The 57671-nt window shown below is 66.0% G+C and carries 52 protein-coding genes (1 of these 52 running past the window's edge); 28 read left to right on the forward strand and 24 right to left on the reverse strand.

The window, feature by feature from the left end; genetic code table 11:
- The first annotated feature begins 293 nt into the window (after positions 1-293).
- The 8 genes from aroC to mltG all read left to right on the forward strand — a co-directional run bounded on the left by aroC (position 294) and on the right by mltG (position 8358).
- Positions 294-1397 (forward strand): chorismate synthase, encoded by a 1104-nt coding sequence (aroC, locus tag FAZ21_RS13635; protein WP_136773996.1) that lies wholly within the window; start codon positions 294-296, stop codon positions 1395-1397.
- Between the two features lie 8 nt (positions 1398-1405).
- Complete coding sequence (locus FAZ21_RS13640) at positions 1406-2038, forward strand: DUF4136 domain-containing protein (RefSeq protein WP_169307396.1); 633 nt, start codon at positions 1406-1408, stop codon at positions 2036-2038.
- Positions 2039-2094: 56 nt separating this feature from the next.
- On the forward strand, positions 2095-2931 hold the full coding sequence (hpnD, locus tag FAZ21_RS13645) for a presqualene diphosphate synthase HpnD (protein WP_136773998.1): 837 nt from the start codon (positions 2095-2097) through the stop codon (positions 2929-2931).
- Positions 2907-3053, forward strand: a complete 147-nt coding sequence (locus FAZ21_RS20320; RefSeq protein WP_169307397.1) for a hypothetical protein — start codon at positions 2907-2909, stop codon at positions 3051-3053. Before hpnD ends, FAZ21_RS20320 begins: the two co-directional genes overlap by 25 nt.
- A complete protein-coding gene (gene hpnE, locus FAZ21_RS13650) occupies positions 3050-4357 on the forward strand; it encodes a hydroxysqualene dehydroxylase HpnE (RefSeq protein ID WP_211243465.1) in 1308 nt (435 codons plus the stop codon). Before FAZ21_RS20320 ends, hpnE begins: the two co-directional genes overlap by 4 nt.
- Complete coding sequence (locus tag FAZ21_RS13655) at positions 4354-5130, forward strand: SDR family NAD(P)-dependent oxidoreductase (RefSeq protein ID WP_136773999.1); 777 nt, start codon at positions 4354-4356, stop codon at positions 5128-5130. The genes hpnE and FAZ21_RS13655 overlap by 4 nt, the downstream gene beginning before the upstream one ends.
- 242 nt (positions 5131-5372) lie before the next feature.
- Positions 5373-7358, forward strand: coding sequence for a DNA repair helicase YoaA (gene yoaA, locus FAZ21_RS13660; protein ID WP_136774000.1), 1986 nt, complete (start codon positions 5373-5375; stop codon positions 7356-7358).
- The gene (mltG, locus tag FAZ21_RS13665) at positions 7303-8358 is read left to right on the forward strand and encodes an endolytic transglycosylase MltG (protein ID WP_246038645.1); all 1056 of its coding nucleotides are present in this window, start codon (positions 7303-7305) and stop codon (positions 8356-8358) included. Before yoaA ends, mltG begins: the two co-directional genes overlap by 56 nt.
- Here mltG and hemG read toward each other — a convergent pair.
- The 5 genes from hemG to FAZ21_RS13690 form a co-directional block, all read right to left on the reverse strand.
- Positions 8340-8906, reverse strand: coding sequence for a menaquinone-dependent protoporphyrinogen IX dehydrogenase (hemG, locus tag FAZ21_RS13670; protein ID WP_136774001.1), 567 nt, complete (start codon positions 8904-8906; stop codon positions 8340-8342). The two genes, mltG and hemG, sit on opposite strands and share 19 nt — an antisense overlap.
- Before the next feature lie 111 nt (positions 8907-9017).
- Complete coding sequence (locus FAZ21_RS13675; protein WP_136774002.1) at positions 9018-9818, reverse strand: amino acid ABC transporter permease; 801 nt, start codon at positions 9816-9818, stop codon at positions 9018-9020.
- 86 nt (positions 9819-9904) lie between these two features.
- Complete coding sequence (locus FAZ21_RS13680; RefSeq protein WP_136774003.1) at positions 9905-10651, reverse strand: basic amino acid ABC transporter substrate-binding protein; 747 nt, start codon at positions 10649-10651, stop codon at positions 9905-9907.
- Positions 10652-10806: 155 nt separating this feature from the next.
- Positions 10807-11619 carry an HDOD domain-containing protein gene (locus FAZ21_RS13685; protein ID WP_169307398.1) on the reverse strand — a complete coding sequence of 271 codons (813 nt, stop codon included), beginning with the start codon at positions 11617-11619 and terminating at the stop codon, positions 10807-10809.
- 130 nt (positions 11620-11749) lie between these two features.
- Complete coding sequence (locus FAZ21_RS13690; RefSeq protein ID WP_169307399.1) at positions 11750-14854, reverse strand: Rne/Rng family ribonuclease; 3105 nt, start codon at positions 14852-14854, stop codon at positions 11750-11752.
- A 622-nt stretch (positions 14855-15476) separates the two neighbouring features.
- On the opposite strand from FAZ21_RS13690, the gene FAZ21_RS13695 reads away from it, so the two are divergent.
- From FAZ21_RS13695 to FAZ21_RS13730, 8 genes are all read left to right on the forward strand, one after another.
- Complete coding sequence (locus FAZ21_RS13695) at positions 15477-16451, forward strand: RluA family pseudouridine synthase (protein ID WP_136774005.1); 975 nt, start codon at positions 15477-15479, stop codon at positions 16449-16451.
- Between the two features lie 3 nt (positions 16452-16454).
- Positions 16455-17108: an HAD family hydrolase gene (locus tag FAZ21_RS13700; RefSeq protein WP_136774006.1), complete on the forward strand. Its 654-nt coding sequence runs from the start codon at positions 16455-16457 to the stop codon at positions 17106-17108.
- Positions 17108-17485 carry a Rieske (2Fe-2S) protein gene (locus FAZ21_RS13705; protein ID WP_136774007.1) on the forward strand — a complete coding sequence of 126 codons (378 nt, stop codon included), beginning with the start codon at positions 17108-17110 and terminating at the stop codon, positions 17483-17485. The genes FAZ21_RS13700 and FAZ21_RS13705 overlap by 1 nt, the downstream gene beginning before the upstream one ends.
- Before the next feature lie 13 nt (positions 17486-17498).
- Complete coding sequence (locus tag FAZ21_RS13710; RefSeq protein ID WP_136774008.1) at positions 17499-18434, forward strand: S49 family peptidase; 936 nt, start codon at positions 17499-17501, stop codon at positions 18432-18434.
- Between the two features lie 12 nt (positions 18435-18446).
- Entirely contained in the window at positions 18447-19304 is an 858-nt protein-coding gene (gene motD, locus FAZ21_RS13715) for a flagellar motor protein MotD (RefSeq protein ID WP_246038647.1), read from the forward strand.
- A 316-nt stretch (positions 19305-19620) separates the two neighbouring features.
- Complete coding sequence (locus FAZ21_RS13720) at positions 19621-20361, forward strand: alpha/beta hydrolase (protein ID WP_169307400.1); 741 nt, start codon at positions 19621-19623, stop codon at positions 20359-20361.
- A 798-nt stretch (positions 20362-21159) separates the two neighbouring features.
- Positions 21160-22413: a 6-phosphofructokinase gene (locus FAZ21_RS13725; protein ID WP_136774010.1), complete on the forward strand. Its 1254-nt coding sequence runs from the start codon at positions 21160-21162 to the stop codon at positions 22411-22413.
- Between the two features lie 218 nt (positions 22414-22631).
- Positions 22632-23342: a MarC family NAAT transporter gene (locus FAZ21_RS13730; protein WP_169307401.1), complete on the forward strand. Its 711-nt coding sequence runs from the start codon at positions 22632-22634 to the stop codon at positions 23340-23342.
- A gap of 124 nt (positions 23343-23466) precedes the next feature.
- Here the strand turns inward: FAZ21_RS13730 and miaA are convergent, their stop codons facing one another.
- From miaA to mutL, 3 genes are read right to left on the reverse strand one after another with little or no spacing between them, the layout of a single operon-like run.
- A complete protein-coding gene (gene miaA / locus FAZ21_RS13735) occupies positions 23467-24405 on the reverse strand; it encodes a tRNA (adenosine(37)-N6)-dimethylallyltransferase MiaA (RefSeq protein WP_136774012.1) in 939 nt (312 codons plus the stop codon).
- Positions 24402-25172 carry a hypothetical protein gene (locus FAZ21_RS13740; RefSeq protein ID WP_136774013.1) on the reverse strand — a complete coding sequence of 257 codons (771 nt, stop codon included), beginning with the start codon at positions 25170-25172 and terminating at the stop codon, positions 24402-24404. The genes miaA and FAZ21_RS13740 overlap by 4 nt, the downstream gene beginning before the upstream one ends.
- Positions 25172-27034 carry a DNA mismatch repair endonuclease MutL gene (gene mutL, locus FAZ21_RS13745; RefSeq protein WP_136774014.1) on the reverse strand — a complete coding sequence of 621 codons (1863 nt, stop codon included), beginning with the start codon at positions 27032-27034 and terminating at the stop codon, positions 25172-25174. The genes FAZ21_RS13740 and mutL overlap by 1 nt, the downstream gene beginning before the upstream one ends.
- 195 nt (positions 27035-27229) lie before the next feature.
- On the opposite strand from mutL, the gene FAZ21_RS13750 reads away from it, so the two are divergent.
- On the forward strand, positions 27230-27601 hold the full coding sequence (locus FAZ21_RS13750) for a hypothetical protein (RefSeq protein ID WP_136774015.1): 372 nt from the start codon (positions 27230-27232) through the stop codon (positions 27599-27601).
- A 70-nt stretch (positions 27602-27671) separates the two neighbouring features.
- Here FAZ21_RS13750 and FAZ21_RS13755 read toward each other — a convergent pair whose 3' ends face one another.
- A complete protein-coding gene (locus FAZ21_RS13755) occupies positions 27672-28985 on the reverse strand; it encodes an N-acetylmuramoyl-L-alanine amidase (RefSeq protein ID WP_373279539.1) in 1314 nt (437 codons plus the stop codon).
- Entirely contained in the window at positions 28958-29434 is a 477-nt protein-coding gene (gene tsaE, locus FAZ21_RS13760) for a tRNA (adenosine(37)-N6)-threonylcarbamoyltransferase complex ATPase subunit type 1 TsaE (protein ID WP_136774016.1), read from the reverse strand. Before tsaE ends, FAZ21_RS13755 begins: the two co-directional genes overlap by 28 nt.
- A gap of 18 nt (positions 29435-29452) precedes the next feature.
- On the opposite strand from tsaE, the gene queG reads away from it, so the two are divergent.
- From queG to FAZ21_RS13795, 7 genes are all read left to right on the forward strand, one after another.
- Positions 29453-30520 (forward strand): tRNA epoxyqueuosine(34) reductase QueG, encoded by a 1068-nt coding sequence (gene queG, locus FAZ21_RS13765; protein WP_136774017.1) that lies wholly within the window; start codon positions 29453-29455, stop codon positions 30518-30520.
- Complete coding sequence (gene pxpB, locus FAZ21_RS13770) at positions 30517-31170, forward strand: 5-oxoprolinase subunit PxpB (protein WP_136774018.1); 654 nt, start codon at positions 30517-30519, stop codon at positions 31168-31170. The genes queG and pxpB overlap by 4 nt, the downstream gene beginning before the upstream one ends.
- A complete protein-coding gene (locus FAZ21_RS13775) occupies positions 31167-32111 on the forward strand; it encodes a 5-oxoprolinase subunit C family protein (protein ID WP_136774019.1) in 945 nt (314 codons plus the stop codon). Before pxpB ends, FAZ21_RS13775 begins: the two co-directional genes overlap by 4 nt.
- Entirely contained in the window at positions 32087-32842 is a 756-nt protein-coding gene (gene pxpA / locus FAZ21_RS13780; RefSeq protein WP_136774020.1) for a 5-oxoprolinase subunit PxpA, read from the forward strand. The genes FAZ21_RS13775 and pxpA overlap by 25 nt, the downstream gene beginning before the upstream one ends.
- A 190-nt stretch (positions 32843-33032) precedes the next feature.
- Positions 33033-33842 (forward strand): glutamate racemase, encoded by an 810-nt coding sequence (murI, locus tag FAZ21_RS13785; protein ID WP_136774021.1) that lies wholly within the window; start codon positions 33033-33035, stop codon positions 33840-33842.
- Positions 33843-34267: 425 nt separating this feature from the next.
- Positions 34268-34615 (forward strand): CidA/LrgA family protein, encoded by a 348-nt coding sequence (locus FAZ21_RS13790; protein WP_136774022.1) that lies wholly within the window; start codon positions 34268-34270, stop codon positions 34613-34615.
- Positions 34608-35339: an LrgB family protein gene (locus FAZ21_RS13795; protein WP_136774023.1), complete on the forward strand. Its 732-nt coding sequence runs from the start codon at positions 34608-34610 to the stop codon at positions 35337-35339. The genes FAZ21_RS13790 and FAZ21_RS13795 overlap by 8 nt, the downstream gene beginning before the upstream one ends.
- Before the next feature lie 98 nt (positions 35340-35437).
- Here the strand turns inward: FAZ21_RS13795 and FAZ21_RS13800 are convergent, their stop codons facing one another.
- The 6 genes from FAZ21_RS13800 to FAZ21_RS13825 all read right to left on the reverse strand — a co-directional run bounded on the left by FAZ21_RS13800 (position 35438) and on the right by FAZ21_RS13825 (position 42753).
- A complete protein-coding gene (locus FAZ21_RS13800) occupies positions 35438-35920 on the reverse strand; it encodes a hypothetical protein (protein ID WP_136774024.1) in 483 nt (160 codons plus the stop codon).
- A 140-nt stretch (positions 35921-36060) separates the two neighbouring features.
- Complete coding sequence (locus FAZ21_RS13805; RefSeq protein WP_136774025.1) at positions 36061-36576, reverse strand: putative pterin-binding protein; 516 nt, start codon at positions 36574-36576, stop codon at positions 36061-36063.
- Positions 36573-38663 (reverse strand): ATP-binding response regulator, encoded by a 2091-nt coding sequence (locus tag FAZ21_RS13810; protein ID WP_169307402.1) that lies wholly within the window; start codon positions 38661-38663, stop codon positions 36573-36575. The genes FAZ21_RS13805 and FAZ21_RS13810 overlap by 4 nt, the downstream gene beginning before the upstream one ends.
- 203 nt (positions 38664-38866) lie before the next feature.
- On the reverse strand, positions 38867-39373 hold the full coding sequence (locus FAZ21_RS13815) for a putative metalloprotease CJM1_0395 family protein (RefSeq protein ID WP_136774027.1): 507 nt from the start codon (positions 39371-39373) through the stop codon (positions 38867-38869).
- Positions 39374-39548: 175 nt separating this feature from the next.
- Positions 39549-41627: an ATP-dependent DNA helicase RecG gene (recG, locus tag FAZ21_RS13820; protein WP_281279780.1), complete on the reverse strand. Its 2079-nt coding sequence runs from the start codon at positions 41625-41627 to the stop codon at positions 39549-39551.
- 49 nt (positions 41628-41676) lie between these two features.
- Entirely contained in the window at positions 41677-42753 is a 1077-nt protein-coding gene (locus tag FAZ21_RS13825; protein WP_136774029.1) for a rhomboid family intramembrane serine protease, read from the reverse strand.
- Positions 42754-42991: 238 nt separating this feature from the next.
- On the opposite strand from FAZ21_RS13825, the gene treB reads away from it, so the two are divergent.
- Together treB and treC are read left to right on the forward strand one after the other, a co-directional pair.
- On the forward strand, positions 42992-44473 hold the full coding sequence (treB, locus tag FAZ21_RS13830) for a PTS trehalose transporter subunit IIBC (protein WP_136774030.1): 1482 nt from the start codon (positions 42992-42994) through the stop codon (positions 44471-44473).
- A 729-nt stretch (positions 44474-45202) separates the two neighbouring features.
- Positions 45203-46849: an alpha,alpha-phosphotrehalase gene (gene treC / locus FAZ21_RS13835; RefSeq protein WP_136774031.1), complete on the forward strand. Its 1647-nt coding sequence runs from the start codon at positions 45203-45205 to the stop codon at positions 46847-46849.
- Positions 46850-47047: 198 nt separating this feature from the next.
- Here the strand turns inward: treC and FAZ21_RS13840 are convergent, their stop codons facing one another.
- From FAZ21_RS13840 to FAZ21_RS13850, 3 genes are all read right to left on the reverse strand, one after another.
- A complete protein-coding gene (locus FAZ21_RS13840) occupies positions 47048-47932 on the reverse strand; it encodes a glycoside hydrolase family 16 protein (protein ID WP_136774032.1) in 885 nt (294 codons plus the stop codon).
- Positions 47929-48672, reverse strand: a complete 744-nt coding sequence (locus FAZ21_RS13845; protein ID WP_136774033.1) for an alpha/beta hydrolase — start codon at positions 48670-48672, stop codon at positions 47929-47931. Before FAZ21_RS13845 ends, FAZ21_RS13840 begins: the two co-directional genes overlap by 4 nt.
- Positions 48673-48805: 133 nt before the next feature.
- Complete coding sequence (locus FAZ21_RS13850) at positions 48806-49693, reverse strand: AraC family transcriptional regulator (RefSeq protein ID WP_136774034.1); 888 nt, start codon at positions 49691-49693, stop codon at positions 48806-48808.
- Positions 49694-50155: 462 nt separating this feature from the next.
- Between FAZ21_RS13850 and FAZ21_RS13855 the strand changes: the two genes are divergently transcribed.
- Positions 50156-50929 (forward strand): DUF4397 domain-containing protein, encoded by a 774-nt coding sequence (locus tag FAZ21_RS13855; protein ID WP_136774035.1) that lies wholly within the window; start codon positions 50156-50158, stop codon positions 50927-50929.
- A 75-nt stretch (positions 50930-51004) separates the two neighbouring features.
- Here FAZ21_RS13855 and FAZ21_RS13860 read toward each other — a convergent pair whose 3' ends face one another.
- From FAZ21_RS13860 to FAZ21_RS13875, 4 genes are all read right to left on the reverse strand, one after another.
- Positions 51005-51349 carry a hypothetical protein gene (locus FAZ21_RS13860; RefSeq protein WP_136774036.1) on the reverse strand — a complete coding sequence of 115 codons (345 nt, stop codon included), beginning with the start codon at positions 51347-51349 and terminating at the stop codon, positions 51005-51007.
- A complete protein-coding gene (gene sbcB, locus FAZ21_RS13865; protein WP_136774037.1) occupies positions 51342-52766 on the reverse strand; it encodes an exodeoxyribonuclease I in 1425 nt (474 codons plus the stop codon). The genes FAZ21_RS13860 and sbcB overlap by 8 nt, the downstream gene beginning before the upstream one ends.
- 64 nt (positions 52767-52830) lie before the next feature.
- Positions 52831-53721, reverse strand: coding sequence for a pirin family protein (locus FAZ21_RS13870; RefSeq protein ID WP_136774038.1), 891 nt, complete (start codon positions 53719-53721; stop codon positions 52831-52833).
- A gap of 171 nt (positions 53722-53892) precedes the next feature.
- Entirely contained in the window at positions 53893-54756 is an 864-nt protein-coding gene (locus FAZ21_RS13875; protein ID WP_136774039.1) for a pirin family protein, read from the reverse strand.
- Between the two features lie 208 nt (positions 54757-54964).
- Here FAZ21_RS13875 and FAZ21_RS13880 point away from each other — a divergent pair, with 208 nt between their 5' ends.
- Complete coding sequence (locus FAZ21_RS13880) at positions 54965-56005, forward strand: formylglycine-generating enzyme family protein (RefSeq protein WP_136774040.1); 1041 nt, start codon at positions 54965-54967, stop codon at positions 56003-56005.
- A gap of 54 nt (positions 56006-56059) precedes the next feature.
- Here FAZ21_RS13880 and FAZ21_RS13885 read toward each other — a convergent pair whose 3' ends face one another.
- Positions 56060-57671: the 3' portion of a hypothetical protein gene (locus FAZ21_RS13885; RefSeq protein ID WP_136774041.1), read on the reverse strand. The gene runs 788 nt beyond the window's last position; the window shows 1612 of its 2400 coding nt (coding positions 789-2400); the start codon falls outside the window, past its right edge — the gene reads right to left on this strand; the stop codon is at positions 56060-56062.

Genomic DNA, 57671 nt, shown 5'->3' on the forward strand with positions numbered 1-57671 from the left:
CCCGTGTGAAAGTAGGTCATCGCCAGACACCTTATGCAGACCCCCGAGACCGCAAGGCTCGGGGGTTTTTGCTTTGGTGCCGTGCCGCGCGGTGGGGTGCGGTGGCCAAGGCGCTACGGCGCGGCCGGGTGGGGTGGGGCGGCGATGCCGCAGGCCCCCTGTTTCCTCTGCGGATTCCACTCCCGTCCCGCTTGCAAGGTCAGCTCACACAATGGGTTCAAGTGCACGCCGGACTGCATGATAAAATCGCCCGTTCCCGTTTCGGCATTGACGCGTCGCGTCGCAGGAGTCGTATGTCCGGCAATTCGCTTGGTCTGCTGTTTACCGTTACATCCTTCGGCGAAAGCCATGGCCCGGGTATCGGTTGCGTCGTGGATGGCTGCCCGCCGGGAATGGCGCTGAGTGAAGCCGATATCCAGCTGGAACTGGACCGCCGCAAGCCGGGAACCAGCCGTCACGTTACCCAGCGCAAGGAAGCGGATCAGGTGGAAATCCTGTCTGGCGTATTCGAAGGGCGCACCACGGGCACACCCATTGCCTTGCTGATCCGGAATACCGACCAGCGTAGCCAGGATTACGGCAAGATCGTCGAGACCTTCCGCCCAGGCCATGCCGACTATACCTATTGGCACAAGTACGGCATTCGCGATCATCGCGGCGGTGGTCGTTCCTCCGCGCGCGAAACCGCCGTGCGCGTGGCTGCCGGGGCCATTGCCAAGAAATGGTTGCACGAACGTCATGGCGTGGTGATTCGTGGCTATATGAGCCAATTGGGCGAGATCGACATCCCCTTCGTCGCCTGGGATCAGGTAGGCGAAAACCCATTCTTCTCGCCGAATAACGCCATCGTTCCCCGACTCGAGGATTACATGGACGCGATCCGCAAGGAGCGCGATTCGGTGGGCGCGAAAATCACGGTGGTGGCGGAGAACGTGCCGGTCGGCTGGGGCGAGCCGGTCTACGATCGCCTGGATGCCGACATTGCCTACAACATGATGAACATCAACGCGGTGAAAGGGGTGGAGATCGGCGCCGGCTTCAAGAGCGTGGCGCAGAAGGGCTCGCAACACTGCGATGAACTGACCCCCGAAGGTTTTGCCGGCAATGAGGCAGGCGGTGTGCTCGGCGGTATTTCCACCGGGCAGGACATCGTGGTGAACATTGCCGTCAAGCCGACCTCCAGCATCGCGCAGGAGCGTCGCTCCATCGACAAGCAGGGGAACGCCGTGATGATGGCGACCACCGGGCGGCACGATCCCTGCGTCGGCATCCGTGCCACGCCGATTGCCGAAGCCATGCTGGCGCTGACCTTGATCGATCATGCATTGCGCCACCGGGCCCAATGCGGCGATGTGGTGGTGGAGACGCCGCGCATCCCCGGGCGCATCGCTCGCTGAGCCGCGCCATGCGCTACCTGGCCCTCGCCCTGGTTCTGCTTTGCTCTGGCTGCGCGGCGCCTCAGTTTGTCGCCCAGGTCAGCGTACGGCATACCATCGATACGCCCTTTGCCGGCAAACGGTTTGCCTTTCAGCGTACGCCGGAGCAAAGCCAGAGCCTGCTTCAGCAGAATGTCGAATCCCAGGTCGGCACGGCATTGTCGCAGCAAGGCCTGCGGTTCGCCGACCGGGAACAGGATGCCGACTGGCTGGTCGCGCTGGACTATGGCGTCGATGATGGCAAGGCGGTCACCCGACAGGTGCCGGTATGGGGCACTGTCGGATACAGCGTCTATTACCAGCGGATCAGCACGGGGCAGGGTGTCGTACTGGTGCCCAGCTATTTCCCCCAGACGGGTATCGTCGGCAGCGTGCCGGTCACGGATACGGTCTACACCCGCTTTCTCAATGTCGATATCTTCGACCGCAAGCCCCTGGCTGCGGGGGATTTCGCCAAGCGCTACGAAGGCAGTGCCAGCAACCAGAGTGCGGAACGCGAGTTCGATCCCGCGTTGCCGTGGCTGATCCGCGCGCTCTTCCAGTCTTTCCCCGGTTTCTCCGGCACCACGAGCGAAGTGCGTTTCGAGCTGCCGAAAAAGTAGCCACGCATGGCGCTGGGGTACAATGCCCGCCGACCCGATAGCGCGGAGCCCCCGTCGTGACCCCCGATCAGTATTGCGAGGACAAGGCCGCCCAGAGCGGCTCCAGTTTCTATTACAGCTTCCGCTTCCTGCCGGCGGCGCAACGCCGGGCGATTACCGCGCTCTATGCCTTTTGCCGCGAGGTCGACGACGTGGTGGACGAATGCCACGACGAAAACGTGGCCCGTACCAAGCTGGCGTGGTGGCGTACCGAGATCGACCGCATGTACGCCGGCGATCCGCAGCATCCCGTTACCCAGGCGTTGCGGCCCGCGCTGGGCACCTACGATCTTCAGCGCGAGCACTTTCTCGAGATCATCGACGGCATGCAGATGGATCTGGAGCAGGCACGCTACAACGCCTTCAAGGATCTTCAGCTTTACTGTTACCGCGTGGCTTCGGTGGTCGGCCTGATGGCCGCCAGCATCTTTGGCTACCAGGATCGCCAGACCCAGAAATACGCCCACGATCTGGGCATTGCCTTCCAGCTGACCAATATCATTCGCGATGTCGGTGAAGATGCGCGGCGCGGCCGGATCTATCTGCCGGTCGAGGAACTGCAACAGTTCGACGTGCCTGCCGCCGATATTCTCAATTACCGCGAAACGGAGAACTTCCGTCGCCTGATGGCGTTCCAGATCGATCGCGCCGAATCTTATTACGCCAAGGCCATCGAGCAATTGCCCGCAATCGATCGCAAATCGCAACGCACGGGGCTGGTCATGGCGGCGATCTACCGCGCCACGCTGGACGAGATCAAGCGCGACGGGCCGCAGAAAGTGCTCAACCAACGCCTCAGCCTCACGCCGATCCGCAAACTGTGGCTGGCATGGAAGACCTACTGGTTCGCCTGATTCAACTGCGCGGTGATGATGTCGCCGCTGGATTCAACATGTCGATTCCTCGATTTTCCGTGGCGCTGGATTCCGGCCTTCGGGTGGCCGTGATCGATTTTCCCGGGGAAGGTGGCCGGTGAAGCGCGTCGCGGTGCTGGGTGGTGGCTATGCGGGCATGGCGGCGGCGGTGGCGCTGGCGGATGCCGGCCTGCGCGTCACGGTGCTCGAAGCCGGCAAGGTGCTGGGTGGTCGTGCGCGGAAGGTGTCGCTGGACGGGCGCGAGCTGGACAACGGGCAACACCTGGTGATCGGTGGCTATCGCGACCTGCTGGCGATGATGCGCCGGGTGGGCGTCGATCCGGATATCGCTTACCTGCGTACGCCGCTCGATCTGGCGGTGCGACCGGATTTCCACCTGCGTTGCCCGGACTGGCCCGCGCCGTGGCATCTCGCCGCCGCGCTGGCCACGGTGCGAGGTCTTGCGCTGCGCGAACGCTGGGCATTGACGCGGGCGGTGCTGGCTGCGCGCTGGTCTGGCTGGCGGTTGAAGACCGATTGCGCCGTATCGGCATGGTTGCAGATGCAGCGGCAATCCGTGCCACTGATCGAACGCTTCTGGCGTCCGCTGACCGTGGCGGCCTTGAACACACCGCTGGAGCTGGCCTCGACCCAGGTGCTGTTCAATGTGCTGCGCGACAGCCTGGGCGGCAGCCGCGACGCATCCGACCTGCTGTTTCCCCGTGTGGATTTCTCCGCCTTGTTTCCGGATGCCGCGGCGGCGCATGTGGTGCGCCACGGCGGGGAGATCCGGTTGGGCAGTACGGTGAAGCAACTGACACGGCGCGGCGACGGCTGGCGAATCAACGATGACACGACCGCCTTCGACGGCGTGGTGTGCGCATTGCCCCCACATCGTCTGGGGATGGCGCTGCATCGCACCCTGGCCGACGAACTGGGTGTCGATGTCGCCGCGCTGGAGGCCTGGGATTACCAGCCCATCGTGACGCTTTATCTGGAATACCACCGCGCATCGTTGCCGCAACCGATGGTGGGCCTGTCCGGCGGGCTGGTGCAGTGGGTATTCGATCATGCGCATACGCACGACGTGCCCAACCGGATCGCGGTGGTGCTGTCGGCGCGTGGCGCGCACAGCGAACTGGAGCGCGAAGCGCTGGAGCGCGCAGTGGTGCTGGAGCTGGACCGGGCCTTTGGCTGGGGACAGCCGGACTGGTGCAGGCTGATTGCCGAAAAGCGCGCCACTTTCGCCTGTGCGCCCGGCCTGACGCGGCCGGCCAATGCCACCGTGGCGGCCACGCTGTGGCTCGCTGGCGATTTCACGGCCGGCGATTATCCCGCTACGCTGGAAGGAGCCGTACAGAGCGGCCAGAAGGCGGCACGTGGGATAATCGCCGCATTGCAAACCCAAGACAGCAGAACGACATGAGCGACTGGAAAACCTATCAGGCTTCGGCCGATGAATTGAAAGACCGGGTGATCCTGGTGACCGGCGCCGGGCAGGGCCTGGGCGAGGCCGCCGCGCTGGCGTTCGCGCGCCAGGGGGCCACGGTGATCCTGCTGGGCCGCAACGAGAAAAAGCTGGCACGGGTATACGACGCCATCGAAGCCTCGGGTGGCGCGCGCCCGGCCGCCATCCCGCTCGATCTGGCCAAGGCCAGCGAAGCGGAGCTGGCGCAGATGGGCATGCTGATCCAGCGGGAGTTCGGCCGGCTCGACGGCATCCTGCACGCCGCCAATGGCTTCGCCTTCCTCTCGCCGCTGACCAGCCAGAAGCTCGACGAATGGGTGGATCAGTTCCGCGTCAACGTCGCGGCGCCATTCGCCATGACGCGCGCATTGCTGCCGCTGCTGGAAAAATCGCCGGATGCGTCGGTGCTGGTGCTGGGCGAAAACCACGCGCTTCAGCCCAAGGCCTACTGGGGTGGCTACACCGTGTCCAAGACCGGTCAGCGTGCCTGGGTCGAAATCGCCGCGGACGAATGGGATCAGTTGACCAACCTGCGGATCAACCTGCTGGTGCCGGGCCCGATCCACTCGCCGTTCCGTACCAAGACGCACCCGGGCGAATCGCCCGAATCGTTGCCGGCCACCGACAGCATCGTGCCGTCGTTGCTGTACTGGATGGGGCCGGCCAGCAAGGGGCAGAGCGGGCAGACCGTGATCTTCAATGAGCGGGAGACCACCGATCCCGCTCTGTAATATGTCACACGAACCTTCGGGGATGGCGCCGCTCTATTTGAATGTGGGCTCGACGTGATTCGATATTCCGGAGCACGTTTGAACCTTGTAGTGTCTCCATCTCCCTGTTGCACGCCCTGCGCCTTGCGGGGCGTCTTTTTTTGCCCGTAACGGGCCCCGCCGTTGCTTCGCCGCCCGGAACATTTGCCGGAAGGGGTCGGGGCCGCCTGATACAATTCCTGCTTTTCCTGCGCACGCTGTTCATGACGATCGAGGAACTCTTCGCCGCCGACGGGCCCATTGCCGCCGCATTCCCCGGCTACACGCCGCGTGCGCAGCAGGTCGCGATGGCGCAGGCGGTCGATCATGCGATCCGCCAGCGTGGACGCCTGATCGCGGAGGCGGGTACCGGCACGGGCAAGACCTTTGCTTACCTGGTGCCGGCCCTGATGAGTGGCGGCAAGGTGATCGTCTCCACCGGCACCAAGACCCTCCAGGATCAGCTTTACGCGCGCGACCTGCCGCTGGTGCGCGATCTGCTCAAGGTACCGGTTACCGTGGCGCTGCTCAAAGGGCGCGCCAATTACGTCTGTCATTACCATCTGGAACGCGCGCGCCATGAAGGGCGCTTCATGCGGCGCGAGGATATCGCCGATCTGCAAAAGGTGGAGCGCTATGCGCGCCTGACGCAATCGGGCGACAAGGCCGGCTGTGCCGGGGTGGCCGAGGATGCGCCGATCTGGGCGCACGTCACCAGCACCCGCGACAATTGCCTGGGCAGCGATTGCCCGCACCACAAGGATTGCTTCGTGCTGAAGGCGCGCAAGGATGCGCAGGAGGCCGATGTGGTGGTCGTCAACCATCACCTGTTCTTCGCCGATGTCTGGCTGCGGGACGAAGGCGCCGGTGAACTGCTGCCGGCCTGCAATACCGTCATCTTCGACGAAGCACATCAACTGCCCGAGATCGCCAGCCTGTTCTTCGGCGAAACCATCACCTCCGGCCAACTGGTGGAACTGGCGCGCGATGTGCGCGCCGAGGCGCTGGTGATCGCCAAGGATTACGTACGCCTGCCGCAGGCCTCCGAAGCGCTGGAAAAAGCCGTGCGCGATTTCCGGCTGGCCTTCCGCCCGGAACCGGCGCGGCTGCCGCAGAACGAACTGGCCACCAAGTTCAAGGATTACGAAGCCAAGCTGGCCGAGCTGATCGAAAAGCTGTCCGCCGTGGAGGGCGAGCTGGCCGTGCAGGCCGAGCGGGCGGAAGAATTGCAAAAGTGCCACGAGCGGGCCACCGCGCTGCGCGAGGTATTGGTGCGCTGGCAGGGTGGCGACGATGAGGAAGCGGTGCACTGGGTCGATATCACCCCGCATGGCTTCCTGCTGCATGCCACACCGCTCAATATAGCCAAGCTGTTCCAACGCCAGCTCAACAGCGGCCAGCGCGCCTGGGTGTTTGCCTCCGCCACCCTGGCGGTGAATGGGCAGTTCACCCATTTTCAGCACGAACTGGGCTTGTGGGAGGCCGAAACCGCCACCTGGGACAGCCCGTTCGACTACAAGCAGCAGGCCGTGCTCTACGTGCCGCGCGATATGCCGGAAGCCAACGCGCCCGGTTTCACCGCCAAGGTGATCGAACGCGCCTGGCCGCTGCTGGAGCTGACGCAGGGGCATGCCTTCCTGCTGTTCACCAGCTTGCGCGCCATGCGTGAAGCGCACGAACTCGTAACCCAGAAACTGAAGGATGCCGGCCTCGACTGGCCGGTGCTGTTGCAGGGGCAGGGCAGCCGTACTGAGTTGCTGGATAAGTTCCGCCGCTCGCCCAACGCCATCCTAGTCGCCAGCCAGACCTTCTGGGAGGGCATCGACGTCAAGGGTGAGCAACTGTCGCTGGTGGTGATCGACAAGCTGCCCTTCTCGCCACCGGACGACCCAGTCCTCTCCGCCCGCATCGGCCAGATGCAGAAAAGCGGGCGCAATGCCTTCGTCGACTACCAGCTACCGCACGCCGCCATCACCCTCAAGCAAGGCGCCGGCCGATTGATCCGCGACGAGCGCGACACCGGCATCCTGATGATCGGCGATACCCGGCTGGTGGATAAACCTTATGGCAAGCTGTTGTGGAAAAGCCTGCCGCCGATGTTCCGCTCCCGCGAACTCGACACCGTCAAACGATTCTTCGAGGTAAAACGCCAGCATGGCCGCCCGCAAGACGACCAGCAAACCGACCCCGCGCCGTCCGGCGAAGCGTAGTGGCGGCGGCTTCGGCCGCTTCCTGCATCGCCTGTTCACCGTCCTGCTGTTGCTCGCGCTGCTGGGTGCGGGTGCCGGCTATTACTACGCCACGCGCCCGCTGGACCTCACGCTGCCCACGCGCTTTACCGTCGGCCCCGGCTCGGTGCGCGCCACGGCCGCGCAGTTGTCGCAGCAGGGCGTGATCGATTCGGCACTCGCGTTCCGCCTGCTGGCGCGCCTGACCGGTCAGGACACCCGGCTCAAGGCCGGTGTGTACGACCTGACCCAGCCGACGTCCATGGTCGAGCTGATCGGCAAGCTGGCGCGAGGCGAAGCCAGCCAGATCGCGTTCACGGTCATCGAGGGCTGGAACTGGCGTGAACTGCGCGCGGCGCTGGCGCGGCAGCAGACGTTGAAACCCGAAGCCACGCTGATGAGCGATGCCGAACTGCTGCTGGAACTGGGCATCGACGCGCCCAGCCTGGAAGGGCAGTTCTTTCCCGATACCTATTTTGTCGCCGTCGGCGGCTCCGACCTGCAGGTGCTGGCGCGTGCGCACCAGCGCTTGCAGACCAAGCTGGACGCCGCCTGGGCGGCGCGCGACCCGGCCACGCCGCTCAAGAACCCCTACGAGGCGTTGACGCTGGCATCCATCGTCGAAAAGGAAACCGGCACCGAGGCCGATCGCGCCATGGTGGCGGGCGTGTTCGCCAATCGGCTGCGCATCGGCATGCGTTTGCAGACCGATCCATCGGTAATCTACGGCATGGGCGAGCACTACGCCGGCAATATCCGCAAACGCGATCTACAGACCGACACGCCGTACAACACCTATACCCGCGCCGGCCTGCCGCCCACGCCGATTGCCATGCCGGGTGAGGCGGCGCTGCTGGCCGCCACCCGCCCGGCGCAGACCAAGGCCTTGTACTTCGTCGCGCGCGGCGATGGCAGCTCGCATTTCTCGGAGTCGCTGGACGCGCACAACGACGCGGTCAACCGCTATATCCGCAAGCGTTGAGCGGAGGCGGTGCGCGCCAGGGCCGCGCACTGTTCGGCAAAGGCGCCCACCCTGGCCCAGTCGGTGTACTCGATGCGGCTGGCCGGATCGGTCGGCCCGCCGGTCATGCGCATGATGGCGCGGATCATCAGCCGGTCTAGCCAGCCATGGCGTGCGTAATCCAGCGCGCCGGCGAAGGCGGTGGCCACGGCGGGATTCAGGCGGTGCCGCGCCAGCCATTTGCGCAGGTAGGGATTGCCATCGGGCGTATCGCGCCCCGGCTTGCGCGCGACCAGGTTGACCGACGCCAGGGCCACCGGTTTGCGGGCCAGGAGATCGCGATGCCGCTGGACGAAAGATTCGGCGGCGGGAAGGTGGTGGCCATAGCGCACGGCCGCCACCAGAACCACGGCGGCAGCTTCCTCGAGCCGTTCGACATCGGGGGGGGCAACGGCCAGGTCATAGCGACAACAGGACAGCCCGAGGATGGCGGGATGTTCGGCGACACGCTCGGCGATGCGCCGGCTCAGGCCATCATGCGTGGCGTGGCAGATCAGCAACTCGTTCATCTTGGCAGCTTAGCGGTGGTTGAGCTGGTTCGCCTTGCGTACTGCCGGTGCTTTGATCAGGGTAAAAAGAACGGCAGACCGAGGTCTGCCGTTGGTGCGGAATGTGCGCGGTTACTGGATGCCGCCGCTGGCCTTGAAGTGCTTTTCCAGCCAGGCCACGCCCCACGCCATCAGCAGCGTGAGGATCAGGTAGACGAAGGAAATGGCCAGGTAGGGCTCCCAGTAGCGCGAATAGGCGCCGGCCACGGTGCGCGCGGCATAGGCCAACTCGGTCAGGCCGATGGCCGAGACCAGCGAGCTGTCCTTGAGCAGCATGATCGCTTCGTTGCCCAGCGGAGGCAGCATGCGGCGGAACGCCTGCGGCACGATGATGAAGCGCATCGTCTGCCAGTAGTTCATGCCGAGCGAGCGGCTGGCTTCGAACTGGCCCTTGGCGATCGACTGGATGCCGGCGCGGAAGATTTCGGTGATATAGGCGCCCGCGTTCAGCGTCAGCGCCACCAGGCCCGACATGAAGGCGCCGTAGTCCTGCCGCAGCGTACTGGCCAGCTCACCGCTGATCAGCAGGCCATCGCCGGGGTGGACCAGCAATGGCATCAACGCAAAGTGGATCAGCAGAATCTGCACGAACAGCGGCGTACCGCGAAAGAAGGTGACATAGGCAGTCGAAGGCCAGCGCACCAGCAGCTTGACCGGGTACTTCCATGGGCCGTGCCGTACCTCGGCCAGCCGCGCCATCCCCATGACGAGACCGATCAACGTGCCCATGACCACGGCGAGCAAGGTGATCAACAGCGTCATCTTGACGCCCTCGACAAACAGCTCGCGGTACTCCCAGATCATCTGCAGGCGAAAGTGCTCGAACAACGGCACGTTCTGCTGCACGCGCTCCCAGAACTGAATGAAATCCATGTTTTTGTCTTATGAAAACCAAATAAAAGAAGCGCAAACCGGGCCGCGGGATGCGCTTCGTATCGCGGCGGACCGCGGTCGGGCGATCAGTTGCCGAAATACTTGCGGTAGATTTTGTCGTAGGTGCCGTCGGCCTTGATGGTGGCGAGGCCCTTGTTGATCTTGGCCACCAGGTCCTTGTTGCCCTTCTTCACCGCGAAGCCGTAATACTCCTTGGCAAAGGTGGGATCGTCCAGCGTCTTGAGCTTGGCGGTCTTGTTGTTGGCGATGAAGTTCACCACCACACCATTGTCGGCCACCACGGCGTCCACGCCACCGGACAGCAGTTCCTGCAAGGCCAGCGGGGTGGATTCGAAACGCTTGATGTTGGGGCTGGTCTTGCCCAGCAGCTTCTGCACCACTTCGTCGCCGGTGGTGCCGGTCTGCACACCCACCTTCTTGCCCTTCAGATCGGAGAAGCGCTTGATCGGGCTATTGGTGTTCACGCCGATCAATTGCTTGGCTTCGAAATAGGGATCGGAGAAATCCATCGTCTGCTTGCGCTCGTTGGTGATCGTCACCGCCGAGGCGACGATATCGCGATCCCCCGTGGGCAGCGTGGCGAAGATGCCTTCCCACGGCGTGTTGTGGAACTTCACCTTGAAGCCACCCTTGGCGGCCGCAGCGGTCAGCACGTCCACATCGAAGCCCACCACCACCTGCTTCTTGTCCAGCGATTCGAACGGCGCGTAAGCCGCATCGGAAGCGACCTGATAGATTTTTTCCGCAGCCTGGGCACCGGTAACGATGGCAAGGCCGAGCAGGGCCGCAAAAAGGCGATTCAAGGAACGCATTAGTCTCTCCTGGGAGCGGGCGGAACACCCGGCATTGTAAGGTTTGCTGTTTCGCAGACTAGGCAGAGCGTCTTCGCACGCCTATTAGGTCAAACCCTAGCTCAGCCGGACGGTGTTTGCGCTAAGGCGTGCCGTGATACAGGTGACGACACGCCTTAGCTCAGGATACGTTCCATCTCGGGGTCGAGCGTCACCAGCTCGGGCAATTGCAGGCGGATGGCGTCGCGAATCGACACATCGGTGTCCGCGGGCAGGCGTGACAGCGCCTGGTCCAGTTGCTCCGGCGTGGGGTCTTCCGGCAGGGAGGTCAGCGCCACGGCCAGTTGCAGTACGCGCGACAGACGCGACTCGGGCTCGGGGGTGTTCTGGTCCGCCAGCGCCTGGCGAATCGGGTCGGGAAAATTCCAGCGCGATGCCAGCTCGGCAGCCACCTGGATGTAATCGAACCCGATGTTGTTGTCTTCGAGCTGCACGCGGTTGCCGCCACCGGCCACCGACCGATCGATCCGGACTGCCAGATCGGGCTGCACCACATGGATCAGCAATTCCCCGATGTTATGCAGCAGACCGCAGAGGAAGGCCGCCTCGGGATTCAGGCGCAGCATTCGGGCCAGCTTGTGAGCGGCACTGCCCACGCCCAGGCTGACACGCCAGAACGCCTTGCGATCGAAACCGGGCGTGGCGACGAAGGCACCGGTTACGCCGGAGGCCACCACCAGGGTTCGCACGGTATCGAAACCGAGCACGATGATCGCCTCGTTGACCGAGCCGATCTTGCGGCTGACGCCAAACTGAACGGAGTTCGCCAAGCGTAATACTTTGGCGGTGATGACCTGATCCAGCGAGATGCGCTTGGCCACTTCGCCAAGGTTGATATCGCTCTGGCTGAAAGTGCCGAGCAGATCCTGCACGATGCGCGGGATGGTGGGCAGCTTGTGAGTCTGGTCGAAGATGTCTTCGAGATGCATGCATCCTCCGGGGGCAAAGCGCGCCCTCATTCAGCGCCATGCTAACGCAGCGAGCAAGGTAAAGACAGGCCAAGCGACAAGGAAAAAGCCGCCAAAGATCGGCGGCTTTTTCATCGGGCGAAGGCGCGGGTCAGGATTCGCGCGTTTCCACCTGGGTCAACGCGGGCGTTTCGGCCTGCGGTGTGGCGGCTGCCTCGCTGCGGCGGCGTGCGGCCGGCTTGGCCGCCGCGGGTGCTTCCTCGGCTGCCGGCGCGGGGGCGTCGGCGCGCGTTTCCACCAGTTGCAGCGGCTCGGCCTGCGCCGACTGCGTGTCACGCGGCTGTGCATCACGGCGGCGACGGCGTACCGGCGCTTGCGGCACTTCGGCATTCACCGCCGGGGCATCGGCACGGGTGGCAACCATGACCAGGCCTGCTTCCTCCGGCGTACCGACCTCGATGGCCGGCGTGCTGGCGGGGGCGGCAGGCTCGAAGGCCAGCGCGGACTGCTGAGGTGCGACGGCGGCCGGCTCGGCGACGACCACCGGTTCGGGCGCGGCCACGGCTTCGACCACCGGCTCGGCCGGGGCGGGCGTTTCCAGCACGGGGGCGACGACGACTGGTGCTTCGGCCACCACCGGGGCAGGGGCCACGACGGGGGCTTCCACCGGTGCTTCCATGGCCACCGGCGCGGTGACTTCCACCGGCGCCGCAGCTTCTACCGGCGCGGCCGGGGCAGTTACCACGGGTGCTTCGACGACGGGGGCCACGGGCTCGGCCGGAGCCGTTGCCACGGGAGCGGGCGCAGCGATCGGCTGGGCAGCCGGAGCCACTTCATCCTCCACGCCGGTCTTCGTTTCCCACCACGGCTGTGCGGCCGACTGGGGCGCTTCGGCCACGGCGGGTTGCGTGGCTTCGACGGCTTGCGGTGCCACGGCGCCGGCTTCATCGGCGATCACGGTGCCGGCTTCGGCGTTGTCGCTCACGCTGCCTTCGGCGTTGCGATCACGACGATCGCCACGACGATTGCGACGACGACGGCCACGGCCCTCGCCACCCTCGGCGCCCGCCTCGGACGGCTGGCCTTCCACTGCCGGTGCGTTGTTCAGCAGGTTTTCGGCTTCGGCGGCAGCGGCGACGCTGGCTTCCTTCGGGGCGCGCTCGGCGCGCGGCTGGCGTGGTTGACGCGGCTCACGCGATTCGCGCGATTCACGATTGCCACGGTTCTCGCTCTGGGTTTCCAGTGCCGGGCGCTCCTGGCGTTCGTTCCGTTCCTGACGCTCGCCGCGTTCGGACTGGTTCTGGCGCTCATTGCGGTTGCCGCGTTGATTGCGGTTGGTCTGGTCTTCCTCGATCCGGGGCTTGTTGCCGCCACGACGCTCGTTCTGGCCGCGTTCCTGGCGTTCGCCGCGTTGCTCCTCGCCATTGCGTTCCTGGCGCTCGCCACGATTGCCGCGATTGCCACGGTCGTTACGCTCGTTGCGGTCGCGACGACCGTTGCCCTTCTGCTGCGCGCGTTTCGGTTCGACCGCGGGTGCGGCTTCCTGCGTGCTGCCGCCGCTGAGCCAGCCGACGAAACGCGACCACAGCGATGGCGCGGCCGGCGCGGCGACGGGTTGGGGCATGCTGTCGCGGGCGGACACGGGCGCCGGCTGTGCCGGGGTAATGCCCTTGACGGCGGCTTCGGGACGCTTGGCCTGTTCTTCCTTGGCGCGGCCCGGCTGATAGCCTTCCTCGGGCGGCACTTCCATCATCTTGTACGACGGCAGCACTTCGTCGATCAGGTTCAGATCGTCGTGGCGCAGGCGGCTGACGGTGTAGTTCGGCGTTTCCAGGTGGATGTTGGGGATCAGCACCACGGCCACCTTGAGGCGGGCTTCGATGGTGTGGATCTCGGCGCGCTTCTCGTTGAGCAGGAAGGTGGCGACATCCACCGGCACCTGCGCATGGACGGCGCCCGTGTTCTCCTTCATGGCCTCTTCCTGCATGATCCGCAGGATGTGCAGGGCGGACGATTCGATGCCGCGGATCACGCCGGTGCCGTGGCAGCGCGGGCAGGCGATATGGCTGGTTTCTTCCAGGCTGGGTTGCAGGCGCTGGCGCGACAGTTCCATCAGGCCGAAGCGGCTGATCTTGCCGGTCTGGACCCGGGCGCGATCGAAATGCAGCGCCTCGCGCAGGCGGTTTTCCACCTCGCGCTGGTTCTTCGGGTTTTCCATGTCGATGAAGTCGATCACGATCAGGCCGCCGACGTCGCGCAGGCGCAACTGGCGGGCGATCTCGTCCGATGCTTCAAGATTGGTGCGCAGGGCGGTTTCCTCGATGTCGGTGCCCTTGGTGGCGCGGGCCGAGTTCACATCGATGGAATAGAGCGCTTCGGTCTTGTCGATGACGATGGCGCCGCCGGAAGGCAGGGTCACTTCACGGGCGTAGGCGCTTTCGATCTGGTGTTCGATCTGGAACCGCGAGAACAACGGAACGTCGTCCTGATAGATTTTCACGCGGTTGACGTTGCCCGGCATCACGTGGCTCATGAACTGCCGGGCCTGTTCGTAGATGTCGGCCTTATCGATCAGGATTTCGCCGATCTCGGGCTGGAAGTAATCGCGGATGGCACGGATGACCAGGCTGGATTCCTGATAGATCAGGAATGCGCCGTTCTGCGACGTGGCGGCACCTTCGACGGCCTTCCACAGTTGCAGCAGGTAGTTCAGGTCCCATTGCAGTTCTTCGACCGACCGGCCGATGGCGGCGGTGCGGGCGATCAGGCTCATGCCGGAAGGGGTTTCGAGCTGGTCGAGCACGGCGCGCAGTTCCTGGCGCTCGTCGCCCTCGATGCGGCGGGAGACACCACCGCCACGCGGGTTGTTCGGCATCAGCACCAGGTAGCGGCCAGCCAGGCTGATATAGGTGGTGAGCGCCGCGCCCTTGTTGCCGCGTTCGTCCTTTTCCACCTGGACGATCAGTTCCTGGCCTTCGCGCAGCAGATCGGCAACGCGGCCACGGCCGCCGTCGCTTTCACTCATGTAGGAACGGGCAATTTCCTTGAACGGCAGGAAGCCGTGGCGTTCGCAGCCGTAGTCGACGAAGCAGGCTTCGAGGCTGGGCTCGATACGGGTGATGACACCCTTGTAGATGTTGGACTTGCGTTGTTCCTTGCCAACAGTCTCGATATCCAGGTCGATCAGCTTCTGGCCATCGACAATCGCGACGCGCAGCTCTTCGGCCTGCGTCGCATTGAACAGCATTCTCTTCATGAAAAAGGCTCCTGCACGCACTCCAACGGCAGGGAGCCCCGGCGCGCAAGCGCCAGCAACCCGGAGTCGATCGCGGCGGCGAAACGGCACAATGGCGTCCGGTTCGCGCGGGCAATGGGGTAAAGATGCGGGTTGTGGTGTGCGGAATATCCTCAGTCGGGCGTCGGATGACGCGAAGGGGAGCCGGGGTGACCAGGGCTGGCTGCGGCGCGATGCGCGGCGAGTGCTTCAGCGCTGGCATCCACGTTTCTATGCCGCCCGGCCGCGCATCCCAGGAGGAACTGCGCGGGCCGCGCGGAGTAAACCGTGCGAGTGCGTTGCGTGTACAAATCAATTACCATCGCTACTTTTTTGCGGTGAGCAGGGTTAACCGCTTCCCGAATCGATGCTGGTCCGGACGCGCCGCCGCGAGACCCGCGCACGCACTCCCGAAAACGATGCCGAAAAGACGGCGCCGGGAGGGGTACAGAACTACGGTACGGCGGGAAAAGTGATCGCTGGCGTATGCGGCCGGAACGGCCAAAGAGCGGGAAAAAACCGCGCTGCGACGAGAATGGCGGCAAAGTTCGAATAGCGAACCCGTTCCGGCCCTGACGCAACGTGCAACAGAGTATATGTCAAGATGTCACAGACTAGCAAAGCACCTGTTCCACTCGCTGTTTCCTTCGTCACCGTGGCCGAGGATAGCGCGGGCCAGCGGATCGACAACTTTCTGCTGCGCGAGCTGAAAGGGGTACCAAAAAGCCGGATCTACAAGCTGATCCGTGGCGGTGAGGTACGGGTGAACAAGGGGCGCATCGACGCCACCTATCGCTTGCAGGCGGGCGATGTGCTGCGCATTCCGCCGGTACGCGTGGCGGAAAAGCCCGACGCGGCCCCGGCCGTCGCGGCCAGTGAGCGCATCCAGGTACCGGTGGTGTTCGAGGACGACGCGCTGCTGGTGGTGGACAAACCCGCCGGCCTCGCGGTGCATGGCGGTTCCGGTGTGTCGTTCGGCCTGATCGAGCTGTTGCGCGCGCAGCGCCCGCAGGCCAAGTTCCTGGAGCTGGTGCATCGGCTGGACCGCGAAACATCGGGTCTGCTGCTGGTGGCCAAGAAGCGCAGCGCGCTGACGGCGCTGCATGAGCTGCTGCGCGACGCCCACAATATCGACAAGCGCTACCTGGCCCTGGTCAAAGGGGCCTGGCCCGACGAAAAGCGTAACCTGCGCTACAAGCTGTTCAAGTATTCCACCGCCGATGGCGAACGCCGCGTACGCGTGGCGCCGGACGGGCAGGATGCGCATACCGTCATTTATCGGCGCAAGGTCTGGTCCGATTGCGCGCTGGTCGAGTGCGAACTCAAGACCGGGCGTACCCACCAGATTCGGGTCCATCTTGCCACCGCCGGCTTTCCCATCCTGGGCGATGAAAAATACGGCGATTTCCCGTTGAACAAATCACTGGTGCGCCAGGGGCTGAAACGAATGTTCCTGCATGCCTGGAAACTGAAATTCGCGCATCCGCTCACCGGTCAGCCGCTGACGCTGGAAGCCCCGCTACCGCCCGAGCTGGCCGCCTATGTGGCGACGCTGGACGCGGCCACCAAGGAACACTGACCGATGTCCAACGCTTTCGATCTGCTGGTCTTCGACTGGGACGGCACGCTGATGGATTCGACCGGCACCATCGCCTTGTCGATCCAGCGCGCCTTCGTCGACGTCGGCCTGCCCGAACCCACCGATACCCAGGCGCGCTTCGTGATCGGTTATGGCCTGACCGAAGCCATGGCCTACCTGGCGCCGGGCGCGGATGCGCCAACCATTGCGCGCGTGGTGGAAGCGTATCGCCACTACTATCTGGCGCAGGATCAGTCACTGGTGCTGTATGAAGGCGTACGCGAATGGCTGCCGCGCCTGCGCGAAGCCGGCTATCCGCTCGCCGTGGCCACCGGCAAGTCGCGCGTCGGGCTGGACCGCGTGCTGGCGCATACCGGCCTGGGCGAGTTGTTCGAGGTGACGCGCACCGCCGACGAGGCGTTCTCCAAGCCGCACCCGGCAATGCTGGAATACATCCTCGATTACATGGATGTCGCGCCTGAACGCGCCTTGATGGTGGGCGACACCACGCATGACCTGCAACTGGCAATCAATGCCGGCACGCGCAGCGCCGCCATGACCTATGGCGCGCATCCGCTCGCGGACATGTTGCCATTGTCGCCGCTGGCGCATTTCGACGACTTTCCCGCGCTGGCGCGCTGGCTGCTGGAGGCGTGATGCAGGACGATCCGTTGATCGAACCGGGCGGGCGCATCTGCGGCCTGGAGCAACTGCCCGACCGCGGCCTCGGCGTGCGCTTCGCGCTGGATTACGCCGGTGAGCGCCGCAGTGCCTTCGTGGTGAATTTCCATGGCCGGGTACGCGCTTATCTCAATAGCTGCGCGCATATTCCGGTAGAGCTGGATTACCGTGCCGGCGATTTCTTCGACCTCTCCGGCGCCTATCTTGTGTGCGCCACCCACGGCGCCTACTATGCCCCGGACAGCGGACTCTGCCTGGGCGGTCCTTGCCCCGGACGCAGCCTGACATCGGTGGCGCTGGAAACGCGTGCCGACGGCGTGTACCTCGCCGACGAACCGATCAACTTCGATTAAGCGGACTTCACACATGCAAGAAAACTGGGAACGCCAGGCCCTCACCGATCTGCTCCAGGCGGGAATCAAGGAGCAACGCAGGGCACGGCGCTGGGGCATCTTCTTCAAGATCATCGGTTTCAGCTATCTGTTCCTGCTGCTGGCGCTGGTGCTCGGCTGGGTGGGACAGCGCAACCTGGAGCAGACCGCGCGCGGGCCGCATACCGCGCTGGTCAATCTGGACGGCGTGATCCAGGCCGGCGGCGAGGGCGATATCGGCGTGGTGGCGCAGGGGCTGCGCGACGCGTTCGACGACGTCAACACCAAGGGCGTGATCCTGCGGGTGAACAGCCCGGGCGGCAGCCCGGTGCAATCGGGCCAGTTGCATGACGAAATGCTCCGGCTGCGCAAGGCGCACCCGGCGATTCCGCTCTACGTCGTGGTCGAGGATATCTGCGCCTCCGGCTGCTATTACACCGCCGTGGCGGCCAATTCGATCTACGCCGACAAGGCCAGCATCGTTGGCTCCATCGGTGTGTTGATGGATGGCTTTGGCTTCACCGATACCATGAGCAAGCTGGGCGTGGAGCGCCGCCTGCTCACGGCCGGCAAGAACAAGGGTTTTCTCGATCCGTTCTCGCCGCTGAATGACACCCAGCGCGCCAAGGCGCAGGAGATGCTCGACGAGATTCACGCGCAGTTCATCAACGTGGTCAAGGAAGGGCGCGGCAAGCGGCTGGTGGATGACCCCGAATTGTTCAGCGGGCTGGTGTGGAGCGGTGAAAAGAGCGTGAAGCTGGGCCTGGTGGATGGCCTGGGATCGGTCGGCAGCGTAGCGCGCGACGTGGTCAAGGCCGAAGACGTGGTGGACTTCACCCCGCAGCCCGACTATCTGGATCGGCTGGCCAAGCGCATGGGCATCGCCGCGGCGTCCACGCTGGGTTCGCGGCTGGATCTGCAACTACGCTGAACGGAACGCCCCATGGCCCGTCGCAAACGCCCCGAAGAACACGAGAATCACGAGCGCTGGCTGGTGTCCTACGCGGACTTCATCACGCTGCTGTTCGCGTTCTTCGTGGTGATGTATGCGATTTCGTCGGTCAACGAAGGCAAGTACCGCGTGCTGTCCGATTCAATGATCACCGCCTTTCGCAACGATCCCTCGGCGCAGGTGGCGACGATCCGCATCGAACAGGCGCAGGGCCAGCCCAAGCGCATCATCCAGCCACTGAAATCGCAGACCGGCAGCCCGACCCCCAACCCGGCCCTTGAAGAAGAAACAAAGCGCATGCGCGGCATGGCGGGCAACCTGCGCACCGCGCTCGGGCCGCTGATCCAGCAGGGCAAGGTCCGGGTCACGCAATCGAAACGCGGCATCGCGGTGGAGATCGCCGATTCGGTGCTGTTCCAGACCGCCAAGGCCGACCTGCAACCGCAGTCGGTCGCCGCACTGACGGCGGTTGCCAAGCTGGTCACCGCGACCGACAACCTGATCCAGGTGGAAGGCCACACCGACAACCAGCCCATCCGCTCGCTGCAATATCCGTCCAACTGGGAGTTGTCCGCCGCGCGCGCCGCATCGGTGGTGCGTTTGTTCGCGGACGAGGACATCGCGCCACAACGCATGGTGGCGATCGGCTACGGCGAATATCGCCCGGTGGAATCCAACGATACCGATACCGGGCGGGCGCGTAATCGCCGGGTGACGCTGAATATCCTGGCCGACAACCGCGACGACGTGTCGGTGCTGTCGCCGGAAACGCATGTCACCCCGCAACCGCTCACCCCGCAGCCGCCTCCGGAACCGACCCCTGCGCCGCAGCCGGCCGAGCGCTGGTGATCAACGACAGCCAGACCACAAGGCGACCGACAAGGTCGCCTTGTGGTATCCGGCGTGCCGTCGGGCAGGTTTGCAGCACCGTCACCGCCTGCCCTGGCAACGCTGGCCAGTATTGCGCCAGCCTGAAGGCGTGCCGGCCTCGGTCCGATCCACCGTTTTCGAGGCGGGTATCCGGCGAGCGCTGCACGGTTTGCGTGCCGGCAAACCCGCCCGTGCCGGGCTTGCCCGTATTGCCCAAAGGGGCTGGCAGGCGCAGGGGCGGCATCGTATCGTCGGGGTTTCGCATCTACCTTGCGGGCAACAGGAGCCATCGCGCATGCCGACTTCCAATGTGGTTTACGACGACCAGGGCGTTCAGCTCACCGGCAGCATCGATCTGCCCGAGACCGGCGTCGGCCAGGACATCCTGCTGCTGATGCACGGCTTTACCGGGCATCGCATGGAGCTGGCGTACTTCTTCGTCGATATCGGCCGACGGCTGGCCGCGCATGGCGTAACGGTCTATCGCTTCGATTTTCGCGGCTGTGGCGAAAGCGGTGGGCGATTCGAAGACATCACGGTGGCCGACCAGATTCGCCAGGTCGGCGCACTGATGCAATGGCTGGGGGAACGCCATCCCCATGCACGGCTGCACTTGGCCGGGTTCAGCATGGGCGGGCTGGCCGCCGCGCATGCCACCCTGCGCGGCGCGGCGCCCAAGACACTGACGTTGATCGCCCCGGCGGGCAACATGGCCGAGGTGGTCCGGCGCAATCGCGATGCGGCGCTGGTCCTGCCGGATGGCACCGCCGACTTGCTGGGCCTGCCCATCGGCCTGGCGTTGCGGGACGAGGTGGAAAGCTGGGACCCGATGGCCGGGCTGGAAGGCATCGCCGTACCGACGCTGGTGATCCAGTGCAGCGAGGATGCCGCCGTGCCGGTGGCGGTGGGGCGCGCCATCGCCAAGTCCATCCCTGGCGCACGCTGGCATGAGGTGCCGGACGCCGATCATATCTTCGGCCGCATCGTGGCACGCGAAGCGCTGGCGAAGGCGATGCTGGCGCGCCTGTTTGATTAAGCGGACGGTTGTGGTGCACTGGAGGTGAACGGGCCCCCGGCGGAGCCGGGCGCGTCTGATGATCGGTATGCCGGCAACGGCGCTTCCTGATCGATCCCACTCCCCCGCCCTCGCCGCCGCGAGGGAGCCTCGCGTTGCTCGGGTGGTGATGGAGGCGTAATGGCGGGCCATTCGATGCTGGAGCGCGCTGTAAACAGTCCCCCTGCGGAGCCGGGCGCGTCTGATGATCGGTATGCCGGCAGCGGCGCTTCCTGATCGATCCCACTCCCCCGCCCTCGCCGCCGCGAGGGAGCCTCGCGGTTGCTCGGGTGGTGGTGGAGGCGTAATGGTGGGCCATTCGATGCTATGGCGCGCTGCAAGCAGTCCCCGGCAGAGCCAGGCGCGTCTGATCATCGATATGCCGGCAGCGGCGCTTCCTGATCGATCCCACTCCCCCCGCCCTCGCCGCCGCGAGGGAGCCTCGCTTTGCTCGGGTGGTGATGGAGGCGTAATGGCGGGCCATTCGATGCTATGGCGCGCTGTAAGTAGTCCCCTGCGGAGCCGGGGCATCTGATTATCGGGATGCTGGGCAGGGGCTTGCTGATCGATCCCCCTCTCGCCGCCGTGGGGCAGCTTCGCGTTGCGCGGGGCGGCTTGGTTTTGTGTGATGACTGAACAGGGCAGGGCGCTGTGGGGGCACGTGTCCTACGCCACGCGTCGAAACGGCACTATGGCGATTCTCCCCTAGCGGAAACTCCCGATGCCGCGTCGTGTTGCGCTGCGCAAGACTGGCTGGGTCCGCATCCCGCGAGAGTTGCCATGCCCAAGAATGCGCTTTACGCCCAATCCGGCGGAGTCACCCCGGTCATCAATGCCTCGGCCTTCGGCGTGATTTCCGCCGCCCGGCGCCATCGGGACCAGATCGGTACCGTGTTCGCCGCGCGCAACGGCATTCTCGGCGCGCTGGACGAAGTACTGATCGACACCGCTCAGCTTACCGACGAGATGATGGCGCAACTGAAGTACACCCCCGGGGGGGCGTTCGGTTCATGCCGGCACAAGCTGCGACATGGCGCCGAACTGAAGCGGCTGTTCGAGGTGTTCGAAACCTACGACATCGGTTACTTCTTCTACAACGGTGGTGGCGATTCGGCCGACACCTGCCTCAAGGTGGCCGAGTTCGCGCAGTACCATGGCATCGATCTGACGGCCGTGCATGTGCCCAAGACCATCGACAACGACCTGCCGCTGACCGATTGCTCGCCGGGATTCGGTTCCGTCGCCAAATATGTCGCCACCTCGGCGCGCGAGGCGGGGCTGGATACCGCATCGATGGCGGCCAGCTCCACCCGCGTATTCATCCTGGAGGTGATGGGGCGGCACGCCGGCTGGATCGCCGCATCGGCCGGGCTGGCCTCCACCGACGCCTACAGCGCACCGCACCTGCTCCTCACGCCGGAAGTGCCATTCGAGGCGGGGCGCTTCCTGCGCGCGGTGGATGAAACCATTGCCCGCGCCGGTTATTGCGTGGTGGTGGCGGCCGAGGGCATCCGGGATACGCACGGCGTCTACCTGGCTGAATCGGGCGTGGTCGATGCCTTTGGCCACGCCCAACTGGGCGGCGTGGCGCCGATCCTGGCCGGGCTGGTCAAGCAGCATCTGAACCAGAAATGCCACTGGGCGGTGGCCGACTACCTGCAACGCTCGGCGCGGCACCTCGCCAGTGCCACCGATCTGGCACACGCGGTAGCCGTGGGCGAGACGGCCGTGGCCTACGCGCTGGCGGGCATCCGCAGCGTGATGCCCGCCATCGTGCGCGAAGACAACGAGCCGTACCGCTGGCGCATCGAGCCGGTGCCACTGGCCGATGTAGCCAACCACGAAAAGCCGCTGCCACTCGATTTCCTTACCAGCGACGGCTTCCACCTTTCGCCGCGCGGCCGCGAATACTTCGCGCCGCTGATCCAGGGCGAAGCCCCGCCACCCTTCCGTGACGGCATGCCCGACTACCCGCAATGGCAGTTCGTGGTCAACGACAGGAAACTGCCGTCGTTCGATCCGACGCGGGGGTAGGGAGGCAAAGGCGTAACCCTGCACCTTGAAACGCAGAGCGCGCGGCGGGTCGCAGAGAAAAGGCGAGCAAGCCGGAAGGAATACTCCAGGCTGTCGTTGATTTTCTCCGTGCAACGCTGTGTTCTCTGTGTTTCAAGACGTGGGTTTCGTTTTTCAACAGCTTGGCAGCAACCGCCCGCTGCACCATGCTGGCAAGATCCATTTACCGAATGCGCGCCATGCTCCAGGAACTGCTCGCCACCTTTCTCGCCACCATCACTGCGCTGCTGCCCATCATCAACCCGCTCTACACGGCGGCGGTGCTGCCGGCGATGGTGGTCAACCTGTCGCCCGAGGAGCGCGAGCGGCAGCTGAAACGGGCCTGCTACTACGCCGCCGCCATCCTGGTCACCTTCCTGCTGGCGGGCGCGCTGATCATGGATTTCTTCGCGATCTCGATTCCCGGCCTGCGCATCGCGGGGGGCATGATCGTTGCCTACATCGGCTTCACCATGCTGTTCCCCACCGAGGGCGGTACGCTGACCGACGCGGCGCAGGCAGAGGCGCTGGCCAAGCGCGATATCTCGTTCACGCCGCTGGCGATGCCATCGCTGGCCGGGCCAGGTTCGATCGCGGTGGTGGTGTCGCTGTCATCGTCGATGCACAGCAATACCGAGTTGCCGCTCTGGCTCGGTTACCTGACCGTCAGCCTGGGCATCATCACCGTCGCCTGGATGTCGTGGCTGTCGCTGCGCGCCTCCAAGCGGCTGTATGCCTTCCTCGGCGAGAACGGCATCAGCGCGGTATCGCGGGTGATGGGCTTCCTGCTGATCTGCATCGGCGTGCAGTTCTTCATCAATGGCGTGCGCGACCTGCTGCACGACCCGCACTTCATGCCACAGCGGGTGGCGGTATCTTTGAGTGCCAACCCAGGGGAAGGCAAACCCTGAATCTCGAAACACAGAGGGCGCGGAGAACACAAAGGCACACAGAGAAACTGAGAACAGTCGAGGCAACACACCTCTTCTGCTTCTCTCGTTTTTCTCCGTGCCCCCCGTGTTTCAAGACTGGATTTCAGCAACCCGCCTGGATCACCCCCCGCACCCGTGCCACCACCTGGGCCGGCAGGTCGGGGGCGAGGCAGTCGAGCGGGGTCACGTCGTCCATGCCGCGCAGCCAGGTGAGCTGGCGCTTGGCGAGCTGGCGGGTGGCGAAGATGCCCTTGTCGCGCATCGTTGCCGCCTCGATCTCGCCATCCAGGTATTCCCACGCCTGGCGATAGCCGACGCAGCGCATCGACGGCAAATCCAGCGACAGCGTATAGCGCTCGCGCAGCATTCGCACTTCATCCAGCAACCCTTGCGCCAGCATTGCGTCGAAACGGCGGGCGATGCGCTCGTGCAGGGCAGCGCGTTCGCCCGGCACCAGCGCCAGCTTGTGCAGTGTGTAGGGCAGGGCGGCGGCGGCGGGCTCGGCCAGTAGTTCGGACATCGGTCGGCCGGCGAGCAGGCAGATTTCCAGTGCGCGTTCCACCCGCTGCTGATCGTTGGGTTGCAGGCGGGCGGCGGTGGCCGGGTCCAATTGCGCCAACCGTGCGTGCAACGCCGGCCAGCCGTGGGCCTCGGCGTCCGCCTGTAACTGCGCTCGCAACGCCGGATCGGCCTGCGGCAGTTCGTGGATGCCGTGTTGCAGGGTATTGAAGTACAGCATGGTGCCGCCGACCAGCACCGGCAACCGGCCGCGCGCGGTGATGTCGGCCATCAGCGCCAGCGCATCGCTGCGGAACTGCGCAGCGGAATACGCCTGCTCCGGGGTGATGACATCCAGCAGATGATGCGGCGCGCGCGCCAGTTCAGCGGCGCTGGGCTTGGCGGTACCGATGTCCATGTCCTTGAACACCAGCGCCGAATCCACCGAGATCAACTCCACCGGCAGCCCGGCCTCCACCAGCGCGATGGCGCTGGCCGTCTTGCCCGAGGCGGTCGGGCCCATCAGGAACAGTGCGGTCGTCATCGGGCCACCCGGCGCGAAACGGCGTGGATCAGCGCGCCACATGCCAATGTGGCGGCAACGGCGGGAAACACCGCCGCCACCCCCCAGCCAGGCATCAGCGGTGCCAGGATCAGAAAGCACACGCCAAAGCCGAGCAGGCCGGTCAGAAAGCCCCGTAATTGCAGCAGCAGCGCGTTGCGGCCGGAACCCGCCAGGGTGAAGGCCGGCAATACGGTGGCGGCGACCGGTCCACCAGCCAGCACGCCGGTCAGCGTCGGCCCCAGCGCCAGGGCCGCGCTCGACAGCACGGCGACGACCAGTAGCGCCGCCAGCATGCGTGCACCGAGTTCGGCCCGGGGCAGGGGTTGCAGGCGAGGCGGAGCGGTAGGGTGGGGCAGCAGCCGTAGCGCCAGCAACAGGCCGAGCAGCGAGGTGGCGCCCGTCCAGGTCGAGGCGGCGAGGCCGCTTTGCGCCAGGAACACCGCCACGGCGAGGTACATCATCCAGCCGCACAGCAGCGTGCCACGCCAGCCGAAATAGCGGCTGGCATGCGCCAGCGCCAGCATGTAGACCGCGTTGGCCCACAGGCCGGCTGGAGCGGCGTGCGCGGCCTGCTGCGCGTAGGCCATGCCGTGCTCCAGCCAGAGCACGGCGATCACGCAGCCGGCAATCAGCGGCAGGCCGCCGACCATGCCGGCCACTGCGGCGCCCCAGCGCTTGCCGGCCAGGCTGGCCACGGCGATCACCGCCGGGCCGGCGAACAGTTTGACGGCGATGACCGAACCCATCACTGCCCCCGCATGAAGAGCCCGTCCAGCTCCTTCATCGTCAGGCGGAACCACGTCGGGCGGCCATGGTTGCACTGGCCGGAGCGCTCGGTGGCCTCCATCTCGCGCAGCAGGGCGTTCATCTCGGGTATGGTCAGTGCGCGGTTGGCGCGCACCGCGCCATGGCAGGCCATGGTGGCGAGCAACTCGTTGCGACGGCCGGCCAGTGCCTGGCTGGCGCCCACTTCGCGGATATCCTTGAGCACCGCGCGTGCCAGTTCCACCGCGTCGGCGTCCTTGAGCAGCATCGGCACCGAGCGGATCGCCAGTTGCGTGGGCGAGGCGACGGACAGATCGAACCCCAGCGCCAGCAGCGCATCCTGGTGGTCTTCCACGGTGGCGACGTCCAGCCGCTCGGCCGGGAACAGGTGCGGGATCAACAGCGGCTGAGTGGGCATGCGTTCCAGGTCCAGCGCGTGCTTCAGCTTTTCGTACACCACCCGTTCGTGCGCGGCGTGCATGTCCACCACGATCAGCCCTTCGGTCGCCTGTGCCAGGATATACACCCCATGGATTTGCGCCACGGCGAAGCCCAGCGGTGGGATGCCATGCTCATCGTCGGCTGGCAAGGGCTGCCGCTGCGGTTGCGGCGGGGCAAAGCCGCTCCATTGGGGGGCGTCGTCCACCACCGCGACCGGCTCGCGCTTCAGATCGCCGAACAGGCGGTCGTACACCGCCAGCGGTTCGGCGGCCATCGGCAACGGCATCGCTTGCTGGCGATAGGCCTGCTGCGCGTAGTCCTGCGGCTTCCAGCCTTGCGATGGTGTCGCCGGGGTGGTGGCGGGAGCGAGAATCTCGCCGGTTTCAGGATCGACGTTGGCCGGTGCCTGGCCAGCGCGGGTACCGGACAGGCCCTTGGACAGTGCCGAGAACACGAAACGATAGATGCCCTGGCTTTCGCGGAAACGCACTTCGATCTTGGTTGGGTGGACGTTCACGTCCACGCCTTCCGGGTCCAGCTCCAGGAACAGGCAGAACGCGGCGTGGCGATCGTGGTGCAGCACATCGCGATAGGCTTCGCGCAAGGCGTGCTGGATCACCTTGTCGCGCACGAAACGGCCGTTGACGAAAAAGTACTGTGCATCGCGGCTGGATTTGGACAGCGTGGGCGAGCCGGCGATGCCCCACAGCCGCAGGCTGCCGACGCGCTCGTCCAGGTACACGCCGCTTTGCGCGAACTCGTCGCCCAGCAGTTCACTGCAACGACGCGCCAGATCGCCCCGCGTCAGGCGCAATTGCGCGCGGCCGTTATGGGTCAGCGTGAACTGCTTGTCGGGGTTGGCCAGCGCCAGCCGCTTCACTGCGTCCTCGCAATGGGCGAACTCGGTGGCGTCGGATTTGAGGAACTTGCGCCGTGCCGGTGTCTGGTAATACAGCTCGTGCACTTCGATGGTGGTGCCCACCGCCAGTGCGGCCGGTTCGGGCTCGCCGACGCCGCCGTGGTCGGCTTCGACGCGCCACGCGTGCTGGGCACCATCGAAACGGCTGGTCAGCACCAGCCGCGATACCGAGGCGATCGATGCCAGCCCCTCGCCGCGAAACCCCAGCGTGGCGACTCGCGACAGATCGTCGAAGCTGCGGATCTTGCTGGTGGCATGACGATGCAGCGCCAGGTGCAGGTCGTCACGCTCGATGCCGCCGCCGTCGTCGATCACCTTGATGAGCTTGGTGCCGCCGGCCAGCAACTCGATGTTGAGATTGATCGCACCGGCATCCAGACTGTTTTCCACCAGCTCCTTGAGCGCATTGGCGGGGCGCTCGACCACTTCGCCCGCGGCGATCTGGTTGACGAGGGTGTCGGAAAGTATCTGGATACGGGGCATGGCGGGCGGGGTACGGCGGGAAAACGGCAGTATATCAGCCGCTTGGCTTCCCATTCGTCGGAACGAAACGCCAGGCGGCAGGGGAGGGATCGCCGATTGGCAAAACTATCACGCCGACTGCCGCACTATTACCTATAGGTGTTGGCAAGGCAGCGTTATAGTTCAAACCTGAATTATTTCTGGAGAGCGCACATCATGGCAATCGGACCCGTCCAGTCTTCTTCCAACTGGCAAGCATTGCAGCAGACACAGCGCAGCACCGCCCCTTCGGCCAGCGATGCCGTCCGCCAGACCGCGACGGACCCGCAGGTGGTTGCCAATGCCGACCAGACGCGCACCCAACTGACCGATTCCCAGAAAGAAATGGCCAATGTGCTGTATCTGTCGAATACCGCGCAGACCAGCATGGATATCTACATGGCCGTCACCGCCGAGCAGAACAACCAGGATGTCACCTGGTCGGTGCAGCCGGACGTGAACAACAACCTCAATTTCGTGACACAGGGCCCGGATGGCGGACAGTCCATCCCCTACAGCGCGGGCAGCCTGCTCAATACCAAGGCCTGATCCGGCCCCGATGTCGCTGAAGAGCCCCTCGGCATGAGGGGCTTTTTGCTGCGCGCCGGAACCGGAAACTTCAGCCTTGTGCGATCTTGGTGCGCGGCGGCGGCGGGTTGGCGGCGAAGTAACGCTTGATGCCCTGGTGCAGCGCGGCGGCCATCTGCTGCTGATAGTCGTCGCTGATCAGCTTGCGTTCCTCGGCCGGGTTGGAAATGAACGCGGTTTCCACCAGCACCGACGGGATGTCCGGCGATTTCAGCACCGCAAAGCCCGCCTGTTCCACCTGCGCCTTGTGCAGACGGTTGATGTTGCCCAGCTCGCCCAGCATCACCTTGCCCAGCTTCAGGCTGTCGTTGATGGTGGCAGTCTGGGTGAGGTCCATCAGCGTGCGCGCAAGGTGGATGTCCTTGGTGTCGATCTTCACGCCGCCGATCAGGTCGGCGTCGTTCTGTGTCTGCGCCAGCCATTTGGCGGCGGTGGAGGTGGCGCCGCGTTCCGACAGCGCGAACACCGACGAGCCGTTGGCATCCGGCCGGGTGAAGGCATCGGCGTGGATCGACACGAACAGGTCGGCCTTGGCCGCGCGTGCCTTGCGTACCCGCGTGCCCAGCGGCACGAAGAAATCACCGTCGCGCGTCATCACCACGCGGATGTTGGGTTCTTTCTCCAGCAGCGCACGCAGGCGCTTGGCGATCTGTAGCACCACCGTCTTCTCGTGATTGCCGCCCGGCCCGACGGCGCCGGGGTCTTCGCCACCATGGCCGGGGTCGAGCACCACGGTCACCAGCCGGTCCACCTTCAGATCGCCGCGTTCCACCACCTGCGGCTTGTTCGGTGGCGTGGCGGGGGCGGGCGCCGGGGCCGCCGCGACGGCGGCCGGCGCGGAGGCCGCGGTCTGCTGCTCGTCGAGAAAGGCCAGCAGCGGATCGTTCTGCACCAGCGGATAGAGATCGATCACCAACCGGTTGCGGTAGTCGCCCACCGGCGGCAACGTGAACACCTGCGGCTTGATCTCGGTTTTGAGGTCGATCACCACGCGTACCACGCCGGGCTTGAAGCGCCCGGCGCGCAATTGCTGGATATAAGGATCGTCGGCCGTCAGCTTGCCGGCCAGGCTTTGTAGTTCGCCGTTCAGTTCCACGCCTTCCAGATCGACCACCAGCCGGTTCGGGTTCTTCAGCAGAAACTGCTTGAACGACAACGGCGCGTCCGATTCCAGCGTGACGCGGGTATAGGCATCGGCGGGCCACATGCGCACCGCCACGATGGTGGGCGTGGCGGCGTGGGCGCCGGTCGGCAGGACGGACAGCAACAGCATGCCGGCCGCCCCGCCCAGCAGGCGGCGGCGGTCGGGGTCGGGCATCAGTTGAGGGCGAGGCGAGCGAGACATTCGGTTCCAAGCGGTGTTGCGGCGACGATCTCGGCCCGTCGCCCCTGGCCCTCCGGCACCAGCCTGATCAACAGGTCCGGCGCGGGTAATAGCCCCTCGGCTTTATCGGCCCATTCGATCAGGCAGATGCTCTCGGGATTGAAATAATCCCGGAATCCGGCATCTTCCCATTCCATGGGGTCGTGAAAACGATATAAATCAAAGTGATACAAGTATAAATTCGAAACTGTATAAGGTTCAACCAGCGTGTAGGTGGGGCTTTTCACGCGCCCGGTATGGCCCAACGCGTGTAACAAGCCCCTGGTGAGCGTGGTTTTGCCCGCCCCGAGGTCGCCTTCCAGGAACACCACCATGCCGGGCCGCAGTTCCCGTGCCAGTGCGGCGCCCAGTGCCAGTGTGGCGGCCTCGTCGGGCAGGAAAGGCTTTCGCGTATCATCGAAGACAGACATGGAAGGACTCGGCAGGCAGTGGACGAAACGTTGGACAAACAGGCGGTGGTGGCGGACATCAAACGGTGGGCCGGGGAGCTGGGCTTTGCCCGCGCGGCGATCACCGGCCCCGATCTCGGCCATGCCGAAGCCGGCATGCTGGCCTGGCTGGAGGCCGGCTACCACGGCGAGATGGATTATATGGCACGCCATGGCCTGAAGCGCGCACGGCCGGCGGAGCTGGTGCCGGGCACGCGCAGCATCGTCAGCGTGATCCTGCCCTATCTGCCGCCCTCGGCCGCCGCCAGCGAGGCGGTACTGGCCGATGGCGGCAAAGCCTATGTCTCGCGCTATGCGCTGGGTCGCGATTACCACAAGGTGCTGCGCGCCCGCTTGCAGGCGCTGGCGGATCGGCTGGCGGCGCGGATCGGCCCGTTCGGCCATCGCGTATTCGTCGATTCGGCCCCGGTGCTGGAGGTCGAGCTTGCGAAGCAGGCGGGGCTGGGCTGGCGTGGCAAGCACACGTTGCTGATCCACCGCGATCACGGTTCGTTTTTTTTCCTGGGCGAGCTGTTCACTGACCTGGATTTGCCATATGACGCGCCGCTGCCGGTGGAGCACTGCGGCCGCTGCACCCGCTGCCTGGATTTCTGCCCCACCAAGGCCATCGTCGCGCCATACACGGTGGATGCGCGCCGCTGCGTGTCCTACCTGACCATCGAACTGAAGGGCAGCATTCCGCTGGAACTGCGCCCGTTGATCGGCAACCGGGTCTACGGCTGCGACGATTGCCAACTGGTGTGCCCATGGAACCGCTTCGCCGCCGAGAGCGCCGAAACCGATTTTCAGATTCGCAACGGGCTGGACGACGTCACGCTGGTCGAGCTGTTCGCCTGGAGCGAGGCGGATTTCCAGCGCAACCTCGCCGGCAGCGCGATCTACCGCATCGGCCATGAGCGCTGGCTGCGCAATCTGGCGGTGGGCCTGGGCAACGCCGCCACCACGCCCGATGTGCTGGCGGCGCTGAACGCGCGGCGCGACGACGGCAGCGAGCTGGTACGCGAACACGTGGCCTGGGCGCTGGCCCGGCATGGTGTTGCCGCATGAGCGATATCTCTCCCACCATCCAGCCCCTGGGCGAAACCGCGCTGGTGCTGTCGGTTGGCGCCGAACTGGCGGCACAACGCCGGCTGTGGGCGGCCTGGCATGTACTGGAGCATCGGCTGCCGCAGGTGGAGTGGGTGCTGGGCATGGGCAACCTCACCGCGCATTTCGACCCGCTGGCCACGCCGTCGCGGGTGGTGATCCGCGCGCTGGAAGGCGCGTGGACACACAGCGCGGGTGTCGAACTGATGCCGGGGCAGATCATCACCCTGCCGGTGCGCTACGGTGGCGAGTACGGGCCGGACCTGCCGGTGGTGGCCGAGCACGCCGGGTTGACGCCGCGCGAGGTGGCCGAGGCGCATGCCGCCGGCGATTACGTGGTCTATTGCCTGGGCTTCCTGCCCGGTTTCGCCTACCTGGGCGGGCTGGACCCGCGGATCACCGCACCACGCCGCGCCGATCCGCGCCTGGCGGTGCCCGCCGGCTCGGTCGCCATCGGCGGCAGCCAGACCGGCATCTACCCGATGGCCTCGCCCGGTGGCTGGCAATTGATCGGCCATACCGGCGCCGCGCTATTCGATCCCTACCGCGAGATACCCGGCCTGCTGGGGCCTGGCGATACCGTGCGCTTCGTGATCGAGGACATCGCATGACATTGCTGATCCGCAAGCCCGGCCCGCAAAGCACCGTCCAGGATCTGGGGCGCACCGGTTACCGCTTTCTCGGCGTTCCAGCGGGCGGCGCCTGCGATGCGGTGGCGTTGCGCATCGGCAACCTGCTGCTGGGAAACCCGCCCGATGGCGCGGCGCTGGAAGTGGCGCTGGGCGGGCTGGAACTGGTGTTCGAAACGCATACCCGCTTTGCGCTGACCGGCGCCGCCGTGGGCGCCACGCTGGATGGCGAGCGCGTACCGGGCTGGCACGTGGTCGATGCGCCGGCCGGCGCGGTGTTGCACCTGGGCTATGCCGCGCGGGGCGCCCGCATCTATCTGAACGTGGCGGGCGGCATCGACGTCCCGCCAGTGCTGGGCAGCCGTGCCACCGGCCTGCTGGCCGACCTGGGGGGCTTCAAGGGACGCGCGGTCGAGGCCGGCGACCGTCTGCCGCTGGGCGAGGTCGATACGCTGCCGCCACCGTGCGCGGTGATGGCGCCGGGGCGCGGCCAGGTCCTGCGTGTGCTGCCGGGGCCGGAATGGGCGCAACTGTCGCGCGAAGCACAACGTACGCTGCTGTCCAGCGACTGGACGGTATCGCCGGCCAGCAATCGCATGGGCGCGCGCCTGGGCGGACCGGCCGTGCCGCTGAACGATTTGGCCGAACTCGATTCCCATGCGGTATTGCCCGGTGTGGTGCAATTGCCGCCCTCGGGCCAGCCCATCCTGCTGCTGGCGGATGCCCAGACCACCGGCGGCTATGCCAAGCCGCTGATGGTGATCGAGGCCGATCTGTGGCGTGCCGCGCAGTTCCGGCCTGGCGAGGCATTGCGCTTCGTCGAGGTGGACATGGCGCAGGCCCTGGCCGCGCTGGCCGCGCAACGCCAATGGCTGGAACGTATCGAAAGGAGCCTGCAATGGCAGCAACGAGCATCGACCTGAACGCGGACCTGGGCGAAGGCGGCGGCGACGACGCCAGCCTGATGCCACTGATCTCGTCGGCCAATATCGCGTGCGGTGGCCATACCGGCGACGTGGACAGCATGCGCACCGCCGTGCGGCTGGCTTGCCGGCATGGCGTGGTGATCGGTGCGCACCCCAGCTATCCCGGCCGCGAGCACTTCGGCCGGGTGTCGATGGATATCTCGCAGATGCGGCTCGCCGAAGTCATCACTGCGCAGTTGTGGGCGCTGAAGGCCGTCTGTATCGAAGAAGGCGTGGCGGTGGCGTATGTCAAACCCCATGGCGCGCTGTACAACGACGCCGCGCGCCACCCCGGCCTGGCGGCGCTGATCGCGGCGACGGTGCGCGAGATCGACCCCGACCTGGCGCTGATGGGGCTGGCCGGTTCGGCGTTGATCGAGGCCGGCAATTACCAGGGCCTGACCACCATTCCCGAAGCCTTTGTCGATCGCGCCTACCTGGCCGACGGCTCGCTGATGCCGCGTGATCGCCCCGGCGCGGTACTGAGCGACGATGCGGCCGCCGTGGCCCAGGCGCGGAGCCTGACGCTGGAAGGCGGCGTGCGCACCGCCGACGGCGGGTGGCTGGCACTGGAGGCGCGCAGTCTGTGCCTGCACGGCGACAACCCCCACGCGCTGCACCTGGCCCGCGCCACGCGCGAAATGCTCGCGCGCAACGAAGTGAGGGTGGTGTCGGCGCTGCTGGCCTGAGCGGAGCAGGGGGCGGGGCGCAAACCTCATTGCAAGGCAACGACCTCCACCATTACCTTGCCACGCCTCACCCCTCACCCGCCTGTTTCACTCCGTTGCAATCCCCCCGCTTCTGGCGGTTACGGCGCCAGCGTAGAATCGCGTCTTTCCAGGCCGCGCGCGTTCGCGTCGGCCGCCCGGAGCCGTGTTCATGTCCACCCCAGACCCCAGCAGCGCCATCGGCGTATTCGATTCCGGTATCGGCGGCCTGACCGTCGTCCGCGCCCTGATGGATCGCCTGCCGTTCGAAAACATCACCTACTTTGGCGACACCGCGCGCGTGCCCTACGGCGTGAAGTCGGTCGCCACCATCGAGCATTTCACCCAGCAGATCGTCGACTTCCTGCTGCAACGCCAGGTGAAGCTGCTGATCATCGCCTGCAACACCATGGCGGCCGTCGCGGCCGACGCGGTGCGCGCCAGCGCGCCGGTGCCGGTGCTGGACGTGATCGAGGCCGGCGCGGCCAACGCCGCCGCGATCACCCGCTCGGGCGGCATCGGCGTGATCGGCACGCCCACCACCATCAACAGCAATGCCTACGCCCGCGCCATCCACCAGCTCAACCAGGATTGCCGCGTCTACTCGCAGGCATGCCCGTTGTTCGTGCCACTGGTGGAAGAGGGCTGGCTGGACCACACCGTCACGCGCCTGACCGCGCAGGAATACCTGAAGCCGGTATTCGTCGAGCACATCGACACGCTGGTGCTGGGCTGTACCCACTATCCCTTGCTCAAGCCGCTGTTGCAGGATGTGGCCGGCAGCCGCATCCAGTTGGTCGATTCCGCGATCTCCATCGCCGACCGGGCCGCCGAGCTGCTGCAACGCCAGGGCCTGGCCAACCCCAGCCGCGAACGGCCGCAGTATCGCTATCACGTCACCGACGTACCGGTACGCTTCCAGACCATCGGCGAGCGCTTTCTCGGCCGCAGCCTGGGGCAGGTTGAACTGGTGCAGTGGTAGCGTCTTTTTGAACTTGGCGAACTGCGGTTGTTGGCCAAGTGCAGCAAGCGTCCGGCGAAGCCGGATGCGTCCCGATGTTGATATGCCGATAGCGACGCATCCTGATCGATTCCACTCCCCCCGCCCTCGCCGCCGCGAGGGAGCCTCGCTGTGCTCGTGGGTGGCTTCGGCTGGCTTGATTGGGGCGGGCTGGTTGCATCTCGGTCCCGGGCTGAGTCGGGTGTCTACCAACGCGCCATATCGGCAAGGGCAGGTTTTGTTCTCTCTGTGCCCTCCCTTTCTCCGTGTGCTCTGTGTCCACAGACTTCGCCTTTGTCTTTCCGAACCCCGGCAACGGTCACTGGCCCGGATATCCCAAACGATTTTGGCTGCGGCATCGGGTGGGCTAAGGTAGCGGCTGGGCGTGTTGTGCCGGAGGAATCCCCATGTTGTATGGCCTGACTGTGATCTGCGCTTTCCTGCTGGCTGGCGAGCTGTTGAGCCGGCTGGCGGCGTTGCCGGTGCCGGGCGCGGTGCTGGGCATGTTGCTGTTCACCGGCTGGATGCTGCTGAGGAAGGATATCGAGCCGCGTGTGGCGCGGGTGGGGGCGGGGCTGTTGCGCTATCTGCCGCTGCTGTTCGTGCCGGCTGGCGTCGGGCTGGTCGAACTCGGTCCGCGCCTGGCGCACGAGGGCGTGGCGATGATCGTGGTGCTGGTGCTCTCCACCGCGATCACGCTGGGCGTCACCGCGCTGACCTTGCAATGGCTGCTGCGCAGGCGCGCCCGTGGTTGATCCCGCCACGCACTGGCACGAGGCCAGCGGCTGGCTGGCCGCCTATCCCGGGCTGTGGCTGGTCGTCACCGGCGCGGTGTTCCTGCTGGCCGACAAGCTGTTCCGCGCCAGCAGGCGTTTTCCGCTGCTGAACCCGGTACTGGTGTCCATCCTGGTGCTGATCGCCACCCTGCGATTGTTCAACGTGTCGTACACCGATTATTTCGCCGGGGCGCAGATGATCCATCTGTTGCTCGGTCCGGCTACGGTGGCGCTCGCCATGCCGCTTTACCTCAACCTGCACCACGTACGCGCCTGGATGATGCCGCTGACCATTGCGCTGGTGGTCGGCTGCGTGGTGGGCATTGCCAGCGCGCTGGCGCTGGGTCAGTTGTTCGGCCTGTCGGCTGCCACCTTGTTGTCGTTCGCGCCCAAGTCGGTGACCACGCCCATCGCCATGGCGCTGGCCGGGCACCTGGGGGGTATTCCCGCGCTGACCGCCAACGTGGTGATCCTGACCGGCGTGTTTGGCGCCGTGGCCGGTTTGCCGCTGATGCGCCTGCTGAAAGTGGACGACGCGATGGTGCAGGGCTTTGCGCTGGGCGTGGCCGCCCATGGCATCGGCACCGCGCGTGCCTTGCAGGAGTCGGAAACCGCCGGGGCGTTCGGCGGGCTGGCGATGGGGTTGAACGCGATCCTGACGTCGTTGTTGTTGCCGCTGATCCTGGCCGTCTGGCCGATCTGAACCTGAACGTTCCTGTTGGCGCAGACGGCCTGCCAATGGAAAACGCCCGGCTGGGCCGGGCGTTTCGTCACCACCGATACACGCATCCTCAACGGGTGCTAGATCAGGCCCAGCGTATCCCGATCGTAAATATCCGGCGCCCAGAAACCGATGCTGGCGTCGTCCGGCTTGGCGCGGCTGCGGTTGACCACGATCACCAGGTTGTCGAAGTAATACGTTGCCGACGGCAGCCGGGCGCGTTCGCGTCGCGCTGGGCCGAGCAGTTTGTCGATGGTGGCGCGATCCTTGTCCAGCGACAGCCCGTGGGGCAAGGGGTGGGCGAAGGCGCGGCGAAAGGTCACCCCGGCCAGGATGTAGCGGCCTTCGCTTTTCCTCGGTAGCAGCGATTCCTTGTCGAAGGTGAGCTGGGACTGGAACGTCAGCAGCACCGTGCCATCCTCGCTGAGGATGTCTTCGGTGGCGCCGTCGGTTTCGGGGCGGCGCACGACACCATGCGCAGTCAGGAATTCATCCAGCGCGGGATGACTGCTGCCGTGTCCAAGGAATTCGATGAGCCGTGCGGTATCCATAACCAGTCCCATTGCTTGTGCCAGGGCCGAATAGTCTCATCCATTGCCACAAATTGCATGGGTTGCCGGCCAACGAACGGGATTTGTATGGGAAATGGCGACAGGCGCCGGAAAGGCGACTTGACATCGAGCGCCCGGCGTTGCCGCCACGTCTATTCCAGGTCGATTTCCGACAACTGCCACACGCAGCGCCGGAAGTACTCCGTCTGTTGCAGTGCCGGCACCTTGTCGAACGGATACATCACGAACAACGGCCCCTTGTCGCGCACGCTCATGGGCTTGCCGTTGCGTTTGCGGGCGACGATCACGTCGTAGCGCTCCGCGTCGTCGCGCGGCACGGCGATCATGTAGTCGTTCAGCGCCCGCAACGACAACTGCCGGCCCGGCAGGCCGGCCGCCTTGAGGATGTCGCGCAGCAGCGGCCCTTCGAAATGCTGTGGCTTGGGGTACCACGGCGTGGTGACGGTGTAGCCGTACTGCGGCAGCGCGGCCAGTTCGGCATCGTCGAACGTGCGGACCTGGGGGGCTTCGCCAGCCGTGGCAGCGCCACGCACCACCAGCACGGCGGGCGCATCGGCCTCAGCCTCGGGTTCGGGCGCGGCCAACGTCGAGAGAGGGGCCAGCAAGGTGGCGCAGGCCAGCAGGGCGGTCAGGAACCTGGACATCATGGGGCGGGGATTTCGGTCAACGGGGTGGAGGGAAGGGCGAGTGCGGCCAGTGCCTGGAGGGTCTGCTCGTGCAGGTTGCGGGCGATGGTTTCGGCGCTGGCGGAAGGCGTGTCCTCCAGTTCCGCCAGCGCGCAGGCCAGCCGGGGCGTGCCGATCTGGAGGGCGATACCGCGCGCGCTGTGCGCGTGGCGCCGTTGTTCGGTGGCGTCCGCAATGCCGAGGCGCTCGTCCAGCAGGGTGACGATGCGTGCCAGGCCGCGCGTGGCCAGCTCGTGCCAGCGTGCCACGGTGCAGCCGAGCTGAGCGATGGCATCGGTTTCGGACAACAGCAGCGGCATACGATCGACGCCGGGCGAGTGGGCGCTGGCGGGGCCGCGTACCGCCTGCACCAGCGCCAGCGTGGAAAAGGGCTTGGGCAGCCATAGGTCGACACCAGCGGCGGCCAGCCGCGAATCGTCGGGCTTGAGGCCGGCGCTGATCAGCACCACGCGGCCTGGCCAGTCGCGGGCGCGCAGCGCGCGGGCGGTGGCGAGCCCATCCAGCGCCGGCATGTTGTAGTCGAGCAGTACGCAATCGTAAGCGGGGTCGCGACCGAGTTCGTCGAGCACGGACAGGCCGTTGTCGGTGCCGAAGATCGTGGCACCGGCCTGCGCCAGGATATCGTGCATCAATTCGCGATTGATCTCCTGGTCCTCAGCGATGACCAGCCGCAGGCCGGTCAGCGAGGGGCGGCGATCGGCCGGCTGTGGTGTCGGTACCGCCGCCGGCTGGGCGCGCACGGTGGCGACGAACAGCGAACCATGGCCGGCAGCGCTGTCCACCGTGATGTCGCCGCCCATGTGGCGCGCATAGCCCCGGCTGATCGCCAGCCCCAGGCCGGTGCCGCCGACCAGCTTGCCGCTGGCGGTCTGCTCGAAGCGATTGAACAGCCGGTCCTGTTCCTCCGGGGCGATGCCCAGGCCGGTATCGTGCACCATGGCGCGCAGCAGCAGGCCGTCGTCCAGCGGCACGCTGTCGAGCCGCACGCAGACGCTGCCGCGCTCGGTGAACTTGATGGCGTTGCCGATCAGGTTGATCAGAATCTGCTGCCATTTGCCGCCGTCGAGCAGCAGGCCGGGCGGCAGGTCCGGGTCCAGCTTCAGCGAAAAGGTCAGGCCCTTGGCGGCGGCCTGCGGCTCGAACAGCGCACCCAGCGCATCGGCCACGGCGGACAGCGCCAGCGGCGCCTCCTGTAGCTGCACGCGCCCCGCTTCGATCTTGGCCACGTCCAGCACATTGCCGATCAGGCCGGACAGGTAGTTTCCGCTTTGCAGCACGTGCTCGAGCTGACGGCGTTGCGGCGGGGCCAGCGGCTGGCTCAGCGCTTGTTCGGTGTAGCCGATGATGGCGGTCAGCGGCGTGCGCATCTCGTGGCTGACGCTGGCGAGAAAGCGGGTCTTGGCCGCGCTGGCCTGGAGCGCCGCGCTACGTGCCTCGTCCAGCTCGCGGCTGCGGGTTTCGCTACGCCATAGCTCGCGCAGTGCCACGGTGGCGAAAAACAGCAGCAGCAGGAACTGCAACACCAACAAGGCCATGCGCCAGTCGCCCAGGCGGATGATCAGGCGCTCGTTGTTGACCAGCCGGTCGCTGAAATGGCTCTGAATCTGCTGGACCGCCAGATAGAAGCTGGGCTCCAGCACATCGATCACGCGATTCAGTTGCAGCACTTCGTCGGGCGCGATGCCGCGTGCGAAGATCGGGTCGTACTGCCTGAACATGGCGTTTACCGGCGCCAGCAGCCGGTGGTAGGTGTCGGCGGAACCGAACAGACTGTTGAGCGCGCCGTTCTGGGTATCGGCCACGCGGCCGGCCAGGATCTCATAGCGCAGCTTCAGCGCGGGCAAGGCGGCCGGATCGTGCCGCGCCACGCGCGCGGCGGCCACGAACTGCATGAATTCGCGATTCATCGCGAAGGTGTTCCACAGCTCGTCCTGGGCGCCATAGTCGGTCACCCCGGAAAGGCGATCCCGCAACTGGTGTTCGAACCAGGTGGAAAGCGCCAGGCTGCAACCCAGCACGCACAGGGTCACCCACAGGGCGGTGCGCACACGGCGCGGCATATTGAGCAAGAAAGCGAACACGTTTGTGAAAGCGCTTGATCTATTGGTAAGCACCGCAGTTTAACTGTAAGCCAAGTGCAATGCCACGTGTCGCCGTCCGTTGGCAAAAGTCACGTTTGTTTGTTTTTCAGTAAGGTGGGAAGCGGCGCCCCGCCGAGGTGCGGGTGCCTGCATGTCACGGCCGTCGTGGCTTACGCCTGCGCGGCGAAGGCACTGAACGGCATGGCTTCATCCTGGGAATACGCGCTGGACAGTTGGCGCTGCGTGCCGCTCTGGCTGGCAAGCTCCGCCTGGGCACGCTGCTCCATGGCCCGGGCCTGCGCGGCAATGCTCTGGTCGGGGCCGGACGGATCGGCGGGGGCCAGCGCGGCGGCCTGGATGGCGCGTGCCTTGCGGATGGTTTCCTCGGGCGTGCGGCCGGGCGAGACATCGATGCGCACTTCGCCCGCCACGGCGTACTGCTTGCCGTCCGGGCCGGTCTTCAGGCTATAGCTGGGGCCGCCCTGGGTCAGCCCGCTGCCGGCCGCCATATGCGCCTGTTCGTGGGCGCGCACCTTGCGATCGATATCCCCCAGCTGGCGGATATAGGCCTGTTCCTCCTCGCTCAACGGCTCGCCGGCCTGGTGCGCGCCACCGGCGCTCAGGCCGGTCGTCGAGTACGACGACGTCCCCAGGCCCGAATAACCCGTGGTTTGCATCGAGGAGGGTCCGGTGCTGGCGATCAACATACGTGGTAGCCGAGCAGATTAGTACTTGAATCTTAAGCCTTTCCGGGCGGCTTTTGCTCACTGACGCCGGCTGTTGGCGAGCTATCCACCGCCGTTGGTCGCCAAGTGGTGACAATCGGCGCGAAACGCCGGTTGATGGCACACCCTAGACCCGCAGCAATGCCTCGCGACCGGGCAACCATCGATCCAGGTGGGCGATGGCGGCGGGGCGGTTGTCGGCCAACAGCGCTTCGGCTGCCTCGCGCGCGGCCTCCACCAGATCGGCGTCGGCTTCCAGATCGGCAAAGCGCAGCATCGGCACGCCGGACTGGCGCACGCCCGCCAGTTCGCCCGGTCCGCGGATGCGCAGGTCCTCCTGCGCGATGACAAAGCCGTCGGTGTTCTCGTAGATCACTCGCAGGCGTTCCTTGGCGGTATCGCCCAGCGGGCCGGTATACAGCAGCACGCACAGGCTGGCGTGCGCCCCCCGGCCGACGCGGCCGCGCAACTGGTGCAACTGCGCCAGCCCCATGCGCTCGGCGTGCTCGATCACCATCAGGCTGGCGTTGGGCACATCCACGCCCACTTCGATCACCGTGGTGGCGACCAGCACCTGGATGCGATTGGCGATGAACTCGGCCATCACCGCCGCCTTGTCGTCGGGCTTCATCTTGCCGTGCAGCAAGCCGACGGCGATGCCTTCCAGTTCTTCGGAGAGCTGCGCATGGGTATCGACGGCGGTCTGCAATTGCAGCGCCTCCGACTCCTCGATCAGCGGGCACACCCAGTACACCTGCCGCCCTTCGGCCACCTTGGCGGCGATGCGGGTGATCACCTCATCGCGCCGCGCATCGCTGATCAGCTTGGTGACGATGGGCGTGCGTCCAGGTGGCAGCTCATCGATCACGCTCACGTCCAGGTCGGCGTAGAAGCTCATCGCCAGCGTGCGCGGGATGGGGGTGGCGCTCATCATCAACTGGTGCGGGCTCTGGCCCTTGGCGCGCAACGCCAGCCGCTGCGCCACGCCGAAACGGTGCTGCTCATCCACGATCACCAGCCCCAGGTTCTTGAACTCCACCTGGTTCTGGAAGATGGCATGGGTGCCGACCACCAGCGGCGCGGTGCCGAGCGCGGCATCCTCCAAGGCGGCGCGCTTCTGCCTGGCCTTGAGCGAGCCGGCCAGCCACGCCACCTTGATATCGAGCGGCGCCAGCCACGTGGACAGCTTGCGAAAATGCTGTTCGGCCAGGATTTCGGTCGGCGCCAGCAACGCCACTTGATAACCGCATTCGATGGCATGGCAGGCGGCGATGGCGGCGACGATGGTCTTGCCGGAGCCGACGTCGCCCTGCAACAGCCGCTGCATCGGGTGCGGCTGTGCCAGATCGCGTGCGATATCGAGCAACACGCGGTTCTGCGCCTGGGTCAGCTTGAACGGCAGGCTGGCCACCAGCCGCGCCGCCACCCGGCCTTCGGGCGCGATGCGCGGGGCATTCTTCTCGCGGCGCGCGGCGCGCGCCATGCGCAGGCTGAGCTGCTGTGCCAGCAGCTCGTCGAATTTCAGCCGTCGCCACGCCGGGTGGGTACGGTGTTCCAGCATCACGTTGGGAATGTCGGGCGTGGGCGCGTGCAGCAGCGCCACACTGCCGGCAAAGTCGGGCAGGCCGTAGGCGTCCAGCATCACCGGGGGCAGCGTGTCGCTGAGCGGGCAGGCGCGCAGCGCCCGGCCGATCAGCTTGGTCAGCGTGGCCTGCGGCAGGCCGGCGGTGGTGGGGTAGACCGGCGTCAGCGCCTCGCTGAGCTGGTTATGCGCGCCGACGCTCTTGATCTTGGGGTGCACCATCTCATCACCCCAGAAGCCACGCCGGATTTCGCCGTACAGCCGCACCTGCTTGCCCACCGCCAGTTGCTGCGCCTGATTGGGATAGAAATTGATCAGCCGCACCACCAGCATGCCGGTGGCATCCGCCACGCGCGCCACCAGTTGCTTCTTGGGGCGGAACATCGTTTCGCAGGTCTGCACCTCGCCTTCGACCAGCACCGCGCAGCCCACCGGCGCATCGGCGATGGCGAGCAGATGGGTTTCGTCCTCGTAGCGCAGCGGCAGATGCAGCACGAGGTCGAACGGGCGATGGATGCCCAGCTTGGTCAGGCGGCTCTGGATACCGGGGGCGAGGGTGGCGAGGTCCATGAATGGTGAACGAATGTTCGGCTGGGTGGACTTTAGCCGGTTTGGCGCGCGCAGTGAAGGCGCGCGGCGCAGGCCGGAGGCCCGGCACGCCAAAATGTACCCGTCATGGGGCGGTTCCCGCCGGGGGCGGCGCCAGCCGCTGGCTCAGGCGCGGTGCCACCGCGTGCCACGTCTGATCCGCTTGCAGGCGATAGCGCCAGTCGGTCACCAGGTAGCCGCTGCCGGACCAGTTGGCCTGATTCACCCGGTACTGTGCCAGCCGCAGGTTGCAGTATGTGCCCAGGTGGCTGGCCAGTTGCTGATCGGCGGGGGGCAGGGCGCGCTGTGCCGCGCGCCGTTGTGTATCGACGCATGCCTGCCAGGCGGCAACGGCCTGTGACAACGCGTCGTTGCGTCTGGCGGGCGGCGTATCGCGCCACCAGGTATCGAAATCGCTGTAGCGCTCCACCGTGGCAACGCTGTCGTGCAGCACGCGCTCGTACCAGAGCGTATCGGGCGATTGCCAGCGCAGCAGCCCGTACTGGGCGCCAGACACCAGGAGCAGCCAGGCAACGGTCCAGGCCGCCACCGGCCGGCGACGCGCCGTCAGGACATAGCCCCATGTCACCACCGCGCCCCCGGCCAGACCGCCCAGGTGGCAGGCATTGTCGATGCCGTCGATGGCCAGCCCCAGGCCGACGTTGAGCACGATCACCTGCGCGATCTGCCGTAGCGCCGCCGCGTGGCCGGGTCCGCCATGGCGGCGGGTGGCGAGCAGCAGCGCGAAGTAGGCGCCGGCCAGCCCCATGATCGCGCCGGATGCGCCGGCACTCAGCGTATTGGCGTTCCACAGCGTGCTGGCCATGCCGCCCGCGATGCCGGCGGCCAGGTACAGCGCCGCGAAACGCGGCGCGCCCAGCTCGCGCTCCACCAGCGGTCCCATGATTGCCAGCGAGTACATGTTCACCAGCAGATGGATCACGCCGATGTGCAGGAACATGCTGGTCAGCAGCCGCCAGGGCTCGCCGGCCAGCGTCAGGCCATGGGTATTGGCGCCCCACTGCACCAGCCCGGCACTATCCGGCCCCAGCAGCGGCACGCCCAGCGCGAGCTGGACCAGGAACACCAGGACATTGGCGGCGATCAGCGCCACGCTGACGGGGGCGTGGCGGAACCAGGACAACGGGGGCAGCAGGCGCATGGCGGGTGGCGGAATGGAGAGAGCCTGGGGATGCTAGACCCGCCCGCGATCCATCACAAGCCGCTTGTCGGCGCCGGGGCACCACCGGCAACGGCATCATTCCCAGCGGCAAGGCGATTGCCGCGTGTTATCTCTGAGAGGAAAGCGGGAAGAAGGCCGCGCGCCGGGCTGGACGATGGCCTGGGTGCGGGCCCAGGCGCTTTTACCGCCCCGCATCGACACCCGTACAAGGACCACCATGGCCGATGACCACCGCAAGATCGCGGGCGATATCCTGGCGCTGATCGGAGGCGCCGAGAACGTCGAACAACTGACGCATTGCATCACGCGGCTGCGCATCGTGCTGCGCGACGAAGCGCGCGCCCAGCCCGACGCGCTGCGTGATGTGCCGCTGGTGAAAGGCGCGTTCAGCAACAGCGGGGTATTTCAGGTGGTGATCGGTTCGGGCGAAGTGGAGAAAGTCCATGCCGAACTGACCGAACTGATCGGCGCCGCCCGCGTGGAGGCGCCCTCCCCGCCGGTGGAGCCGAAAATCCGCGATATCGGTTCGCGCTCGTTGCAGGCGCCGCAACGCATCGTGCGGGTATTCGCCGACGTGTTCGTGCCGATCCTGCCCGCCATCGTCGCCGCCGGCCTGCTGATGGGCATCAACAACCTGCTGGCGGTGCGCGGGCTGTTCTTCCCGGGGCAGAGCGTGCTGACCGCCATGCCGCGTTTCGATGGCCTGTGGCACATGATCAGCCTGATGGCGAGTACGTCGTTCGTGTTCCTGCCGGCGCTGGTGGGCTGGTCCGGCGCGCGGCGCTTTGGCGGCAGCGAACTGCTGGGGCTGGTGCTGGGCCTGATGCTGGTGCACCCCGAACTGCTCAACGCCTCGCACTATGGTCGCGCCGCCGCCGGGCTGAATGGCGTGCAGATTCCGTACTTCGATATCTTCGGCCTGTTCCAGGTGGAGCAGGTGGGTTACCAGGGGCAGATCCTGCCGATGCTGGTCACTGCCTGGGTGATGAGCCGGGTGGAAATCTGGCTACGCGCCCACGTGCCCGCCAGCACGCAGATGCTGGTGGTGCCGATCACCACGCTGGTGATCAGCGGGGTGTTGGCGCTGGCGGTGATCGGTCCGCTGACGCGCCACGCCGGCGCCGGCATCGCCCAGGCCATCGTCTGGTTGTTCGACACCATGCCATTGCTCGGTGGCCTGCTGTTCGGCCTGCTCTACGCGCCGCTGGTGGCTACCGGCATGCACCACATGTTCCTCGCCGCCGACCTGCAACTGATCGCCCATCAGGGCGGCACTTTCATCTGGCCGATGATCGCGCTGTGCAATGTGGCGCAGGGCAGTGCGGCGCTGGGGATGGCGTGGGTGGCCAAGCACGGCAACGAGCGCGGCATGGACTGGACTTCGGCTGTCTCGGCCTATTTCGGTATCGCCGAACCGGCGCTGTTCGGGGTGAACCTGCGTTTCAAGTTCCCGTTCTACGCCGCGCTGATCGGCTCGGCGGTGGCGACGACGCTGGTGTCGCTGCACCATGTGGAGGCCAGCGCCATCGGCGTGGGCGGCCTGCCGGCCGTGATCTCGGTAGTGCCGGCGCAGATTCCGATCTATCTGGTGGCTGTGGCGATCGTGCTGGTGGTGCCGTTCGTGCTGACGTGGTTGTTGTCGAAGCGGTATCGGCGGCTGGAGGTGGTGGATCCGGTGGCGGTGGGGGCGAGTTGTTGAGGGGGGAGGTGCCGTTGGCATTGCACCTTCAACCTGCAACTGCAACTGCAACGGCGATTTCAAAGGCTTTAAACGCAGAGCGCCTTGCGGCGCGGATGCTTGACGCCCTCTGCCGCCGTGCGGGCGGGTTCATTTCTTTTGCGCGGCCAAAAGAAACGAACCAAAGAAAAGGCCGCCCCGCATACGCGCCCTACGGGTGCCCTCGCGCCGGACAATCGGGTCGGCGGCTGCGAAACTCGGGCGCAAGCGCCCTCAGACAGTCCTCGCCGAAACCCCGCCCCGCTTGTCCTCTACTCGGCGCTGCTGAGGGGCCCCGGGCAAACCATCCTCACCCCCGGCCCCTCCCCTTGAAAGGAAGGGGTGACGTGTGCGAAGGCAGGCGGGTTAGGAATGGCGGTTTTGTTACCCGTAGGCATACAAGCCGTATTGGCCTTTTCCAATTTGCGCTGGCATTCAACGGTCTTTCCCCCCGTTACGTGGCGCCGAGGAGTGGAGGGAGACCTTAGGCTCCCGACCGACGTAGGGCACCCCGGAGGGGCGCAAACGCGGGTGGCCTTTTCTTTGGTTCGTTTCTTTTGGCCACGCAAAAGAAATGAACCGGCCCGCCCGGCCGCTAAGGGCGTCAAGCAGCCGCGCCGCAGGCGCTAGGCGGTTAAAGCCTTGGACGTTGCAGTTGCCATTGAAGTTGAAGTTGCCACCGCCGCCGCAGGCAAACCCCAGGAGCCCCCCATGACCCCCGACTGGAAGCAAAGCGTCGTCTACCAGATCTACCCCAAAAGCTTCTGTAGCGCCCACGGCCAGGCCACGGGCGATCTGGCGGGGGTGACGGCCAGGCTCGACTACCTGCACTGGCTGGGTGTGGACTGGCTCTGGCTGACCCCCATCTACGTCTCGCCCCAGCGCGACAACGGCTACGACGTCGCGGACTACCGCGCCATCGATCCGCGTTACGGCGACATGGCCGACTTCGAACGGCTGGTGACCGAGGCCGGACGGCGAGGCATGGGAGTGATGCTGGACATCGTGGTCAACCACACCTCCACCGAGCACGCCTGGTTCCAGGCCGCGCGGCAAAGCCGCGACAACCCGTGGCGCGATTTCTACCTCTGGCGCGACGCGCCGAACACCTGGCAGTCCAAATTCGGCGGATCGGCGTGGGAATACGACCCACTGGCGGGGCAGTACTACCTGCACCTGTTCGACACCAGCCAGGCCGATCTCAACTGGGATCACCCACCGCTGCGACAGGCGGTATTCGACATGATGCGGTTCTGGCTGGACAAAGGCGTGCGCGGCTTCCGGCTGGACGTGATCAACCTGATCAGCAAGCCCGCCGATTTCCCCGACGACGACAGCGATGGCCGCCGCTTCTACACCGACGGCCCGCACGTGCACGACCACCTGCAACAGATGCACCGCGAAGTGTTCGCCGGGCGCGACGTGCTGACCGTGGGCGAGATGTCGTCCACCTCGCTGGCGCACTGCATCCGCTACTCCCACCCGGACCAGCACGAACTATCGATGACCTTCAACTTCCACCACCTCAAGGTGGATTACCCGGACGGTCACAAATGGGTGGCGGCGCGCTACGACTTCATCGCGCTCAAGCGCATCCTCTCCACCTGGCAGGAGGGCATGCATGCCGGCGGCGGCTGGAACGCGATTTTCTGGTGCAACCATGACCAGCCGCGCGTGCTCAGCCGCTTTGGCGACGCGGGCGCGTACCGCGTGCAATCGGCCAAGCTGCTGGCCACCGCGCTGCACGGCCTGCAAGGCACGCCCTATGTGTACCAGGGCGAAGAGATCGGCATGACCAACCCGGATTTCGCCGAGATCACGCAATACCGCGACGTGGAAACGCTGAACGCACACCGGCTGTTGCTGGCCGGCGGCGTGCCGGAGGCCGAGGTGATGGCGGCGATCCGCCAGAAATCGCGCGACAACGCACGCACCCCGATGCAATGGGATGCCAGCGAACACGCGGGGTTTTCCGGCGAGGCGCCGTGGATCGAACTGGCGCCGAACTGGCGCGAGGTCAACGTCGCCGCGCAACGCGACGACCCCGATTCGGTACTGCACCACTATCGCCGCCTGATCGCGCTGCGCAAGCAGCATCCGGTGCTGGTCGATGGCGACTACCTGTGCCTGACTCCAGACCACTCCGCGCTATGGGTCTACCTGCGCCGCACCCCAAACGCCACGCTGGTGGTGGCGTGCAATTTCAGCGGCGAAACGGTGGGGGATACCCTTCCGTCCCTGGGCACACTGGCCGCCGCGGGCAACGCGCGCGTGCTGATCGCCAACCATCCCGATACGCCCGCGCTGGGCGCCGAGTTGCATCTGCGGCCGTGGGAGGCAGTGATGTGGCTGGCGTAACGTAAGTCAAACCCCAAACCTTGAAACACAGAGTTTCACGGAGAAAGGCTTGAGCGGGCAGGCTGCTTTATCCGGGACGAAGCGCCCCTGGCTTGAAAAGCCATTTTTACGAGCGGCCCTGATTGACCCCGGTTTTCTCTGTGAATCTCCGTGTTCTCCGTGTTTCGAGATTTAGGGTTTGCAGTGGCTTTACAGCCGTCACAATTCGCACAGTGAAGGCGGCACTGGCGGCTTGGGCTTCATCGTATCCAGCCGCCGTTGCCCGGCCTTGCGCCACTCAGCGACGTGGCGGCTCACTTGCTCGGTGCTCCACCACTGGTCGGCCACGTGCAGCACCCAGTCCACCTCCTGTTCCCAGCGGCGCGGGGCCCGGCTGGGGGCGAGGTGGTCGGCGACGAACCACAGATTGAAATTCATCGACATCAGCACCGGCGGCTGGCCGTTGCGGGTGTGGGTCACCGCCGGTTTACCGTCGACGAAGAAACGCAGTTCGCCGGCCCTGGCATGCAGCACCAACGTATGCCAGCCGGCGAAGCTGCCGGCTACCTTGCCCGACACCGCAATCGGCTCGCCGCCGGGTGGGAACGGCCGGCTTTCCCATTTGTTGAGTGTCAGCGTGGGGCCCACGTGGCCCCAGCCGCCGTTGGGCAGGTATTCGTGGTCGAACTCGCTGTAGAACGGCTCGCCCCAGGCGCCCAGCGTGTAGAAGGTCTGCACCACTTCGTCGCCATTCGGCCCGCTGACCGGCTGATCGGTGAAGTGGATGCGCACCGCGTAGGTGCCGTCCAGGTAGTGGCGCTGGTGGCATAGCTGCGCCTGGCGCGTGCTGCCGCCGCTGCCATCGGTCTCGGCGGCCAGTGCCAGCAGCCGGTTGCCGGGCGCGGCGGGATCGTCGCGCAGCGTGATGCCCTCCACCCACCATTGGGCTGCGGGCACACCCGGAAAGCCCTTGCCGTCGCGCAGCACCCAGCCGTCCGCCTGCAAGGCGGCGCGGCTGGGTTGGGAGAAATCGTCGAAGTAAAGCGCGTCCGCCGCCCAGGCCAGGGTGGGGGACAGCAGCGTGGCAACCAGCAATCGTTTCATGGCAAGGGTATCGTCCGTTGAATGAAGGCCGTGATCTGCTGTTCGATCGCATCGCCGTCGCCGGCCCCGAACAGGTCGGTGCCGTGGCCGCCGCCCTTGGAGACGATCAGCTCCTTGGGCTCGGCCGCGGTTTCGGCCATGCGCCGGGTGTCTTCCATGGCGAAGTCGTACCTGGCGCCGACGAACAGCTTGGGTGCGGCGATAGCCTTCAGGTTGTCGTCGCCCGCCACCAGCCCGTTGAACGACGGCCCCACCGTCAGCAGCACGATGGCCTGCGGCTTGGTTGCCGCCGCCACCGGCACCGTGGCGATGCCGCCCATGCTGGCGCCAATCAGCGCCAGCGCCGTGGCGCCGTTGGCCCGGGCATAGGCCACGGCGGCGCCGAGATCGCGGTCGATGTGGGCGATATCCTGCTTGCCGCCCGAATCGCCATACCCCCGGAAATCATAGGTCAGCACCGTGTAGCCCACTCCGGCCAGATGGGTGGCGAAGTTTTCCCAGCTTGTCTGGTCGCGGTTGTACTGATGCGACAGGATCACCCAGACCCCGCCCGGCGCGCCGAAGCGTCGCCCGGCCAGTTTCACGCCGTCCTCGCTGGTGAAATCCACCCGCTCGAATGCCGGGGCCGGCGTCGTTTGCGCCACCGGTTGCGACGGCGGCTTCGGTTTGCGCGCGCCCCAGGCCAGGCTGGCACAGGTGGCGGTGAAAGCGATGACGATCAGTTGCAGTTCCTTGCGCATGGCGGCCTCCTTTCGATGGGTGCCCCCACGATACGGAGCACGCCCACCCTCAGGCAGCGCGCAATGACAGCGGGACTGTGCGGAATGACAGCGGTTGGGGAGGGGTGGTTTGCCCTTCCCGGCACACGCTCCCCTACATCCACCCGTGCCGTGCCCGGTAGGCGCTCGGGGTCAGGCCGGTCAGTTGGCGGAAGGTGCGGGTGAAGTGGCTGGGGTTTTCGTAGCCGACACGGGCCATGATCTCGGTCACCGGCAGCAGGGTGTCGCGCAGCAGCGTGGCGGCGGTGTCGATCCGCAGGCGGATCACGTAGTCGCGCACGCTGGCGCCGGTCAGTTTGCGGAAGTGGTCGTTCAACGTGGTGCGGTTGCTGCCGCACCAGCGCGCCAGTTCGGCAACGGTGAAGCGGCTCTGGTAGCACGCGTGGACACGCAGCAGCGCTTCGTCCAGGCGGTCGGTACGCGCGGGTAGCGCCAGCGTGGCGGCATGGTCGGCGGCGCGCAGGCTGAACAGCAGTTCGAACAGCCAGGAGCGGGTGCGGCATGGCCAGTTGTCGTCGCGCTGGGTCTCGGCCTCGTCGGCGATGCGCGCCAGCAGCCGCTCCAGGTGCTGCGCCTGCGATGGCGACAGCCGCAGTACCCGCCGCGCGGGATCGGCCGCGAGCAGCGGTTGCAGCAGATAGAAATCCTGCAAGGCGGTGCCGTCGAACACGGTCTGGCGCAGTGTCGCCGCGCTGAAGGCCGAGTTGACGATGGCCGGATCGAAGTACACCGAACGCACTGCCAGCCCCTGCGTCTGGTCGAATGTGGGGCGGGTGCGTTCGTCCAGCAGCAGCGCGGCTGGCGCGTTCCACAGCAGGCGCTGCCCGTCGAGCATCAGCGTCGCGGCGCCGGCATGGGCGATCGCGACGATGAAGCGCGGCGCATCGGCGTGGGCGGGCTCCGGGGGCTGATCGCCCACCGACACGGGCAGGGCGTAGCCGCGATGGAAATGACGGCCGGTGACGGCAAGCGGGGCGTTCATGGTGGAGGTCGCCAAGAGAGCATGGGGGGCCGCGATCCTCAGACGGGGTTGCGAAGGTCGATCCGCGCCATTCTAGGGCGTGTCATCCAATGTTTCACGACAGCGTTCGGTGCAGTTCGGGATGCCGTGCAAGGCGCTGGACGCGCTGCGGTATGGATACCGCAAGCGGCCGGCGACGCCGCGCGGCGCCCGAAATGTACCGAACCCGTAGGGCTGGGCCGAAAAAACACCATCCACCGCGTTGCACTCCTTGCCAATAACCGGTTATTGCCTGCGTCGTGCGCCGCGCGCATGACGGGATTGCGGCAGCAATATGACATACGAGTGTGTTTGTAAGTGATTGCCGACATCCGTATCCGCCCGACACCGGCTGTAAGCGGCAGGGCCAGGGGGTACTTTCGAGCCACTCGCGACCCGTGCGCGGCGAGACAGATGGCTCAACACACTACAAAGGTACCCCCCATGAAACTGCTGAAACTATTGCTGCTGGCGACGGCCACGGTATCCGTGCTTTCCGCGTGTGGCGGCAGCGACGACGATCTGGACGATCGCCTGAACATCGCCGATCCCAAGCTGCGCTTCGTCCACGCCGTGCCGGCTGGCCCCAACGTCACGCTCTACCGCAACGGCAATGTCGAAGCGGATGCCACCGACGTGGGCTACAAGTACGCCTCCAAGTACTACGACATCGGTGAAGGCAACGCCGCGCTCGATCTGAAGACCGTGGATGGTGCCACGACCCTCGGCAGCAACGCCTTCGACGCGCAGCGCGGCCACAAATACACCAGCGTGGCGCTGATTGGCGACGGCAAGGCCGACCTGCTGCTGATCGACGATCCGTACAACAAGGGCATCACCAGCGACAACGCCCGCGTGCGCGTGGTGAACGCCGCGTTCAACGCGCAGAACGTCGATGTCTACCTGACCGATCCGGGTGTCGATCTCGCCACGCAGACCGCGCGCTTCGTCGCAGTGCCGTACAAGACCGCCAAGCCGGATTCGGGCAGCGACTCGGAGGAAATGGAAGGCCAGACCTATCAGATCCGCATTACCGAGGCCGGTACGCAGAACGTGATCTTCAGCGCCACCACCGACCTGCCGGCGAATGCCGACTGGCTGCTGCTGGTGGTCCCGGCCGACGGGATCGGCGCGCTGGTGCCGAACAATGTGAAGGTGCTGGTGGCGAAGTCCGATGACGACACCAAGACCACGATGGAACTGAGCAACACGCCGTAAGGGGCGGTTCTCCGGACCAACAAGAAGCCCGGCATTGCCGGGCTTCTTGTTTTGTCCTGATTCAACCATGGCGGGCTAGTGCCAGTTGCTGGTGCCGGAAATCATCGCCACCAGCCAGACCAGGGCGGCCGCGACAGGGATCAGGCTGGCATAGCCGATGATCAGCCCCACCAGCCCCAGCTCGCGATCCAGTGTATTGGGGGGCGCACGTCGGGCAAGGTGGCCGAGAACCAGCGCCGCCACCACGCAGATCGGTGCCAGCAATACACCATCGGCCAGGAACAGCGGAAAAGGCAGCAGGGCGAGAACCAGGCTGAAAGTGCCCTTCACCGGCTTGCCGGGCACCGGGACGGGCAGGGCGTTACCGGCATCCGGTTGCCCGGTGGATGGCGAGGTATTGGGCGCGGTGGGCTCAACCATAGTCGGGCGTCACCATGTCGGCGTATTCGTAGAGCTCCGCCAGGATGGCCTCGGCGCGGGCGTCGGCGGTCTCGGCCAGTTCGTCGATGCGCTCGCAATACGCTTCCAGCGACAGATAACCGTCGCGGCCTTCGAACAACCGCGCCGCGCGTAGCTGCGCCCAGCGTTCGCCTTCCTGCTCCGACAGCGAGGCGGGGAAGTTGCGCGCGCGGTAGCGGAAGGCAAGTTCCTCCAGCCGGCCATCGTCGAAGCTGGGGCGCTCGCGCGCCAGCGTGGCACCGTCCAGCGTGGTCAGCCGCGCCAGCGTGCGACGGTCGTTGTTGGAGAGGAAGCCGCCGTAGAGGTCTTCGTCCACATCGCACGGGCCGAATGGCTCGCGCTGGTACACCTCGCGCCACAGCCCGGCCAGGTCCGGCCCTGCCTGCAATGTGGCGGCGTGGCGCAACGCGGTGTCCAGGTCGATGCCCCAGTGCGCGGCGCGCGCCGCCGGCAGTGTTTTCAGGTTGCCGATCACGATCGGCGATTTGTTGATGTGGATGGTCTTCACCGGCAGCCGCGTCACGCCTTCGGGCAGCTCGGCGCTGCGGGTGAACATGCGCTGGCGGAGGGTGGCGGCATCCAGGTCGAACAGCTCGGCCGGGTCGGCGGCCAGGTCCCACACGATCAGCTCGTTCTTGTTCTGCGGGTGCCAGCCCAGCGGCCACACCAGCGCGATGCAGCCGCGTTCCACCCCGAACATGCCTGAAACGTGCAGCAGCGGGCGCGGCGTGGTGCCGATCTCGGCCTGCACCTTTTCCTTCTTGCGCAGGCTGAGGCAGAAGTCGAACAAGCGCGGCTGGCGTTGGCGGATCAGCCGCGCCAGCGCGATGGTGGCGCGCACGTCCGACACGGCGTCGTGCGCGGCCTCGTGCGCCAGTCCGTTGGCGGCGGTCAGGTGTTCCAGGCGAAAGCTGTGCTTGCCTTCGTCGTTGATCGGCCACTCGATGCCTTCCGGGCGCAGCGCGAATGCCGTGCGCACCGTATCGAGCAGATCCCAGCGGCCGCAGTCGTTCTGCCATTCGCGCGCGTAGGGATCGAGCAGGTTGCGCCAGAACAGGAAGCGCGTGACTTCATCGTCGAAACGGATCGAGTTGTAACCCACGCCGACGGTGCCGGGCTGCGAGAATTCCGCCAGCACCTGCTGCGCGAACTGGTACTCCGGAATTCCGCGCGCCAGCGCCGCCTGCGGCGTGATGCCGGTGATCAGGCACGACTGCGGATCGGGCAGCCAGTCGGGTGTCGGCTGGCAGAACAGCTCCAGCGGCTGACCGATCTCGTTCAGTTCATGATCGGTACGGATCGCCGCAAACTGGGCGGGACGATCACGGCGCGGAACGACGCCAAAGGTTTCGTAGTCGTGCCAGAGAAAGGTATGCATGACGCTGCCAGACAAAAGAATCGCGGCATTCTACCCGGGATGAGGGGGCGGGGTGCCAACCTACCTACCCCTGCCGCGGCCGCGTCGCCGGCAACGGCAGCCGTTCGGTTTCGTTCGGGACATCGCCGAAGCGGCGGCCCGCCTCCCAGTCGGCGGCGGCGGTGTCGATCAGGGCGCGGTCGCTGGCGACGAAGTTCCACCACATTGCGCGCGGGCCATCCAGCGGGGCGCCGCCGAACAGGGCGAAGCGCACCGGCGTATCGGCGCCGACCGTGACAGTGGCCCCTTGGGGCAGCACCGCCAGTTCGCGCGCGGCGAAGGTTTCGCCATCCAGCGTGAGTGGGCCGTCCACCGGATAGACACCGCGCTCGGCGTCGTCGGCCGGCAGGGTGAGGCTGCCACCGGCGGGCAACTCCACCACGGCGTAGAGCGTGGGGCTGGCCGTGGCGACCGGCGACACCGCACCGAACAGCTCGCCAATCAGTAGCCGCACGGTGGCGCCACCCTGCCGCAGCACCGGCAGTTGCGCGGCGGGGTAGTGGCGGAAGTCGGATGCACCGTCTTCCACCGGCACCGGCAATGCCAGCCAGGTTTGCAGGCCGTGCATGCCGCGTTCGCCCTCGCGCACGGCGGGGCTGCGTTCGCTGTGGACGATACCGTGCCCCGCCGTCATCAGGTTCACATCGCCCGGCGTGATGGTCAGCTCGGTGCCGAGGCTGTCCCGGTGCACCATCTCACCGTCGAACAGAAAGGTCACCGTCGCCAGCCCGATATGCGGGTGCGGCGGCACGTCCACGCCCTTGCCCGGCCCCAGCCGCGCCGGCCCCATGTGATCGAAGAACACGAACGGCCCGATGGCCCTGCGCTCGCGGTGCGGCAGGCTGCGCCGCACCGGCAGATCCGCGCCGACAATCTCGTCGCGGCCGTTGATACGGAGAAAGGGGCTGGTAGTCATGGGGGGAGTCCTTTGGGGGCTGGGGTTGTGAAACCCTGCACCTTGAATCACAGACGACGGTGAGCGCAGCGGTACACAGAGAAACCCGGAAGGCTGGTCGGGTTTTCTCTGTGAAACTCCGTTTCTCCGTGCCCGTGGTTCAAGGTGCAGGGTTAAAAAAACACCGGCAAATCAAAACCGCCCGGCATTGAAGTCATAGACTGCCTGTTGCACTTCTTCCCGCGTGTTCATCACGAAGGGGCCCCATTGCGCGATCGGTTCGTTCAGCGGCTTGCCGGCGACCAGGATCAACCGGGTGTCGACATCGCTCTTCAGCCACACGCCGTCGCCGTCGTTGCCGAGTACGCCCATCTGCTGCACCCGGACCGGGCGATCCAGGTCGCCCACGGTCAGCGCACCACGGTAGACGTAGACGAAGGCGTTGTGTCCCGCCGGGATCGCCACCCGGTACTCGCCACCGGCGGGAATCGCCAGGTCGAGATACAGCGGTTCGGTGTCCGGTCGCGTGACCGCGCCTTCGGCATCGCCCAGCTTGCCGGCGATCAGCTTCAGCGCGCCATCGCCTTCCAGTGCGAATTCCGGGATGTCCGTCGCCGGGATATCGCGATAGCCCGGATCGGTCATCTTGTTGCGGCCTGGCAGGTTCACCCACAACTGGAAGCCTTCCATCAGGCCGTCTTCCTGCTCGGGCAACTCGCTATGCACGATGCCGCGCCCGGCGGTCATCCATTGCACGCCGCCGTTTTGCAGTAGCCCCTCGTTGCCGGCGTTGTCGCGGTGGCGCATGCGGCCGGCCAGCATGTAGGTCACGGTCTCGAAACCGCGATGCGGGTGATCCGGGAAGCCGGCGATGTAGTCGTCCGCCTGATCGCTCTTGAAGGCATCCAGCATCAGGAACGGGTCCAGCCGCCGTTGCAGGTCGTGCGTCAGCACGCGGGTGAGCTTGACGCCCGCGCCGTCGCTGGTGGGCATGCCGTTGACCACGCGTTCGATCTCGCGGCTGCGGTGGATGGCGGGAAGGGCAAGGGTACGCATGGTGATCTCCTGTTCTTGAAACTTGTTCGTATCCTAACCCCGTGCAGCCGCTAAAGAAATCGAAGAGATATGTCGTTGATGTTCTGAATTTTTGAATAAGCCAACGTGCCTTTGGGCATTCGGGCCCGGACGGCCGCGCCGGGTGTGAACCAGCCTGGAACGGGCCGATGGTAGACTCGGGCACCCCGACTGAGGATGGATCGCGCCGATGAAAAAAACGTTGCTGTGCCTGGGCCTGAGCGCCTGCCTGCCGCTGGCCGTGCCGGCCGCCGTCACCCCGCCGCCCAAGCCTTCCACCAGCCCGCTGGTCACCGGCGAAGCACTGGCGGCGCTGCCCAGGTTTTCGCAATCGCCCGAACTGGCCGCCAGCCTGAAGGCGGTGGCCGAGGGGCCGCTGCCGCAACGGCTGGCTGCCCTCAAGCGCAAGGCGGTGGCCGATCTGGTGTGGGTCGAAGGCGGCAGCTTCGAGATGGGCGACTGGGGGCCCTACGTGCCCAAGGCCGACAGCCGCCCGCTACACACCGTGCAGCTCACCGGCTTTTACATCAGCCGCTACAAGACCACCTACGCCGAGTTCGACACCTACACCGACGCCAGCAATACGCCGCGCACCGCTGATGGTGAGTTCGAACGCAAATACCGCCATCCGCTGCTGCCGGCCGGCGCGGTGTGGCAGCGCGCGCGCGACTACTGTCAGTGGCTGGGCCAGCAGACCGGCCTGCCGTTCGACCTGCCGACCGAGGCGCAGTGGGAATACGCCGCGCGCAGCCGTGGCCAGCGCTTCGTGTTCCCCACCGACAACGGCAACATCGACCACGGCCGCAACGTGCCCGGCTCGATCGAGCACGTGAAGCTGCTCAGCCCGCTGCTCGACGACGAAGACGGTGCCGTGAGCAAGTACCGCCCCTACCCGGTGGGATTGTTCCCGCCGACGCCGCTGGGTCTGTACGACCTGGCACACGATGGCGAGGAGTGGACGCTGGATTGGTATGCGGCCGACTATTACGCCCATTCGCCCAAGGTCGATCCCAAGGGGCCGGCCAGCGGCGACAAGAAGGTGGCGCGTGGCTGGCCGGTGAGCGATGCCACCGGATTTTCAGGAATTAGTGCATATCGCCGGGTGCGCGATCCGCTGCTGCGGATGTCCGATTGGGAAGATCCAACGAAGCTGGTTCCCGGCCCGGTATACCCCTACGGCCTGCGCTGTGTGGCCAACACCGACCGGCCGCTGTCGGGCACGAAGCAATAGGAAACGGGGCCAGCGGCCCCGTTTTTGCATCGAGGAAAAGGGCCCCGCCGGGGGCTAGGCGTAGTAAGCGTCGTCGCCGCGCGCTGCATACAGCGGGTGATCGTCCTGCCACTGTCGCTGCATTGCGTACTGCACCGAATCATTGGGCACCATCGGCAGCCCACGCGTGGGCTCGTCCTTCAGGCTGGCGTAGACATTGTCGTACCAGCCGCCGAAGTCGCCGCCCAGTTGCGCCAGCTTGCCGTCGCCCAGGCCCTTGCCGGGCAGGCCTTCGTAATGTTCGCGGAACTGGTCGTCGTAGTGGCTTTCGATGAACGGCACGTCGACGTTGCCCACCATTTCCAGCTTGAAGAAATCCTTCAGGCTGGCCAGCTTGCGATCGAAGTCGCCCCTTTCGCCGCGCGGCCCGATGTGTTGGATGATGTTGTCGATGCCGGCCTTGGTCTGCGCCTGGCGCAGCACGTGCAGGATGGCCCGGCGCTGGGCGGCGAGGTAGCTGTCGCCCACGCCGCCACCGCTGACCACCGCGTCGGCCGCGCCGTGGCGCGACAGCCGGTAGATCAGCATGCCGCGCGTTTCCGGCGACGAATACTTCAGCGCAAACGGGGTGGTCAGGATGCGTTCGGCCAGGCGCTGGCGTGCCTCCGCCTTTTCGAGCGCCATGGCGATCTGTTCGACCTGCTGGTTGAGTTGTGCTTCCACCTTGCCCACATAGCTACCAATTTCCTGCCCGGTCTGGATGGCCAGATACGCCATGTCGCGCATGGCTTCGAAGGCCGTCTCGCCGATGATCTTCACGTTGGAATAGTTGGCGTGATAGAGCTGGTAGTTGAACCACAGCACGAACGAGCCGACCTGCAATGGGTTCACTTCCAGTGAAATCGTGCCTTCCGCGCCCAGGCCGACGCACAGGCTGGCGTGAGCCTGGATGCGGAACAGGCCGTCTTCGTACTGTGCAATGAACTTGGCCGATGCACCGATGCCGGCCATGCCGCCGACGCTCGGCGCCACGCTGGCCAGATCCTTGAAATCCTTGTCCTGGGTTTCCGGGTTGCGCCATTGCAGCGCACCCTTCAGCTCGATATCGGCCTTGGCGCCGGCAAAGGCGTTCAGCTCGGCGGTGACGCCGCCGACGTCGGTCGAGGCGGCGCTGCCGACATCCATTTTCTTGGCGCGCTTGTTCTTGCGCCCGCCCGGCTTGCCCTTCACCTTGGGCAGTTCCTTGTCTTTCATTTCCACCGACAGCGACACCTCGGCGGCGACGCTGGCGCCGACCACGCCCGACAGCGCGGCCGACACTTGCAGCCGGATCGCGCCCAGCGGGAATTCGGTGCCGCGCAGGTCGTACAGGCACATCAGGATGCCGTCGCGTGCCGGCAGGTACAGATCGGCCGACGCCTTGGCCTCGGCCAGCGCGATCTCGGCCTTGCCCTCGGCCTTGAACGCCACGCCGGCCTTGAACGGATCGAAGGTGCCGCTGACGCTGCCGCCATACATGTAGCGCATCAGCGCCGCCTGCGCGGTCAGGTCGATATCGGCCACCTGCACTCCGCCTACAGTGGTGCTGGCGGTGTGCTTCACCGTGTGGTCGGCGTTCCACTGGCGACCCCAGTCGCCCAGGATGCTGTCGCTCTTCTGGTAGTCCAGCTTGACGAAGTCCGAGCTG

Origin of the sequence: Chitiniphilus eburneus (assembly GCF_005048205.1) — a bacterium.
Lineage (GTDB): Bacteria > Pseudomonadota > Gammaproteobacteria > Burkholderiales > Chitinibacteraceae > Chitiniphilus > Chitiniphilus eburneus.

Coding starts and splice junctions, on each gene's coding strand:
- FAZ21_RS13805 (WP_136774025.1), bottom strand. CDS start 36,576: ATGATGTCCAGGTTCCTGACCGCCCTGCTGGCCTGCGCCACCTTGCTG.
- mutL (WP_136774014.1), bottom strand. CDS start 27,034: ATGCCCCGTATCCAGATACTTTCCGACACCCTCGTCAACCAGATCGCC.
- FAZ21_RS13855 (WP_136774035.1), top strand. CDS start 50,156: ATGAAACTGCTGAAACTATTGCTGCTGGCGACGGCCACGGTATCCGTG.
- FAZ21_RS13685 (WP_169307398.1), bottom strand. CDS start 11,619: ATGCATCTCGAAGACATCTTCGACCAGACTCACAAGCTGCCCACCATC.
- FAZ21_RS13730 (WP_169307401.1), top strand. CDS start 22,632: ATGCTCCAGGAACTGCTCGCCACCTTTCTCGCCACCATCACTGCGCTG.
- FAZ21_RS13755 (WP_373279539.1), bottom strand. CDS start 28,985: ATGTCTCGCTCGCCTCGCCCTCAACTGATGCCCGACCCCGACCGCCGC.
- FAZ21_RS13690 (WP_169307399.1), bottom strand. CDS start 14,854: ATGAAGAGAATGCTGTTCAATGCGACGCAGGCCGAAGAGCTGCGCGTC.
- FAZ21_RS13840 (WP_136774032.1), bottom strand. CDS start 47,932: ATGAAACGATTGCTGGTTGCCACGCTGCTGTCCCCCACCCTGGCCTGG.
- FAZ21_RS13695 (WP_136774005.1), top strand. CDS start 15,477: ATGTCACAGACTAGCAAAGCACCTGTTCCACTCGCTGTTTCCTTCGTC.
- FAZ21_RS13700 (WP_136774006.1), top strand. CDS start 16,455: ATGTCCAACGCTTTCGATCTGCTGGTCTTCGACTGGGACGGCACGCTG.
- FAZ21_RS13825 (WP_136774029.1), bottom strand. CDS start 42,753: ATGCGCCTGCTGCCCCCGTTGTCCTGGTTCCGCCACGCCCCCGTCAGC.
- treB (WP_136774030.1), top strand. CDS start 42,992: ATGGCCGATGACCACCGCAAGATCGCGGGCGATATCCTGGCGCTGATC.
- FAZ21_RS13875 (WP_136774039.1), bottom strand. CDS start 54,756: ATGCGTACCCTTGCCCTTCCCGCCATCCACCGCAGCCGCGAGATCGAA.
- FAZ21_RS13750 (WP_136774015.1), top strand. CDS start 27,230: ATGGCAATCGGACCCGTCCAGTCTTCTTCCAACTGGCAAGCATTGCAG.
- murI (WP_136774021.1), top strand. CDS start 33,033: ATGTCCACCCCAGACCCCAGCAGCGCCATCGGCGTATTCGATTCCGGT.
- pxpA (WP_136774020.1), top strand. CDS start 32,087: ATGGCAGCAACGAGCATCGACCTGAACGCGGACCTGGGCGAAGGCGGC.
- motD (WP_246038647.1), top strand. CDS start 18,447: ATGGCCCGTCGCAAACGCCCCGAAGAACACGAGAATCACGAGCGCTGG.
- FAZ21_RS13815 (WP_136774027.1), bottom strand. CDS start 39,373: ATGCAAACCACGGGTTATTCGGGCCTGGGGACGTCGTCGTACTCGACG.
- mltG (WP_246038645.1), top strand. CDS start 7,303: ATGGCCGCCCGCAAGACGACCAGCAAACCGACCCCGCGCCGTCCGGCG.
- FAZ21_RS13790 (WP_136774022.1), top strand. CDS start 34,268: ATGTTGTATGGCCTGACTGTGATCTGCGCTTTCCTGCTGGCTGGCGAG.
- FAZ21_RS13860 (WP_136774036.1), bottom strand. CDS start 51,349: ATGGTTGAGCCCACCGCGCCCAATACCTCGCCATCCACCGGGCAACCG.
- FAZ21_RS13720 (WP_169307400.1), top strand. CDS start 19,621: ATGCCGACTTCCAATGTGGTTTACGACGACCAGGGCGTTCAGCTCACC.
- aroC (WP_136773996.1), top strand. CDS start 294: ATGTCCGGCAATTCGCTTGGTCTGCTGTTTACCGTTACATCCTTCGGC.
- miaA (WP_136774012.1), bottom strand. CDS start 24,405: ATGACGACCGCACTGTTCCTGATGGGCCCGACCGCCTCGGGCAAGACG.
- tsaE (WP_136774016.1), bottom strand. CDS start 29,434: ATGTCTGTCTTCGATGATACGCGAAAGCCTTTCCTGCCCGACGAGGCC.
- FAZ21_RS13655 (WP_136773999.1), top strand. CDS start 4,354: ATGAGCGACTGGAAAACCTATCAGGCTTCGGCCGATGAATTGAAAGAC.
- pxpB (WP_136774018.1), top strand. CDS start 30,517: ATGAGCGATATCTCTCCCACCATCCAGCCCCTGGGCGAAACCGCGCTG.
- FAZ21_RS13800 (WP_136774024.1), bottom strand. CDS start 35,920: ATGGGACTGGTTATGGATACCGCACGGCTCATCGAATTCCTTGGACAC.
- FAZ21_RS20320 (WP_169307397.1), top strand. CDS start 2,907: ATGGAAGACCTACTGGTTCGCCTGATTCAACTGCGCGGTGATGATGTC.
- FAZ21_RS13710 (WP_136774008.1), top strand. CDS start 17,499: ATGCAAGAAAACTGGGAACGCCAGGCCCTCACCGATCTGCTCCAGGCG.
- FAZ21_RS13740 (WP_136774013.1), bottom strand. CDS start 25,172: ATGGGTTCGGTCATCGCCGTCAAACTGTTCGCCGGCCCGGCGGTGATC.
- FAZ21_RS13845 (WP_136774033.1), bottom strand. CDS start 48,672: ATGCGCAAGGAACTGCAACTGATCGTCATCGCTTTCACCGCCACCTGT.
- FAZ21_RS13680 (WP_136774003.1), bottom strand. CDS start 10,651: ATGCGTTCCTTGAATCGCCTTTTTGCGGCCCTGCTCGGCCTTGCCATC.
- FAZ21_RS13640 (WP_169307396.1), top strand. CDS start 1,406: ATGCGCTACCTGGCCCTCGCCCTGGTTCTGCTTTGCTCTGGCTGCGCG.
- FAZ21_RS13725 (WP_136774010.1), top strand. CDS start 21,160: ATGCCCAAGAATGCGCTTTACGCCCAATCCGGCGGAGTCACCCCGGTC.
- FAZ21_RS13705 (WP_136774007.1), top strand. CDS start 17,108: ATGCAGGACGATCCGTTGATCGAACCGGGCGGGCGCATCTGCGGCCTG.
- sbcB (WP_136774037.1), bottom strand. CDS start 52,766: ATGCATACCTTTCTCTGGCACGACTACGAAACCTTTGGCGTCGTTCCG.
- FAZ21_RS13880 (WP_136774040.1), top strand. CDS start 54,965: ATGAAAAAAACGTTGCTGTGCCTGGGCCTGAGCGCCTGCCTGCCGCTG.
- treC (WP_136774031.1), top strand. CDS start 45,203: ATGACCCCCGACTGGAAGCAAAGCGTCGTCTACCAGATCTACCCCAAA.
- yoaA (WP_136774000.1), top strand. CDS start 5,373: ATGACGATCGAGGAACTCTTCGCCGCCGACGGGCCCATTGCCGCCGCA.
- FAZ21_RS13775 (WP_136774019.1), top strand. CDS start 31,167: ATGACATTGCTGATCCGCAAGCCCGGCCCGCAAAGCACCGTCCAGGAT.
- FAZ21_RS13675 (WP_136774002.1), bottom strand. CDS start 9,818: ATGGATTTCATTCAGTTCTGGGAGCGCGTGCAGCAGAACGTGCCGTTG.
- FAZ21_RS13850 (WP_136774034.1), bottom strand. CDS start 49,693: ATGAACGCCCCGCTTGCCGTCACCGGCCGTCATTTCCATCGCGGCTAC.
- FAZ21_RS13870 (WP_136774038.1), bottom strand. CDS start 53,721: ATGACTACCAGCCCCTTTCTCCGTATCAACGGCCGCGACGAGATTGTC.
- hemG (WP_136774001.1), bottom strand. CDS start 8,906: ATGAACGAGTTGCTGATCTGCCACGCCACGCATGATGGCCTGAGCCGG.